Annotated in this window: 54 protein-coding genes (2 of these 54 cut by a window edge); 25 read left to right on the top strand and 29 right to left on the bottom strand. The window is 72.7% G+C overall.

Translation table 11 applies throughout. The features are described 5' to 3' along the window. Window positions 1–51: the 3' end of an EI24 domain-containing protein gene (locus tag ACZ56L_RS13780; RefSeq protein ID WP_471064011.1), read on the top strand. 756 nt of this gene lie to the left of the window's left edge; 51 of the gene's 807 nt are visible here — the last part of the coding sequence; its start codon lies beyond the left edge, outside the window; its stop codon occupies window positions 49–51. Here the strand turns inward: ACZ56L_RS13780 and ACZ56L_RS13775 are convergent. From ACZ56L_RS13775 to ACZ56L_RS13765, 3 genes are read right to left on the bottom strand one after another with little or no spacing between them, the layout of a single operon-like run. Beyond that, window positions 38–760, bottom strand: a complete 723-nt coding sequence (locus tag ACZ56L_RS13775) for a carbon-nitrogen hydrolase family protein (RefSeq protein WP_471064009.1) — start codon at window positions 758–760, stop codon at window positions 38–40. The genes ACZ56L_RS13780 and ACZ56L_RS13775 overlap by 14 nt on opposite strands. Before the next feature lie 50 nt (window positions 761–810). Next, window positions 811–1,209, bottom strand: a complete 399-nt coding sequence (locus ACZ56L_RS13770) for a DNA-binding protein (protein ID WP_468686004.1) — start codon at window positions 1,207–1,209, stop codon at window positions 811–813. Beyond that, complete coding sequence (locus ACZ56L_RS13765) at window positions 1,206–1,457, bottom strand: hypothetical protein (RefSeq protein ID WP_468686003.1); 252 nt, start codon at window positions 1,455–1,457, stop codon at window positions 1,206–1,208. Before ACZ56L_RS13765 ends, ACZ56L_RS13770 begins: the two co-directional genes overlap by 4 nt. 108 nt (window positions 1,458–1,565) lie before the next feature. Between ACZ56L_RS13765 and ACZ56L_RS13760 the strand changes: the two genes are divergently transcribed. Beyond that, complete coding sequence (locus ACZ56L_RS13760) at window positions 1,566–2,174, top strand: LysE family transporter (RefSeq protein WP_345223195.1); 609 nt, start codon at window positions 1,566–1,568, stop codon at window positions 2,172–2,174. Window positions 2,175–2,240: 66 nt separating this feature from the next. Here the strand turns inward: ACZ56L_RS13760 and ACZ56L_RS13755 are convergent, their stop codons facing one another. The 3 genes from ACZ56L_RS13755 to ACZ56L_RS13745 form a co-directional block, all read right to left on the bottom strand. Continuing rightward, window positions 2,241–3,491, bottom strand: a complete 1,251-nt coding sequence (locus ACZ56L_RS13755; RefSeq protein ID WP_468685996.1) for a pyroglutamyl peptidase — start codon at window positions 3,489–3,491, stop codon at window positions 2,241–2,243. A gap of 90 nt (window positions 3,492–3,581) precedes the next feature. Then, complete coding sequence (locus tag ACZ56L_RS13750) at window positions 3,582–4,886, bottom strand: pyroglutamyl-peptidase I (protein ID WP_401757200.1); 1,305 nt, start codon at window positions 4,884–4,886, stop codon at window positions 3,582–3,584. Window positions 4,887–5,051: 165 nt separating this feature from the next. Beyond that, window positions 5,052–5,618, bottom strand: a complete 567-nt coding sequence (locus tag ACZ56L_RS13745; protein ID WP_468685990.1) for a TetR/AcrR family transcriptional regulator — start codon at window positions 5,616–5,618, stop codon at window positions 5,052–5,054. A gap of 157 nt (window positions 5,619–5,775) precedes the next feature. Between ACZ56L_RS13745 and ACZ56L_RS13740 the strand changes: the two genes are divergently transcribed. Further along, the gene (locus tag ACZ56L_RS13740) at window positions 5,776–8,241 is read left to right on the top strand and encodes a glycoside hydrolase family 3 protein (protein ID WP_471064005.1); all 2,466 of its coding nucleotides are present in this window, start codon (window positions 5,776–5,778) and stop codon (window positions 8,239–8,241) included. A gap of 553 nt (window positions 8,242–8,794) precedes the next feature. On the opposite strand, the gene ACZ56L_RS13735 is transcribed toward ACZ56L_RS13740, so the two are convergent. Beyond that, window positions 8,795–9,706 (bottom strand): SGNH/GDSL hydrolase family protein, encoded by a 912-nt coding sequence (locus ACZ56L_RS13735; protein ID WP_471064003.1) that lies wholly within the window; start codon window positions 9,704–9,706, stop codon window positions 8,795–8,797. A 371-nt stretch (window positions 9,707–10,077) separates the two neighbouring features. Between ACZ56L_RS13735 and ACZ56L_RS13730 the strand changes: the two genes are divergently transcribed. Together ACZ56L_RS13730 and ACZ56L_RS13725 are read left to right on the top strand one after the other, a co-directional pair. After that, window positions 10,078–10,572: a DUF3145 domain-containing protein gene (locus tag ACZ56L_RS13730; protein WP_345223201.1), complete on the top strand. Its 495-nt coding sequence runs from the start codon at window positions 10,078–10,080 to the stop codon at window positions 10,570–10,572. Between the two features lie 118 nt (window positions 10,573–10,690). Further along, complete coding sequence (locus tag ACZ56L_RS13725) at window positions 10,691–12,289, top strand: outer membrane protein assembly factor BamB family protein (RefSeq protein ID WP_471064001.1); 1,599 nt, start codon at window positions 10,691–10,693, stop codon at window positions 12,287–12,289. A 166-nt stretch (window positions 12,290–12,455) separates the two neighbouring features. Here ACZ56L_RS13725 and fabF read toward each other — a convergent pair whose 3' ends face one another. The 5 genes from fabF to ACZ56L_RS13700 form a co-directional block, all read right to left on the bottom strand. Further along, window positions 12,456–13,724, bottom strand: a complete 1,269-nt coding sequence (gene fabF / locus ACZ56L_RS13720; RefSeq protein WP_345223203.1) for a beta-ketoacyl-ACP synthase II — start codon at window positions 13,722–13,724, stop codon at window positions 12,456–12,458. A gap of 121 nt (window positions 13,725–13,845) precedes the next feature. Further along, window positions 13,846–14,094, bottom strand: coding sequence for an acyl carrier protein (locus ACZ56L_RS13715; protein WP_345223204.1), 249 nt, complete (start codon window positions 14,092–14,094; stop codon window positions 13,846–13,848). 72 nt (window positions 14,095–14,166) lie between these two features. Next, window positions 14,167–15,198, bottom strand: a complete 1,032-nt coding sequence (locus ACZ56L_RS13710; protein ID WP_471063999.1) for a beta-ketoacyl-ACP synthase 3 — start codon at window positions 15,196–15,198, stop codon at window positions 14,167–14,169. Between the two features lie 10 nt (window positions 15,199–15,208). Beyond that, a complete protein-coding gene (locus ACZ56L_RS13705; protein WP_471063997.1) occupies window positions 15,209–16,129 on the bottom strand; it encodes an ACP S-malonyltransferase in 921 nt (306 codons plus the stop codon). A gap of 89 nt (window positions 16,130–16,218) precedes the next feature. Continuing rightward, window positions 16,219–17,466 carry a PucR family transcriptional regulator gene (locus ACZ56L_RS13700; protein ID WP_380837010.1) on the bottom strand — a complete coding sequence of 416 codons (1,248 nt, stop codon included), beginning with the start codon at window positions 17,464–17,466 and terminating at the stop codon, window positions 16,219–16,221. 93 nt (window positions 17,467–17,559) lie between these two features. Between ACZ56L_RS13700 and ACZ56L_RS13695 the strand changes: the two genes are divergently transcribed. Further along, entirely contained in the window at window positions 17,560–18,213 is a 654-nt protein-coding gene (locus ACZ56L_RS13695) for a pirin family protein (protein WP_345223207.1), read from the top strand. Here the strand turns inward: ACZ56L_RS13695 and ACZ56L_RS13690 are convergent. The 3 genes from ACZ56L_RS13690 to ACZ56L_RS13680 all read right to left on the bottom strand — a co-directional run bounded on the left by ACZ56L_RS13690 (window position 18,207) and on the right by ACZ56L_RS13680 (window position 21,116). Further along, window positions 18,207–19,931 (bottom strand): serine/threonine-protein kinase, encoded by a 1,725-nt coding sequence (locus ACZ56L_RS13690; protein ID WP_471063995.1) that lies wholly within the window; start codon window positions 19,929–19,931, stop codon window positions 18,207–18,209. The two genes, ACZ56L_RS13695 and ACZ56L_RS13690, sit on opposite strands and share 7 nt — an antisense overlap. 110 nt (window positions 19,932–20,041) lie before the next feature. Then, the gene (locus ACZ56L_RS13685) at window positions 20,042–20,308 is read right to left on the bottom strand and encodes a DUF397 domain-containing protein (protein ID WP_471063993.1); all 267 of its coding nucleotides are present in this window, start codon (window positions 20,306–20,308) and stop codon (window positions 20,042–20,044) included. Further along, window positions 20,292–21,116: a helix-turn-helix domain-containing protein gene (locus tag ACZ56L_RS13680; RefSeq protein ID WP_471063991.1), complete on the bottom strand. Its 825-nt coding sequence runs from the start codon at window positions 21,114–21,116 to the stop codon at window positions 20,292–20,294. The genes ACZ56L_RS13685 and ACZ56L_RS13680 overlap by 17 nt, the downstream gene beginning before the upstream one ends. 91 nt (window positions 21,117–21,207) lie before the next feature. Here ACZ56L_RS13680 and ACZ56L_RS13675 point away from each other — a divergent pair, with 91 nt between their 5' ends. The 3 genes from ACZ56L_RS13675 to ACZ56L_RS13665 all read left to right on the top strand — a co-directional run bounded on the left by ACZ56L_RS13675 (window position 21,208) and on the right by ACZ56L_RS13665 (window position 23,203). Beyond that, complete coding sequence (locus tag ACZ56L_RS13675) at window positions 21,208–21,666, top strand: ATP-binding protein (protein ID WP_471063989.1); 459 nt, start codon at window positions 21,208–21,210, stop codon at window positions 21,664–21,666. A 207-nt stretch (window positions 21,667–21,873) separates the two neighbouring features. Next, window positions 21,874–22,233 (top strand): peptidase inhibitor family I36 protein, encoded by a 360-nt coding sequence (locus ACZ56L_RS13670; RefSeq protein ID WP_345223212.1) that lies wholly within the window; start codon window positions 21,874–21,876, stop codon window positions 22,231–22,233. 64 nt (window positions 22,234–22,297) lie between these two features. Next, entirely contained in the window at window positions 22,298–23,203 is a 906-nt protein-coding gene (locus tag ACZ56L_RS13665) for a hypothetical protein (protein ID WP_471063987.1), read from the top strand. Window positions 23,204–23,235: 32 nt separating this feature from the next. Here the strand turns inward: ACZ56L_RS13665 and ACZ56L_RS13660 are convergent, their stop codons facing one another. Both ACZ56L_RS13660 and ACZ56L_RS13655 read right to left on the bottom strand, forming a co-directional pair. Continuing rightward, the gene (locus ACZ56L_RS13660; RefSeq protein WP_345223214.1) at window positions 23,236–24,057 is read right to left on the bottom strand and encodes a serine hydrolase domain-containing protein; all 822 of its coding nucleotides are present in this window, start codon (window positions 24,055–24,057) and stop codon (window positions 23,236–23,238) included. A gap of 116 nt (window positions 24,058–24,173) precedes the next feature. Then, on the bottom strand, window positions 24,174–24,671 hold the full coding sequence (locus tag ACZ56L_RS13655) for a GNAT family N-acetyltransferase (protein WP_471063985.1): 498 nt from the start codon (window positions 24,669–24,671) through the stop codon (window positions 24,174–24,176). An 85-nt stretch (window positions 24,672–24,756) separates the two neighbouring features. On the opposite strand from ACZ56L_RS13655, the gene ACZ56L_RS13650 reads away from it, so the two are divergent. Further along, window positions 24,757–25,215, top strand: coding sequence for a MerR family transcriptional regulator (locus ACZ56L_RS13650; RefSeq protein ID WP_345223216.1), 459 nt, complete (start codon window positions 24,757–24,759; stop codon window positions 25,213–25,215). A gap of 10 nt (window positions 25,216–25,225) precedes the next feature. Then, entirely contained in the window at window positions 25,226–26,248 is a 1,023-nt protein-coding gene (locus tag ACZ56L_RS13645; protein WP_471063982.1) for an aldo/keto reductase, read from the top strand. Window positions 26,249–26,270: 22 nt separating this feature from the next. Here ACZ56L_RS13645 and ACZ56L_RS13640 read toward each other — a convergent pair whose 3' ends face one another. Both ACZ56L_RS13640 and ACZ56L_RS13635 read right to left on the bottom strand, forming a co-directional pair. Then, the gene (locus tag ACZ56L_RS13640; RefSeq protein ID WP_345223218.1) at window positions 26,271–27,482 is read right to left on the bottom strand and encodes an acyltransferase family protein; all 1,212 of its coding nucleotides are present in this window, start codon (window positions 27,480–27,482) and stop codon (window positions 26,271–26,273) included. Between the two features lie 246 nt (window positions 27,483–27,728). After that, window positions 27,729–28,760, bottom strand: a complete 1,032-nt coding sequence (locus ACZ56L_RS13635) for an alpha/beta hydrolase (RefSeq protein WP_471063980.1) — start codon at window positions 28,758–28,760, stop codon at window positions 27,729–27,731. A gap of 260 nt (window positions 28,761–29,020) precedes the next feature. Between ACZ56L_RS13635 and ACZ56L_RS13630 the strand changes: the two genes are divergently transcribed. Further along, entirely contained in the window at window positions 29,021–30,010 is a 990-nt protein-coding gene (locus ACZ56L_RS13630; RefSeq protein ID WP_468685941.1) for a hypothetical protein, read from the top strand. A gap of 6 nt (window positions 30,011–30,016) precedes the next feature. On the opposite strand, the gene ACZ56L_RS13625 is transcribed toward ACZ56L_RS13630, so the two are convergent. The 5 genes from ACZ56L_RS13625 to ACZ56L_RS13605 form a co-directional block, all read right to left on the bottom strand. Continuing rightward, a complete protein-coding gene (locus ACZ56L_RS13625; RefSeq protein ID WP_345223224.1) occupies window positions 30,017–30,697 on the bottom strand; it encodes a response regulator transcription factor in 681 nt (226 codons plus the stop codon). Further along, a complete protein-coding gene (locus tag ACZ56L_RS13620; RefSeq protein ID WP_401757236.1) occupies window positions 30,694–32,193 on the bottom strand; it encodes a sensor histidine kinase in 1,500 nt (499 codons plus the stop codon). Before ACZ56L_RS13620 ends, ACZ56L_RS13625 begins: the two co-directional genes overlap by 4 nt. A gap of 141 nt (window positions 32,194–32,334) precedes the next feature. Continuing rightward, on the bottom strand, window positions 32,335–33,270 hold the full coding sequence (locus tag ACZ56L_RS13615; RefSeq protein WP_468685937.1) for a DUF4429 domain-containing protein: 936 nt from the start codon (window positions 33,268–33,270) through the stop codon (window positions 32,335–32,337). An 84-nt stretch (window positions 33,271–33,354) separates the two neighbouring features. Continuing rightward, window positions 33,355–34,590, bottom strand: a complete 1,236-nt coding sequence (locus ACZ56L_RS13610) for an alpha/beta hydrolase (RefSeq protein WP_471063977.1) — start codon at window positions 34,588–34,590, stop codon at window positions 33,355–33,357. Between the two features lie 193 nt (window positions 34,591–34,783). Next, complete coding sequence (locus ACZ56L_RS13605; RefSeq protein WP_471063975.1) at window positions 34,784–35,431, bottom strand: TetR family transcriptional regulator; 648 nt, start codon at window positions 35,429–35,431, stop codon at window positions 34,784–34,786. A gap of 165 nt (window positions 35,432–35,596) precedes the next feature. Between ACZ56L_RS13605 and ACZ56L_RS13600 the strand changes: the two genes are divergently transcribed. Both ACZ56L_RS13600 and ACZ56L_RS13595 read left to right on the top strand, forming a co-directional pair. Then, complete coding sequence (locus ACZ56L_RS13600) at window positions 35,597–37,207, top strand: MFS transporter (RefSeq protein WP_471063973.1); 1,611 nt, start codon at window positions 35,597–35,599, stop codon at window positions 37,205–37,207. A 216-nt stretch (window positions 37,208–37,423) separates the two neighbouring features. After that, window positions 37,424–37,819: a peptidase inhibitor family I36 protein gene (locus ACZ56L_RS13595; RefSeq protein ID WP_401757246.1), complete on the top strand. Its 396-nt coding sequence runs from the start codon at window positions 37,424–37,426 to the stop codon at window positions 37,817–37,819. On the opposite strand, the gene ACZ56L_RS13590 is transcribed toward ACZ56L_RS13595, so the two are convergent. Further along, window positions 37,800–38,624 carry a potassium channel family protein gene (locus ACZ56L_RS13590; protein WP_471063971.1) on the bottom strand — a complete coding sequence of 275 codons (825 nt, stop codon included), beginning with the start codon at window positions 38,622–38,624 and terminating at the stop codon, window positions 37,800–37,802. The two genes, ACZ56L_RS13595 and ACZ56L_RS13590, sit on opposite strands and share 20 nt — an antisense overlap. A 63-nt stretch (window positions 38,625–38,687) precedes the next feature. After that, window positions 38,688–41,429 carry a pyruvate dehydrogenase (acetyl-transferring), homodimeric type gene (aceE, locus tag ACZ56L_RS13585; RefSeq protein ID WP_345223243.1) on the bottom strand — a complete coding sequence of 914 codons (2,742 nt, stop codon included), beginning with the start codon at window positions 41,427–41,429 and terminating at the stop codon, window positions 38,688–38,690. 585 nt (window positions 41,430–42,014) lie between these two features. On the opposite strand from aceE, the gene ACZ56L_RS13580 reads away from it, so the two are divergent. The 6 genes from ACZ56L_RS13580 (at window position 42,015) to ACZ56L_RS13555 (ending at window position 46,575) form a co-directional block, all read left to right on the top strand. Beyond that, the gene (locus tag ACZ56L_RS13580; protein ID WP_345223246.1) at window positions 42,015–42,455 is read left to right on the top strand and encodes a DUF3052 domain-containing protein; all 441 of its coding nucleotides are present in this window, start codon (window positions 42,015–42,017) and stop codon (window positions 42,453–42,455) included. A gap of 119 nt (window positions 42,456–42,574) precedes the next feature. Next, complete coding sequence (locus ACZ56L_RS13575; RefSeq protein ID WP_345223247.1) at window positions 42,575–43,033, top strand: peroxiredoxin; 459 nt, start codon at window positions 42,575–42,577, stop codon at window positions 43,031–43,033. Window positions 43,034–43,218: 185 nt separating this feature from the next. Then, window positions 43,219–43,794 (top strand): TerD family protein, encoded by a 576-nt coding sequence (locus ACZ56L_RS13570; RefSeq protein ID WP_345223249.1) that lies wholly within the window; start codon window positions 43,219–43,221, stop codon window positions 43,792–43,794. A gap of 101 nt (window positions 43,795–43,895) precedes the next feature. After that, on the top strand, window positions 43,896–44,471 hold the full coding sequence (locus tag ACZ56L_RS13565; protein ID WP_345223250.1) for a TerD family protein: 576 nt from the start codon (window positions 43,896–43,898) through the stop codon (window positions 44,469–44,471). Between the two features lie 48 nt (window positions 44,472–44,519). Then, on the top strand, window positions 44,520–45,662 hold the full coding sequence (locus tag ACZ56L_RS13560; RefSeq protein ID WP_345223252.1) for a DUF475 domain-containing protein: 1,143 nt from the start codon (window positions 44,520–44,522) through the stop codon (window positions 45,660–45,662). A gap of 157 nt (window positions 45,663–45,819) precedes the next feature. After that, window positions 45,820–46,575 (top strand): TerD family protein, encoded by a 756-nt coding sequence (locus ACZ56L_RS13555; RefSeq protein ID WP_471063968.1) that lies wholly within the window; start codon window positions 45,820–45,822, stop codon window positions 46,573–46,575. An 89-nt stretch (window positions 46,576–46,664) separates the two neighbouring features. Here ACZ56L_RS13555 and ACZ56L_RS13550 read toward each other — a convergent pair whose 3' ends face one another. Next, window positions 46,665–47,582, bottom strand: a complete 918-nt coding sequence (locus tag ACZ56L_RS13550; protein WP_471063966.1) for a TerD family protein — start codon at window positions 47,580–47,582, stop codon at window positions 46,665–46,667. Window positions 47,583–47,770: 188 nt separating this feature from the next. On the opposite strand from ACZ56L_RS13550, the gene ACZ56L_RS13545 reads away from it, so the two are divergent. The 3 genes from ACZ56L_RS13545 (at window position 47,771) to ACZ56L_RS13535 (ending at window position 52,438) form a co-directional block, all read left to right on the top strand. Further along, entirely contained in the window at window positions 47,771–48,952 is a 1,182-nt protein-coding gene (locus tag ACZ56L_RS13545) for an HpcH/HpaI aldolase/citrate lyase family protein (protein WP_345223256.1), read from the top strand. 16 nt (window positions 48,953–48,968) lie between these two features. Continuing rightward, window positions 48,969–51,575 (top strand): phosphoribosyltransferase, encoded by a 2,607-nt coding sequence (locus ACZ56L_RS13540; RefSeq protein WP_471063964.1) that lies wholly within the window; start codon window positions 48,969–48,971, stop codon window positions 51,573–51,575. Window positions 51,576–51,652: 77 nt separating this feature from the next. Then, on the top strand, window positions 51,653–52,438 hold the full coding sequence (locus ACZ56L_RS13535) for an HAD family hydrolase (protein WP_468686163.1): 786 nt from the start codon (window positions 51,653–51,655) through the stop codon (window positions 52,436–52,438). Here the strand turns inward: ACZ56L_RS13535 and ACZ56L_RS13530 are convergent. Further along, on the bottom strand, window positions 52,368–53,039 hold the full coding sequence (locus ACZ56L_RS13530; RefSeq protein WP_468685918.1) for a DedA family protein: 672 nt from the start codon (window positions 53,037–53,039) through the stop codon (window positions 52,368–52,370). The two genes, ACZ56L_RS13535 and ACZ56L_RS13530, sit on opposite strands and share 71 nt — an antisense overlap. Window positions 53,040–53,116: 77 nt before the next feature. Between ACZ56L_RS13530 and ACZ56L_RS13525 the strand changes: the two genes are divergently transcribed. After that, a complete protein-coding gene (locus tag ACZ56L_RS13525; protein WP_401757255.1) occupies window positions 53,117–53,776 on the top strand; it encodes an O-methyltransferase in 660 nt (219 codons plus the stop codon). Between the two features lie 49 nt (window positions 53,777–53,825). After that, on the top strand, window positions 53,826–54,038 hold the full coding sequence (locus ACZ56L_RS13520) for an FmdB family zinc ribbon protein (protein WP_401757256.1): 213 nt from the start codon (window positions 53,826–53,828) through the stop codon (window positions 54,036–54,038). A gap of 66 nt (window positions 54,039–54,104) precedes the next feature. On the opposite strand, the gene ACZ56L_RS13515 is transcribed toward ACZ56L_RS13520, so the two are convergent. Next, window positions 54,105–54,407, bottom strand: partial view of a hypothetical protein gene (locus ACZ56L_RS13515; protein ID WP_471063961.1) — the end only. The gene runs 1,140 nt beyond the window's last position; the window shows 303 of its 1,443 coding nt (coding positions 1,141–1,443); its start codon lies off the right edge, out of view; its stop codon occupies window positions 54,105–54,107.

Genomic DNA, 54,407 nt, shown 5'->3' with positions numbered 1-54,407 from the left:
GAGGGCGGCGAGGACGCCGACGGCTCCGCCGCCTCCGCTACGACCGCCTGAGCACGGGCACGTCCGCCACCGCGAGCCCCGGCACGTCCGCCGGGGCCTCGGCCAGCAGTTCGCCGCCCGCGCCCCACACCGCACTGCGGCCGCACCCGGTCCACGCGCCCGCCCGGCCCACGTGGTTGGCCAGTACCACCGGGAGACCGAAGTCCCGCGCCAGGCCGGGATACACCGTCGCCCTCTCCTCCTCGCCGCCCCCGGTTCCGTACAGCGAACTCGCCAGCCACAGTCCGCACCCGTCCTCCACCGCCTCCCGCGCCAGCTCCGGGAAGTGGTTGTCGAAGCAGGTGGCCAGCGCGATCCGTACGCCGTCGAACGTGCAGCGGCCGGGCGCGGCGCCCGGCGCGAAGACCTTCCGCTCGCCCTCGAAGAGGTGTCGTTTGGCGTACGTCGTCAGGGGCGCGCCGTCCGCTCCGTATACGAAGGTGACCAGCCGCCCCCGGGAGGCGCAGTTCACCACGGCCGCCGTGCCCGTCTCCCGGCACGCCTCGCGCACGGGGTCCAGCCGGGGGTCGTCCGGGCCGCTCGTCCACAGGCCGGGGCTGGCGGCCAGAAGCCCCAACTCGTAACCGGTGACGGCGAGTTCGGCGAAGACGGTCAGCCGGGCCCCGGACGCGGCGGCCTCCCGCACGAAGGAGGACATCGTGGCGACGTTGGCGGCGACATCGCCCGGCAGGGCGGAGAACTGGGCGGTGGCTGTGCGCATGGGCAGTCAGTCTCTCAGGCCCCTCCCGGGCGTACGACGGTCGGCCCCCGTCACACCTTGACGGTGCGCACCCTCCGGTCGCTCAGCGTGCGGAGGTCTTCGGGGTCGGAGGTGAGGACGACCACGGGTCCCGGCTGCTGGAGGGCGGTGGCGGTGAGGACCGCGTCGATGGCGTACTTGTGGCCGTGGAGACCGGCGGCGGCCAGCAGTCGCGAGGCGGCCCGGGAGATCTCCTCGGTCACCGGTTCGACGTGGAACCGGGAGACCGTCCAGTCGAAACGCGCTTGCGGCACCCTGGGGTCACGGGCCTCCACCAGGGTGATCGCCGAAGTGACCACACGTACATCCTCCTCCTCGGCGGCGATCAGCCACGCCGTGAGGGCGGGGTCGCGCGCCACCGCCTTGGAGAGCCCCTCGCTGTCCAGCACGAGGGTGCCCAGGGCGGTCACGCGGCAGCCTGCGCGGAGGTGTGCTCGCCCCGCAGGACCGCGCGCGCGGCCTCGACGTCGGCGCGGTCCACCGGGCCGTGCGCCGCCTCGGCCTCGTCGATGAACTCGCGCAGCCTCTCGCGTTCCAACTGCCGGGTCAGCAGGGAGGTGATGTACGCCGAAAACTCCCCGGGCCCGACCTTCGCCCGCACCGTCTCGGCCAGGTCCTCCGGAATGCTGACCGAGTACTTGCGTGTGGTTCCGCTCATGGAACGATGGTACCACCGGCCCTACTACCGCCGTGACCGTACACACACGCGCTGCTACGAAGCCCGAAGTCCCTTGATCCGCAAGGGCGTCGAGGGGAGCATCCCCCCATGACAGAACTCCTCGCCGTCGCGCTGATCACCGTCCTCGCCGTCATCAGCCCGGGGGCCGACTTCGCCATGGTGGTGCGCAACAGCTATCTGTACGGGCGGACCACCGGCCTCCTGGGCGCCGCCGGGGTCGCGGCCGGCGTCCTCGTCCACGTCACGTACACCATGCTCGGCGTCGGCCTGCTCATCGCCTCCTCCACCGCCCTCTTCACCGCCATCAAGCTCCTCGGCGCCGCCTACCTCGTCTACATCGGCCTGCGCACCTTCTTCGCCCGCGCCGAGCTCGCCGTCGACCTCGCGGACAAGCGCGAGCTGTCGCCGCTGGGGGCGATGCGGGCCGGGTTCCTGACCAATGTGCTCAACCCCAAGACCACCCTCTTCGTCGTGTCGACGTTCACGCAGGTCGTCGGCCCCGACACGGCTCTGTGGCAGCAGGCGGGCTACGGGCTCTTCATGTCCGCCGCACACTTCGGGTGGTTCGCGCTGGTGGCGCTCTTCTTCTCCGACGGACGGCTGCGCGCCGCCATGCTCCGCCGCCAGAAGGCCCTCAACCGGGGCATCGGCTCGGTACTGGTGGGACTCGGGGTGACACTGGGCCTGGCACGCTGAGGCCCCCCCGCACGGCCGCCGCACGCCCCGCCCGCACGGCCGCCGCTCAGCGCGCCCCCCGAACCGCTACCGCGCCGCCGCCACCCGCAGCACCTCCCGCACCTGCGCCACGATCTCCGACCGGTTCTTCACGAACACCGGGTCGGTGATCTCGGTGGTGTTCGCCCGGTCGAACTCCAGCACCGGCGTGTGCAGATGGCCCCCCGGGACCGTCAGGCCCAGCCGGTCGCGCAGCAGCGTCGCCCGGTAGGCGATCTCGTTGGAGAGGTAGTCCCCGCCGCCCCCGGCCCGCGCCGCCGAACCCGGCGTGGGCCCGTCCGGGCGGACCACGGCGGCGGTCTGCCCGGCCGGGACCTCCGTCACGGAGGTGTTGTCGTACACCGGGAAGGGGCCCGTGCGCGCCGCCACGATGCGCTGGTACGGCAGTGACGTACGGGTCCACTGGGGCTGCGTGGCGGAGTCGGCGACCGGGACCGTCCCGGTCCGGCTCACGTTCAGGTTGTCGCCGAAGCCGCCCCGCCACGCCCCGTTGTACCGCTCGACGTCGAAGCGGCCCACCCGCCCCTGGCTGATCGTCGTGAACAGGTCGACCCCGCGCAGGTGCGGGCGCAGCGCGCGCTCCACCTCCCCGGCGGCGAAGTCGTCCCAGCGCACCGGGAAGACGGCCGTCTCGACGCGCGCGAGCCGCCCGTCGGCGGTGCGGATCACGGTGCCGTCCAGCGCGAGCGCGGTGGCCCCCGACGGATTGCCGATCCGGATGTCACGGTCCAGCGTGAACGGGTCGAAGCCCGTCACCAGTACCCGCCGCAGGCCCTTGGCCCCGGCGTAGCCGATGCCGTCCTGCCCGCGCGAGGACCGCTCCAACTGCTCGACGAGCCGGTCCCTGTCCCGGTCGGAGAGCCGGAACCCCGGTTCCCAGGAACGCAGTTCACGGGTCATGGCCAGCCGCGCCCAGTACAGGGGGCGGTCGTCGCCCCGGCTCAGGTCGCCGCCCGCCGCGCCCCGGCCCTGCGCCCGGTCCACGGCCCGCCGCCACAGCCGCGTCCCGTGCCGCTCGACGGTCTCCTGCGCCCTGCGGTACGTCGTCGCCCCGGCCAGCGCCGTGGCGAAGCGGGGCGCCACCGCGTCGAACCCGCTGCGGCGCAGGATCTCCCGCGGGACGGCCCGCTCCAGCCGGGCCTCCTCGACGGTGACGGCCGCGATCCGGCCGGCCGGGCCGGGCGGGGCCGCCGGGTCCGCCTGCGCGGCGGCGGGCAGGGCCGTCGTGCAGGCGAGAGCGGCGAGGGCCAGTGCGGCCGTCCGTGTACTGCGTCGCATCCCGCGTCCTTCCGTGGAGCCTCGAAACCGGCGAAGCCCCAGTATCGGAGCGCGGCCGGCGTCACGGAAGGGGGTGGTGGGTCCGGCGGGTCAGTCCGTGACCGTGCCCAGCGCCGTCCGCAGCAGTTCCCGCACCTGCCGCACGATGTCCGCCCGGTTCCTCAGGAACACCGGGTCCGTGACGGCGGTCGCGTTCCTCGGCCCGAACTCCAGGACCGGCGTGTGCAGGTGCCCGCCGGGAATCGACAGGCCCAGCCGGTCGCGCAGCAGCGTCGCCCGGTAGGCGATCTCGTTCGACAGGTAGTCCCCGCCGCTGCCCGACCACGCCCGGGAGCCCGGCGCCGGGCCGTTCGTGCGCCGGACCGGGTCCCCGCCGTCCTTGGCCGGGGCCTCCACCACCGCCGTGTTGACCCGTACCGGGAAGCGGCCGGTCCTGGCCGCCGCGAGGGTCTCGTACGGCAGCGAGGTCTCGGTCCACTGGGGCTGCGCGCCCGGGTCGTCGACCGGGGCCAGGCCCTGCCGGCCCACCGTGAGGTTGTCCGGCGTGCCGCCCCGCCGGGCCCCGTTGAAGCGCTCCACGTCGAACCGGTCCGACCCGCCCTGGCTCACCGTCGCGAAGAGGCTCGCCCGGGGCAGGCGCGTGCGCAGGGCCCGTTCGACCTCGCCGGCGGCGAAGTCGTCCCAGCGCACCGGGAAGAGCACCGCCTCGACGCGGGCCCTGCGGCCGTCGGGAGTGGTGATCTCGGTGCCGTCGAGGGCAAGGGCGGCGGCCCCGGAGGGGTTGGAGGTGCGGATCTCCCGGTCCAGCGAGAAGGGGTCGAAGCCCGTCAGCACCACGTGGTCCACGCCCGGGGAGATGACGGGCTGCGCCTCGTGGCCGCGCGAGGTGCGCTCCAGCCGGTCCAGCAGCCGGGCCTGCTCGTCGGACGGCAGCGTGAAGTCGGGCTTCCAGGCGCGCAGTTCGCGGGCCATGGCCAGCCGTGCCCAGTACAGCGGGCGGTCGTCGTCGCGCGGCAGGTCACCGCCCGCCGCGCCCCGGCCCTGCGCCCGGTCCACGGCCCGCCGCCACAGGGCGGTGCCGTGCCGGACGACCGCGCGTTCGGCGGACTCGTACCCCTCGGACCCGCCCAGTTCCCGTGCGAAGTCCGGCGCGACGGCGTGGAAACCGCTGCGCCGCAGCAGCTCCTGCGGGACCTTGCCGTCCAGCCGCCGCTCCTCCGCCGTCGGGGAGTCGGCGGTGAGCACGGGCGCGGTCGCGGGCGCGGAGGCGACGGCGGGGGACGCCACCGTGACCGGGGGAGCGGCCGTCCCGGAGGAGCCGGCGCACGCCGAGAGGGCGAGGACGGAGGCGGTCAGCAGGGCGGGGGCGGAGGTACGGGCGGGTCCTCGGTGCATGGCGGGTGACGACCTCCGGAAGGGGGCGGCTCCCGGGCGGCTTCCGGGAGGGGGCGGTGCTCCCGGGCGGCCTCCGGGGAGGAACGGCGGTCCCGGCGGCCGCCGGGAGAAGGTGGCGGTCCCGGTGGCCGCCGGACAGCGGTGACGGCTCCGGGGGACCCGCCCTCACTCCGGCCGCAGCAAGGACAGGAAGTCCCGGAACGCCCCGGGCATGTCCACCGACCCGGGGTCCAGCAACCATTGGTACTGCAACCCGTCCATCACCGCCACCAGGAGCGGAGCCGCCTGCTCCGGTGTCAGTCCGCCGGGCAGCCGCTCCCCGTACTCCGCGCGCAGCGCCCCCGCCATGCCCTCGCGCACGAGCGCGTACCGCTGGGTGAAGAAGTCCTTGGCGGGATGCTCGTCCGTGACGGACTCCCCGAGCAGCGCCGAGAAGGTCTGCACGACGCCGGGGCGCATCGCGTTGTAGTCCACCAGCGACGCCAGCAGGTCCAGCCGCCAGGCCGCCGGGCTCAGGCCCGCCCCGCCGGTGTCCCACTGGTCGCGCTCCTCCAGGACGGCCACGAGCAGGGCCTCCTTGGTCGGGAAGTAGTGCAGCAGGCCCTGCTGGGTGAGGCCCACGCGCTCGGCGACGGAGGCCAGCGACGCCCCCCGGTAGCCGCGCTCGGCGATCACTTCGAGGGCGGCGCGCAGGATCTCCGCCCGCCTCTCCTCACTCCTGGCCCTGGCCATCACGTGCACCCGCTTCCCCTGTGATCTTGCTGGTCAGGACGGTACGCCATACCTCCCGCCGACCCCCACATCACGAAAAGGCAACGAACCCTACCGTTCTACAGGTGAACCGAGTAACCATGGGGGCACCAGCAGATCTCAACGAGGAGGTACGGCCGTGGCAGGCGAGTCCACCACCCAGCACACCCGCGACGACGAGCAGGTCCGCGAGGACGTCGTCGGCGCCGCACTCGGCAGGCTCGACCTCGACGCCAAGGCCCGCCTGCTGGCCGGCCAGGACATGTGGTCCCTCCCGGCCCTCCCGGAGATCGGCCTGAGGTCCCTCGTCTTCTCCGACGGCCCGATCGGCGTGCGCGGCGTGCGCTGGACCGCCGACGACCCCTCGATCGCCCTCCCGTCCCCGACCGCGCTCGCCGCCACCTGGGACCCGGAGCTGGCCCGCCGGGCCGGTCGCCTGCTCGCGCAGGAGGCCCGCCGCAAGGACGTGCACGTCCTCCTCGCCCCGACCGTCAACCTGCACCGCTCGCCCCTCGGCGGCCGCCACTTCGAGTGCTACTCCGAGGACCCGTACCTCACCGGTGAGATCGGCTCCGGTTACGTCAACGGCGTCCAGGACGGCGGCGTGGGCACCACGGTCAAGCACTTCGTCGGCAACGACGCGGAGACCGACCGCTTCACCGTCGACAACCTGATCGACCCGCGCCCGCTGCGCGAGCTCTACCTCGCCCCCTTCGAGGCGATCACCCGGAACGCCCACCCGTGGGGCATCATGTGCGCCTACAACTCGGTCAACGGCACCACCATGTCCGAGCACCGCCACCTCCAGAACGAGGTGCTGCGCGGCGAGTGGGGCTTCGACGGCGCGATCGTCTCCGACTGGATGGCGGCCCGCTCCACCAAGGGCGCCGTCGAGGGCGGCCTCGACGTCGCGATGCCCGGCCCGCGGACGGTGTACGGCGAGGCGCTCGCCGGTGCGGTGCGCGCGGGCGAGGTCGAGGAGTCGGTCGTCGACGAGGCGGTGCGCAACGTCCTGCGCCTCGCCGCCCGCGTCGGCGTCCTGGAGGGCGCCCCGGCGGTCGTCTCCCCCTCGGACCTCCCCGCCGGGATCGACGGCCAGGCGGTCGCCCGCGAGGTCGCCCACCGGGCGATCGTCCTGGTGCGCAACGAGGGCGACGCCCTCCCGCTCGCGTCCAGCGGCACGGTCGCGCTCTCCGGCGCCGCCGCCCGCGACGCCCGGGTGCTCGGCGGAGGCTCCGCGACGGTCTTCCCGGAGCGGGTCGTCTCACCGCTCGACGGCCTGACCGAGGCGCTTCCGGCCGGGGCCCTCAGCTACTGCGTCGGCGCGGACCCGAGCGACGAGCTCGCGGTCGCCGACAAGGGCTTCGAGCTGCGCGCCGTCTGCCGGGACGAGAAGGGCGAGGTCATCGGCGCGGGCTCCCTGCCCAACGGCCAGGTCCAGTGGATCGGCGACGACCTCCCCGACGGCGTCAGCCACGACAGCCTGCACTCCGTCGAGATCACCGGCACCTTCACCCCCCGCGAGACCGGCGAGCACGTCTTCGGCACCCGGGGCCTGGGCCGTTTCACCCTCACCGTCGGCGACGAGACCTGCTACGACGACTTCCACGGCCCGCGCGAGGGGGCCGACCCGTTCGAGTCGTTCTTCGGCGCTCCCGAGGAGCGCGGCCGCTTCCACCTCACCGAGGGGCGGCCGGTGACGGTCTCCCTCACCCACGTGGTCCAGAAGAGCACCGGCTCGCCGCTCACCGCCGTGATGTTCTCGCTGTCCCACCTCTCGCCGCGGCGCGACGCGGACGAGCTGATCGCGGAGGCCGTCGAGGCCGCGCGCACCGCCGACACCGCCGTCGTCGTGGTCGCCACCACCGACCGCGTCGAGTCCGAGGGCTTCGACCGGACCGACCTCGCCCTCCCGGGCCGCCAGAACGACCTGGTCCGCGCCGTCGCCGCGGTCAACCCGCGCACGGTCGTCGTCGTCAACTCCGGCTCGCCGGTCGAGCTGCCGTGGCGCGAGGAGGTCTCCGCGATTCTCCTCACCTGGTTCCCGGGCCAGGAGGGCGGGGCGGCGCTCGCCGACGTGCTCCTGGGCGCGGAGGAGCCGGGCGGCCGCCTGCCGACCACCTGGCCGGCCGCCTTCTCCGACGCGCCCGTCACCCAGGTCGCCCCGGTCGACGGCGAACTCCCCTACGCCGAGGGCGTCTTCATCGGCTACCGCGCCTGGGACAGGGCCGGGACCGCCCCCGCCTACCCCTTCGGCCACGGCCTCGGCTACACGACCTGGTCGTACGAGGCGGCCACCGTCTCCGGTTCCGGCAGGTCGGTGACGGTCCGCCTCACCAACACGGGCGACCGGGCGGGCCGGGAGGTCGTGCAGGCGTACGTCGCCCCGGTCTCCGACACGGCCGGGCGTCCGGCGCGGTGGCTGGCCGCGTTCGGGGGCGTGACGGCGGGGGCGGGGGAGACGGTCGAGGTGACGCTCGATCTTCCGCGCCGGGCCTTCGAGGTCTGGGACGAGGCGGCCTCCTCCTGGGCCCTGATCGAGGGCCCGTACACCCTCACCCTCGCCCACTCCCTGACGGACCCCCGTCTGACGGTGCCCCTCTAGGGGCGCGGGGAACTGCGCGCCCTGCCACGACGCCCCCGCACGTTTCCCACCGAGGGCGGCGCCCCTTCAGGGGCGCGGGGAACTGCGCGCCCAGCCACCCACTCACCTGCACGGGAACCGTGGGCAGCCGCGCGGCGAGCGCTTTAGGGAAAGGGGCGGGTCCGGGGCCTCTCTGCCCGAGCCGGGCGGGGCTGTGCATCCGGCACGGGTGCTGAGCTCACGGCCTCGGCGGAGACGCGCGTCCGGCGCAGGCGCTTGGGCAGGGGGCGGCACCCGGGCTGGCCGGGAGCGGGAGGGGCCGCCCCCTTGCCCGCCCGTCCCGCCCCCTTGGGGCGGCCCCGTCGCCCAAGGAGGCGGGGGATAAAAGGGGGGCGGGGGATAAGGGGAGGGCGGCCCCGTCGCCCAAGGGGGCGGGGGATAAGGGGAGGGCGGCCCCGTCGCCCAAGGGGGGCTCGGGGCGAAGCCCAAGGGGGCGGGGTGGCAAGGCGGCTGCGACGCCCAGGAGGACGGGCCGCGGGGCGAAGGGGCTGCGGTGCCCGAGGGGGCGGGGAGGTCAGTCCGGGGCGGTGATGCGTTGGTGGGCGAGGGCCGCGAGCTGGTTCTGGCCGTCCACGCCGGGATGGAAGAAGTCCCACTGGCTGAGCTGGGCCCCGGTGAAGGCGTAGTCGAAGACGGCGCCCCCGTCGTAGCGGCACCTGGCATCCCGCCCGCACACCTCCGCCAGCACCCCGTTGTACGCCACCACCCGCTCCCGCACCGCCTCCCGCCGCGCCACCGCCGCCGCGTCCGCCGCGTCCGCGTCGCCCAGCATCGAGGGGCAGATCCCCAGTCCCCACACCTGCTTGCCGAGCGGATTGCCCCGCCCCAGCGACCACAGCCTCTTCAGGTCCGGCACGCTCGCCACGTACACCTGCGTCCTCGGCAGCTCCGTCCGCACCTCCTTCAGCGCCCGCTCGAACGACCGGCGGAAGTCCGCGACCGGCGTCATCTGCGCGACCGAGCTGCGGCACGCGTCGTTGGCCCCCGTCATCACGGTGATCAGCTCGGGCCGGTGCTCCACCGCCCGCGCCGTCTGCCGGGGCAGGTCGGCCATCCGCGACCCGGTCACCGCCAGGTTCCAGCTCCGCGACGCGGCGCCCGCAGCGCCGAACAGCCGCACCGCGAGACTCCGTACGGACGCGTGCGTACCGGTCGCCCAGGACGCCTGCGGGCAGTCCGCCAGGACCTCGCACGCGTCGAACCCGCGTGTTATCGAATCGCCGACGGCAACGAGCGAGGACGGCGACCGGTCCCACGTGGGGGTGGGTTTCGCGGAGGGCTTCGCGGTGCTCCGCGCCGGGGCGGGGCCCGTCCCCTCGCGCGCTCCGCCGTCCGAGCACCCGGCGACCAGCGCGAGCAGGGCCGACGCCGCCGCGGCCGCCGCGCGCAGCCGCCGCGCCGGACCCTTCGTACCGCTCTCCCGCATGTCCGTGTTCCCTCCGCGCCGTGACCCTCCCGTGGACCCGGGGTGGAAAAGCCCGGAATCCAGCCACACACCCGGTATTTCGCCCCGCCCCCGGACCGACAGTACGTCACACCCCCGGGCGCGCCGCACGGTAGCTTTTCCCCACCGGGACCGCACCGGCCACAGCACCGGACGGCGCTGTGACCCGTCCCATCGGCCCCGGTACATTACATGACGTCACATACTGTCCCTTTTCAGGAGTTTCACCCCGGATGCTGTTTACTGTTGACAGCCTCGGGATTCGGCCAGGCGTGTCACCCCCGACCGCAGGGCGCAGGGAGTACGAGGCCGCAGGTGTTCGCGAACCTCGACCCACACAGCAGGAGGTCCCGGTGACGACACGTGGAGTTCTCTACGTTCACTCCGCACCGCGCGCGATGTGCCCCCACGTCGAATGGGCGGTGGGTTCCGTCCTCGGCGTGCGCGTCGGGCTCGACTGGATCAGGCAGCCCGCCGCGCCCGGCACCTGGAGATCCGAGTTCTCCTGGCAGGGCAGGGCGGGCACGGCGTCCAAACTGGCCTCCGCCCTGCGCGGCTGGGACATGCTCCGCTTCGAGGTGACCGCGGAACCCTGCCCCACCGCCGAGGGCGAGCGCTACAGCTCCACCCCGGCACTCGGCATCTTCCACGCCGTCACCGGCATGCACGGCGACATCCTCGTTCCCGAGGACCGGCTGCGCGCCGCGCTCGCCCGTTCCGTGCACGGGGAGAGCGACCTGGAGGCGGAGGTCGCCCAACTGCTCGGCAAGCCCTGGGACGACGAGCTGGAACCCTTCCGGTACGCCGGCGAGGGCGCCCCGGTGCGCTGGCTCCACCAGGTCGTCTGACCGGCCGCACCGGCGGCCCGCCCCCGATTCCGGCCCCCGCCGGCCGCACCGCCCGGGACCGGGATAGATTCCGCCCACAGTTGAACGAGTTTTTACCTGTGGGGGGTAGGAAGTGCGCGTGGGTCAGGTGGTGGCCGGGGCCGCCGTCGTCATCTCGGGAGGCCTGGTCGCGGCAGCGGTCAGGTTCCACATCGAGGATTCCCGGCTGGAGCGGATCGAGGGCGTCTGCACCGGCGACAACTGCCTGCCCGGGTCCGCGGCCGTCGACGGCTGGGCGCACGCCTTCACGGTCCTCGGCGTGATCGCGGTGCTGATCACCGTACTGGCCTTCATCGCCGTCGTCGTGCCGCCGCCCCCCAAGGGACCGGACGGCAAGGTCACCGGCCCCTCCCCGCACCGCAAGCGGGCCTGGATCGCCCTCCCGCTGGTGCTGGCGGGCCTCGCCGCGTTCCTGTGGCCCGCGGGCTCCTGGGCCGCCTCGCTGCCCGGCAAGGCCCGCTCCGTGGCCTGGTCCCTCCCGTACGAGAACACCGGGTCGGACAACGGCGGCAGCACGTACGACATCCGCAGCGTCTGGACGCTGCCCGGCGGCCCGAACCTCGTGCGGATCACCCCGGACACGCTCACCGCGCACTCCCTGGCCGACGGCCGCCGCCAGTGGCAGACGCCCGTGCCGACGCGGCGCACGGTCTGCGGCACCGCCACCCGCGCCGGAGCGGACCTCGTCCTGATCGGGTACGCCCGCCACGACCAGCCGTGCGCGGAGCTGGCCGCGGTCGACCTCGCCACCGGGCGGACCCGCTGGCAGCAGAAGCTGCGCCACGACGAGTACGACACCCGGGCCCGGACCGGCAGCTTCGCCCTGGCGGGCCGCACCGCCGTCGCGGTGGAGACGGAGCGGCTGCGGGCCTTCGACACGAACACCGGCAAGCAGGCCTGGACACGGCCGTTCCCGAAGAAGCGGCTGTGCACGGCCGGTGCGCTGGACGCCTCCGCGGACCGGGTCCTCCTGATGGAGGAGTGCGTCAAGGAGTACGGCGGGGACGCCTCGGTCACCCGGCTGATCGCCCTCGACGCGGCCACCGGCAAGCAGCTCTGGCGCACCGCCCTGCCCGTGGAGTCGCCCGCGCTCAGCGCGTACTTCGCCTCGACCGCGCCGGTGGTCCTGCGGGTCAAGGAGCGGGACGAGCGCGGGGTGGACGCGTTCTTGTCGTACGACGACAAGGGGCGCGCCCGCGCGGTCCTGAAGGTCTCCCGCCACGCTACCGGCAACCGGAACGCCAACTCCGAGACCGAGGGCCTCATCGGGCTGCCCGGGCAGGCCCGCGTGGTCGGCGACCGGCTCGTCGCGGGGGCGATCACCCCGGGGGAGACCAGCGTGCGCTGGGTGGGCGCGTTCTCCCTGGCCACCGGCGAACGGCAGTGGCTCAAGCGGCTGCCCGACCCGGCCACGGCGCTGCTCACCGGCACGGACGGGCGGCTCACCGTCCTCATCCGGGGTGACGACACGCCCTACCTGGCCTCGTACGACCTGCGCACCGGGCGCAGGAGCGCGGCCCCGCTCGGCGTTCTCGGGTCGCGGACCCCGAACCCGTCCTCGGCGTCGCTGCACCAGGGGCCGGGCTCCACGGTGGTCGTCGTCAACGAGGACCAGCCCAACCAGTACAGCAGCCTCAAGCACCTCGCGGAGCCGGTGCCGGTCTTCGCGATCCGCTGAGGCGCCGGCCGTACGGCGGCACGAGCGCCGCGGAGCGGGCGACGGCGCACGGCGACGGCGAAGGCCCGCCCCCGCGAGAAGCAGGGGGCGGGCCTTCGCCGTGCACCGGAAAGGTACGAGAGCGTACGGAAAGGTACGCGAACGGATGGACCGTACGCGAACGGATTCAGACCGTGCGGAACGCCAGCACCACGTTGTGGCCGCCGAAGCCGAACGAGTTGTTGATCGCGGCGATCGTGCCCTCGGCCGGCAGCGCGCGCGGCTTGTCGCGGACGATGTCCGCCTCCGCCGCCTCCGGGTCGAGGTCGTCGACGTTGATGGTCGGCGGGGCCGTGCGGTGGTGCAGCGCCAGGACCGTCGCGACGGTCTCGATGCCGCCCGCGCCGCCCAGCAGGTGGCCGGTCATGGACTTGGTGGCGGAGACCGCGACGTGGTCCAGGTCGTCGCCCAGCACCTTGCGCAGCGCCTTGATCTCGGCCACGTCGCCCTGCGGGGTGGACGTGGCGTGCGCGTTGAGGTGCCTGACCTCGGACGCTTCGAGGTCGGTGGAGTCCAGCAACTGCTGGAGGGCGGCGGCGATGCCCCGGCCGGTGGGCTCGGGCTGCGCGATGTGGTGGGCGTCGGAGGACAGGCCCTGGCCGACGGCCTCGCAGTACACCTTGGCGCCGCGCGCGGCGGCGTGCTCGGCGGACTCCAGGACGACGATGCCGGCGCCCTCGCCCAGGACGAAGCCGTCACGGGCGGTGTCGTAGGGGCGCGAGGCCTGCTCGGGCTCGTCGTTGTTCTTGGACATCGCCATCATGTTGGCGAAGGCGGCGATCGGAAGCGGGTGGATGGTGGCTTCCGTGCCGCCGGCGATGACGACGTCGGCGCGGCCGGAGCGGATCATCTCGATCGCGTAGCCGACGGCCTCGGCGCCCGAGGCGCACGCGCTGACCATGGAGTGCACGCCCGCCTGGGCGCCCATCTCCAGGCCGACGTTGGCCGAGGGGCCGTTCGGCATGAGCATGGGGACGGTGTGCGGGGAGACGCGGCGGACGCCCTTCTCCTTCAGCACGTCGTACTGGTCGAGCAGGGTGGTGATGCCGCCGATGCCGGAGGCGATCACGGTGCCCAGGCGCTCGGGCGAGATCTGCTCGTCCTCGCCGGCCTTGGCGGTGAAGCCCGCGTCGGCCCACGCCTCGCGGGCCGCGATCACGGCGAACTGCGCGGAACGGTCCAGCTTGCGGGCGAGCGGCCGGGGCAGCACCTCGGACGGGTCGACCGCGGCCTGGGCGGCGATGCGCACCGGCAGCTCGGCGAAGCGCTCGCCCTCCAGGGGGCGGACGCCGCTGCGTCCGGCCAGCAGACCTTCCCAGGTCGACGCGGCGTCGCCACCCAGCGGTGTAGTTGCGCCGATACCGGTGACGACCACGGTGCGATTGGTCGGGCTCACAGGAATTCTTTCTCCACGTGTAGAGGGGGAATCTTTACGGCGCCACCGCCGGGTGGCGAGTACGGCGCTACGGACGGGCGACCCCGGCGACGGGGCGGCCCGGTCCCGGTTGCCGGCCTGATCAGGCCTGGTGCTCCAGGATGTACTTCGCGGCGTCGCCGACCGTCTTGAGGTTCTTGACGTCCTCGTCGGGGATCTTCACGTCGAAGCGCTCCTCGGCGGCGACGACGACCTCGACCATGGACAGCGAGTCGACGTCCAGGTCGTCGGTGAAGGACTTGTCCAGCTGGACGTCCTCGACCGGGATACCGGCGATCTCGTTGACGATCTCTGCGAGACCGGCGACGATCTCTTCCTGCGTGGCGGCCATGACGGCGCTCCTTCGGTTAAGGGTGAATTTCAGCGGGTGCGGGCGGCAGGCGGGCGGAAACCCGCAGACGCCCTAGGGGAGGGTAACGACAGTCGCGGCGTAGACGAGACCCGCCCCGAAGCCGATGACCAGGGCGGTGTCCCCGCTCTTGGCCTGTCCGGTGGCCAGGAGCCGCTCCATCGCGAGCGGGATCGAGGCCGCCGAGGTGTTGCCGGTGGTCTCGACGTCACGGGCGACCGTGACGTGCTCCGGCAGTTTGAGGGTCTTCACCATCGAGTCGATGATCCGCATGTTGGCCTGGTGCGGAATGAAGACGTCCAGGTCTTCGGGGGCGATCCCGGCGGCGTCCAGCGCCTGCTGGGCGACCTTCGCCATCTCGAAGACGGCCCAGCGGAACACCGCCTGGCCCTCCTGCGTGATGGCGGGGAACTTGACCTCGCCGCTGCTGTCCAGCGGAAGCTGCGCGACGTCGCCGACCCGCCACTGGTCCCAGGCGACGGTCTGCTTGATGGTCTCGGACTTGTCGCCCTCGGAACCCCACACGGTCGGGCCGATGTGCGGCTCGTCGGAGGGGCCCACGACGACCGCGCCCGCGCCGTCGCCGAACAGGAAGGCCGTCGCGCGGTCCTCCAGGTCGGTGAGGTCGCTGAGCCGCTCCACGCCGATGACCAGCACGTACGCGGCCGACCCTTCGACGATCATGCCCTTGGCGAGGGTCAGGCCGTAGCCGAAGCCCGCGCACCCGGCGGAGATGTCGAAGGCGGCGGGCTTCCCCGCGCCGATCCGGTCGGCGATCTCGGTCGCGACGGCCGGGGTCTGCTTGAAGTGCGAGACCGTCGAGACGATGACGGCGCCGATCTGCTCCGGGGAGATCCCGGCGTCCGCGATGGCCTTGCCGGACGCCTCGACCGACATCATCGCCACCGTCTCGGTCGCGTCGGCCCAGTGCCGGGTGGCGATGCCGGAGCGCGAGCGGATCCACTCGTCGGAGGAGTCGATCTTTTCGAGGATCACCTCGTTGGGCACCACCCGGGTCGGGCGGTAGCCGCCGACCCCGAGGATGCGCGCGTACGGAGCGCCCTTGCTGGGCTTGATCTTCGACATGGCTCGCTCCTTACGCGCTCGCGTGCTCGGCGAGGAGCGCGCGGGCCGCGTCGAGGTCGTCGGGGGTCTTGAGCGCGAGGGTCTTGACGCCCGGCAGGGCGCGCTTGGCCAGCCCGACCAGCGTGCCGCCGGGGCAGACCTCGATCATCGCGGTCGCGCCCAGCGTCTGGAAGGTCTCCATGCACAGGTCCCAGCGGACCGGGTTGGAGACCTGGCTGACCAGGCGCGAGACGACCTCGGAGCCGGCGGCGACGGTCTTGCCGTCGGCGTTCGAGACGTACGTCAGGGAGGGGTCGGACACGGCGAGGTCCTGGGCGGCCTTGCCCAGTTCCGCGACGGCCGGAGCCATGTGCTCGGTGTGGAACGCGCCGGCCACCTTCAGCGGCACCACGCGGCGCACGCCCTCGGGCTTGTCGGCGTCCAGCGCGGCGAGCTGCTCGGCGGTGCCGGCGGCGACGATCTGGCCGGCGCCGTTCACGTTCGCCGGGGTCAGGCCGAGCTTCTCCAGGTGAGCGACGCTCACCTCGGGGTCGCCGCCCAGCAGGGCGGACATGCCCGTCTCGGTGACGGCGGCGGCCTCGGCCATGCCGAGTCCGCGCGTCCGTACGAAACGCAGCGCGGCCTCGTCGGCGAGCACGCCGGCGAACACGGCGGCGGTGATCTCACCGACGCTGTGCCCGGCGACGGCGCCGGCGCCGGAGATGTCGCCGAGCGCGGACGCCGAGAGGAGACCGGCGGCGACCAGCAGCGGCTGGGCGACGGCGGTGTCACGGATGGCGTCGGCGTCGGCCTTCGTGCCGTAGTGGACGAGGTCGAGACCGATGGCGTCGGACCAGGACGCGACGCGGTCGGCCGCGCCGGGGAGGTCGAGCCAGGGGGTCAGGAAGCCGGGCGTCTGAGCGCCTTGGCCGGGAGCGACGAGTACGAGCACCCTCACACTCTCTCTTGTGGGCGGCGTCTTCTGCCCGTGGGGACTGGGACGAAGAACCGACGGTCTCATTGTTTGTATCCGACAAAAGTCTAGGACGGCTGTTCGCCGTCGGCCAGACGCCCCAGGATGAGCGCGATACGGAGCGTGAAGGCCGATCGGACGTCGGACGGCGACCATCCGGTGACGTCCGTCACACGTCGCAGCCGGTAGCGCACGGTGTTGGGGTGCACGAACAGCATCCGCGCCGCCCCCTCCAGGCTGCTCGCCTGCTCCAGATAAACGCTCAGGGTCTCCAGGAGAGCCGAACCGGCCTCCTCCAGCGGTCTGTAGATCTCCTCCACCAACTGCTCCCGCGCGCCACGGTCGGAGGCGATCGCCCGCTCCGGCAGGAGATCGTCCGCCAGCACGGGCCTCGGGGCGTCCTGCCAGGCCGTGCACGCCTTCAGTCCGGCGGCGGCCGCCTGGGCGGAGCGGGTGGCGGCCAGCAGGTCGGGGACGACGGGTCCCGCGACGACGGGCCCGGCCGCGTACGGCCCGATCAGGGCCTTCGCGACCTGCAACGGGTTGTCGCTGCCCCCGGCGATGACGACCAGCCGTGAACCGAGCACCCCGGTCAGCACTTGCAGCTTGGCGTGCCGGGCGGCCCGCCGGATGGCCTCCACGGTCAGCTCGGAGTCCCCGTCGGGGGCGGTGCCGAGGACGACGCACACGTGCTCCGGGGCGTTCCACCCCAGCGCGGCGGCCCGCGAGACGGCCCCTTCGTCGGCCTCCCCGGACAGCACGGCGTTCACGACGAGCGATTCGAGCCGCGCGTCCCACGCCCCCCGCGCCTCGGCGGCCTGCGCGTACACCTGGGCGGTCGCGAAGGCGATCTCCCGGGCGTACACGAGCAGCGCCTCCCGCAGCACGGACTCGTCGCCCGGGGCGGCGACCTCCTCGATGGCCGACTCCATGACCTCGATGGTCGTCCGGACCATCTCGACGGTCTGGCGCAGCGTGATCGCCCGGGTCAGCTCGCGCGGAGCCGTCCCGAACACGTCGGTGGAGATGGCCTGCGGGGTCTCCGGGTGCCGGAACCACTCGGTGAACGCGGCGATGCCGGCCTGCGCGACCAGCCCGATCCACGACCGGTTCTCGGGCGGCATCGCCCGGTACCAGGGCAGCGTCTCGTCCATGCGCGCGATGGCGCTCGCGGCGAGGGAGCCGGCGGACTGCTCCAGCCGCTTGAGCGTCGCGGAGTGCGGGTGGGCGTCGTAGACGTCGTTCGCGGCGGCCGCTTCGGCTTCTGCTTCGGCGGCTGCGCCGGGCTGCTGCGCTTCGGGATCGGATCGGGGCACGGGGACAAGACTGCCTTATCCGGCGGCGGGCGTGATCGGCAGGCCGCGCGGAGACCGCCCCCGGAGGCCCGCGCGCGGCCCTAGGCTGGCTCCGTGATCTCCGTACGACGCTCAGCGGACCGGTACCGGGGCGGCGACCCGGCCGCCGGCATCGAGTCCCTGCACGCCTTCTCCTTCGGCCACTTCTACGATCCGGACAACCTCCGCTTCGGCCCGGTCCTCGCCTGCAACGAGGAACGCCTGGCCCCCGGCGCGGGCTTCGACGAACACCCGCACAGCCACACCGAGATCGTCACCTGGGTCGTCGAGGGCGAGCTGACCCACCTGGACTCCACGGGCCGCGCCACGCTGGTCCGCCCCGGCGACCTCCAGCACCTGAGCGCGGCCGACGGCGTGCGCCACGTCGAACGCAACGCGGGCCCGGACCCCCTGGTCTTCGTCCAGATGTGGCTGGCGCCGCTGGCACCGGGCGGCGAGCCCGCGTACACACTGGTCCGGGACCTCGCCGCCGCCCCCTACGAGCTGACGGCGGCGGGCGCGGCCCTGACGGCACGACGGCTCCCGGCGGGCGGCCGGACGGACCTGCCCGGCGAGGCGTACGTCCACGTCGTGCGCGGCGAAGTGGCCCTGGACGGACAGGAGCTGGGCCCCGGCGACTCGGCGCGCGTCGGCGGCGGACCCGGCCCCGGCCTGACGGCGACGACCCGCGCCGAGGTGCTGGTGTGGGAGTTCCGGGCGGCTCAGTAGCCGCTGCCCGACGGCTCCGCCGCGTTGCGCCACACCGTGAGGTCCAGGGTGACGTAGTCGGCGGGCTCGGAGGCGCCGGAGCGGCCCCGGTAGGTGACCAGGGCGATGTGCCCGGACTCGGTGTGCACGCAGAGCTGCGAGCCCTTGGAGACCTGCGACACGGTGACGCGCTCGGTGAACCGGGTCTCCGCCCGGCAGGTCTTCAGCGACCCCTCCTGGGAGTTGTTGAGGAGGGACACCTTCTCGCCGTGGCTGCCGAGGTAGCGGTCGTCGCTCCAGTAGTAGAAGTCGGCGTCGTCCTCGTAGGCGGCGTCGCCCGAGTGGACCGGCTGGGGCGGGGAGTCGGCGAAGCGGATGTAGTAGTCGTTGGTGAGGTGCACGCCCTTGTAGGTGACCGGCTTGGGGTCGGGGCGGGGCGTGCCGCTCGCCTGCGCGCCGGGCCGCTTGGCGTCGTTGCCGCTGTTGCCGGCGAGACCGGCGAGGAGCACCGCGCAGCCGCCGACCGGGAGCAGGACCGCCGCGATGACGATGAGGGCGACGGCCCCGCCGCTCATCTTCTTCTTCGGCGCGGGCGGCGTCCAGACCGGCTGCGGCTGCGCGGGGTACGGAGCGGAGTGCAGGCTGTGCTGGGGGCTGGTGGGGTACGAGGTGGGGTTGTACGGGGCGGGGTGGTACGGGACGGGGCCCGTCGGCGGCGGTGTCGGCAGGGCGCTGGGCGGCGGGGGAGTGGCCGACGGCGGGGCGGCGGTGACCGTCGGGGCGTGGTGCACGGACGGTCCCGGGGCGGCGTCCAGGGAGGTGCGCATCGCGGCCCAGGCCCGGGTGCGGCGGTGGATGTCCGCCTCCATCGGCTCGGGCAGCCAGCTCCCCTGCTGGGACAGCGGCACGGGGGAGGCGGCCCGGCACAGGTCGATGATCTCGCCGGGCTCCGGGCGGTCCGCCGGGTCCTTGGCGAGGCAGCGCGCGAGGAAGGCCAGCTCGCCCGGGAGCCCGCTCAGGTCGGGCTCCTCGTGCACGATCCGGTACAGCACGGCGTGCGAGTTGCCCTGCCCGTACGCCGAGGCGCCGAGGGCGGCGAACACCGCCACCAGCCCCAGCGCGAACACGTCCGACGCCGGACCGACCTCCCGGCCCGCCGCCTGCTCCGGTGACATGAACGCGGGCGTGCCGACGGTGACACCGGTCCCGGTGAGCGCGGTGGCGTCGGCGGCCCGCGCGATGCCGAAGTCGATGACCCGGGGCCCGTCGGCGGCCAGCAGCACGTTCGCGGGCTTCAGGTCCCGGTGCACGATCCCGGCGCCGTGAATGACCTTCAGCGCCTCCGCCATTCCGGCCACCAGCCGCAGCACGGCGGCCACCGGCAGCTTCCCGTGCTCGTCCACCGCGACGGCCAGCGAGGGCCCGGCGACGTACGCCGTCGCGAGCCAGGGCCGTACGCCCTCGGTGTCGAAGTCGATGACGGGCGCGGTGTAGAGCCCCTGCACCCGCTGCGCCGCCTGCACCTCGGCCCGGAACCGCTGCCGGAACCCGGGGTCGTCCCCGAGTTCGGGCCGGATCACCTTCACGGCGAGGGGATGCCCGCCGGGCGTGTACGAGAGGTACACCTGCCCCATGCCGCCCGCGCCGAGCCGGGCGGCGATGCGGTAACCCGCCACCGTGCGCGGGTCGTTGTCCTCCAGCGGGCCGAACTGCCCGCCCTCTGCCGTGTCCTGGTGCATGTGTGGTCCCCGTTGCTCGACGTCGTGCCGGACGTACTGCGTACCATGTCGCGCTGAGCGCACGACGAGGGCCCCGCACCTGACACCAGATGCGGGGCCCTTCGTCGTGCTCAGCGCAGGGTGTCCACGAACGTGCTCCAGGCGGCCGGACCGAAGAAGAGGACCGGGCCGTTGGGGTTCTTGCTGTCGCGGACGGGGACGGTGGTCGGGCAGTTGCTGACGACCTCGACGCAGTCGCCGCCGCTGCTGCCGCTGTGGGAGGACTTGCGCCAGGTGGCGGTGCCGGTGACGGTGCACTCGACGCATTCGCCGCCGCTGGACCCGCTGTACGACGACTTGCGCCACTGCGCCCCGGTCAGGTCACGAGCGATCCCCATAACGTTCCTCCATCACGCGAGCGATCAGTTCAGCCGAGTCCTCCCTGGAGAGGGCCGAGGCCTGCAAGCGAGCGTATCCGACCGAACGCTCCCTGATTACTTGCGGATTGGCTGTCATGTGCCCCTGGTCGTAACTCTCGCTGTAGTGGACTTCGGGGTCGTCGGAGAAGCGCAACAGAGTGAACGAACCCATCATCGCGCTGTGCTGCCCCTGGCCGAAGGGGAGTACCTGGAGGTTCACCCACTGCTGGTCGCGGAAGCGCAACAGGTGGGCGAGTTGGCTCCGCATGACCTCGTGGCCCCCGATCCGCCGGTACAAGGCGGCCTCGTCGAGCACCGCCCAGATGGCGGGCGGGTCCTGGCGCGAGAGTATGCGCTGACGTTCCATGCGAGCCTCCAGCCGGGCGTCGAGAGTCTCGGGTGACTCAACGCTCAGGACGGCCCGCGCGTACTCCTCCGTCTGGAGCAGCCCGTACACCAACTGCGCCTGGTACGTGGAGATGTACGCCGCCTTCGCCTCCATGTCCGCGTACGGCTGGAACCACGTCGGCAGTTGGCTCCGCAGCACCAGACCGATCAGCCGGGAGAACAGGCCGTCCGTGCCGAGCGCGGCGTCCACGCGTTCGGAGAAGTCACGGGTCGGGATCTTCTTCGTGGTCTCGATCTGGCCGATCAGCGAGCCCGTGCAGAAGATCGCCTCGCCGAGCTGGCACTGCCGCAGGCCCGCTTCCTCGCGCAGACGGCGCAGTTCGAAGCCGTAGTAGTCGAGGGGTGAGGCGCTGGGGTCGAGGGAGCGGATGTGAGCCACGGTAGGGGCCTCCCGACGTACTCCTGCAACGAGTGGCAGGGTTCGATCCAGTACGTAGCCGAGCGTAGTTGGCCGAACGCACTCTGGTGGCATGAATCACACAACTGCCCCTCAGGCGCCCGAGCTTGGGGACCCCCTCGGGGCGAGCTACCGCACCGGCTTCACCGTCGGTGAGCACTCCGCCAGGCACTTGCGGCGCATCCTGCGCGTGTACCTCGCCAACTGGCGGCTGCTGGACCTCGCCGACGCGGCGGAACTCGCCCTCACCGAACTCGTCGCGAACGTTGTCCGGCATGTGCCGGACCGGCGTTGCTCGATGGTGTTCCTGTGCGGCGCGGAAGGGGTGCGGGTGGAGGTCGCGGACGACTGCCCGGAGCTTCCGGTCGTACGGGCCGGGGCGCCGGACGGCGACGCGGAGGAGGAGGCCGGGCGGGGGCTGTGGCTGGTGGGGGCGGTGACGGACGCCTGGGGGGTGGAGCCCAGGGGCGGCGGCCGGGCGGGGAAGACGGTGTGGTTCGAGTGCCGGGCGGCTGTCAAGACGGATGCATGAAGGGCACGGGAAAACACGGATGAATTCAGCCGCTGCGGGCCGGCTGCGGACTCGTGGCCGTAATGAATTCATTCGTTGACACCCGAATGGGCGCGGTGGTTGGCTCCGTCCCGGATTCGAGAGACCGATCCACCGGAATTCCATTGATTCGGTGCTCTGTCGAATAGTCGTCGGACGGATGTCCGGCAGATGAACGAGAGGAACAGCATGCGTCGCAAGCTCGCTCTTCGTTTCGGCACCATGGCCGCCGCGGCCACCCTCGCGCTCGGGGTCGCCCCCGCCGCGAACGCGGCTTTCAACCTGTACCAGCACGACAACTACGGTGGCCACTACGCCGTCTTCAACGGCTCCGACGTGGAGCTGAACAACAAGTACTGGGCCGGCACCACGCAGGTCATGCAGAACGGCGCCAGCTCCATGCGGAACCAGACGAACTCCTACGTCGGCCTGTGGGACATCGGCGGTTCGTGTACGGGTTCCAGCTACACGGCGAAGCCCAATTCGTCGGACAGCGACTTCAGCAACAACAACTTCGACAACAAGGCGAGCTGTGTGAAGTTCCTGTAGCAGGAGAACCGGGGGGTCGGAGAACCGGCCCCCCGCTTTTTCGTTTCACGGGCCGGGGAGAAAAGTGAACGGCGACGACGTCGTACGGAAGAGGAAGAAACGGGCGGGGGCGTGGCTCTCGGCGGCGCTGGCCGTCCCCCTGGCGCTGACGGCGGGGTGCGCGACGCAGCAGCCCGAACCGCGCGGTGTACGCGTGCCGGAGGTTCCGGCGCCCTCCGCCGAGGTCCTCGCACTGCGGCTGCCGATGGACGCGTACCTCCTGTCGGTCGACGAGATCTACGACGGCGAGGCGGCGGCGGACCTGCTCACCCGGCAGTGCATGAAGGAGCTCGGCTTCGAGTGGCGGCTCATCGACCGCCCCGACTTCGGGGACTGGCGCAACCGCCGCCGGTACGGGGTCGTGGAGCCGGATGTGGCCCGGTCCTTCGGTTACCACCACGTGCCGGCGCTGCTGAGCCCCACCGAGGTCTACGAGAAGAAGCAGCGCCGCGAGCTCGGCCTCACGCCGGAGGAGAAGAAGGCGGCCACGGACGAGGAGTCGGGCTGCCAGCGCCGCGCCAACGACGCCCTGTGGCGCGGTATCCGCTACGACGACGCCCCGGCGATGCGATTCAGCTCCAAGGCGCTGGAGGAGTCCGCGAAGGACCCGCGGGTGGTGCGGGCCACGCGGGACTGGAGCGCGTGCATGCGGGCTGCGGGCCACGCCTACGCGACGCCCGCCGAGGCGGTCGGCGACCCGCGGTGGGACATGGCGAAGCCGCCGACGGAGGCCGAGAAGGCGGTCGCGGTCCAGGACGTGCGGTGCCAGGTGCGGACGGGGCTCGTCCGCACCTGGTTCCGGGTGGACGGCGAACTCCAGCGGAAGTGGATCGAGGAGAAGCCGAAGGACTTCGCGGCGCTCCTCGCGGCGAAGAACAGCTTCCTGGAGCGCGCGAGGAAGATCCGCGAGGCCCCCGCCGCCCAGGGGTAGGCGGAGTCCCTGCCGGTACTCCCGCGCGGGACTCAGGCGGTACGTGCCTCGGCGAGCACCGCGTCGATGTACGGGGGCCAGGCCTCCGCCGCCCAGGGGCCGAAGGCCCGGTCGGTCAGGGCGACGATCGCGAGCCCCGCGTCCGGGTCGACCATCAGGAACGTACCGGACTGGCCGAAGTGCCCGAACGTGCGGGGCGAGGCGGAAGCGCCGGTCCAGTGCGGGGACTTGGAGTCGCGGATCTCGAAGCCGAGGCCCCAGTCGTTGGGGTTCTGGTGGCCGAAGCCGGGGAGGACGCCCTTGGTGCCGGGGTAGTGCACGGTGAGGGTGGCCTCGGCGACCGTGCGGGGGTCGAGGAGCCGGGGGGCCTGGAGCTCGGCGGCGAAACGGGTGAGGTCTTCGACCGTGGAGACGCCGTCGCGGGCGGGGGAGCCGTCCATGGTGGTGGCGGTCATGCCGAGGGGCTCCAGGACGGCCTGGCGGAGGTACTCGCCGAAGGGGATGTCGGTGGCCTTGGCGATGTGGTCGCCGAGGGCGTCGAAACCCGCGTTGGAGTAGAGGCGGCGCGCGCCCGGCTCCGAGGTCACCCGGGGTTCGTCGTAGGCGAGGCCGCTGGTGTGGGCGAGCAGGTGCCGGACGGTCGAGCCGGGCGGGCCCGCGGGCTCGTCGAGCTCGACGGCCCCCTCCTCGTACGCCACGAGGGCGGCGTAGGCGCCGAGCGGCTTGGACACGGAGGCGAGGGGGAAGCGGTGGGCGGTCGCCCCGTGGGCCCCGAGGACGGCGCCGTCCGCCCGGACGACGGCGGTGGCGGCGGTGGGCACGGGCCAGGACTCGATCATCGACACGCTCTGCATGACGTCGAGCGTAACGGGCGCCCGGCCGCCGCCCTCCGCGGGCCGGTGGGCCGGTGGGCGGCCCGCGGGCGCCGCACGGTTCCGTGCGGGTGAGCGGGACGCGGCCGGGGGGCCCGTCACAGGGTCAGGCGCATCTCCGGTTGCGGGCGCCGGGTGAAGCCCAGGGAGGTGTAGAGGGGCTCGGCCTCCGGGGAGGCGGAGAGGCCCGCCTGGACCACGCCGCGCTCGCGGAACCAGGCGAGGAGCGCGCCCACGCACGCGCGGGCGTGGCCCCGGCGGCGGGCGTCCGGGTCGGTGGCGACCGAGAAGACGTGGCCCCGCGCGCCCAGGGGGTCCCCCGGGCCGCCGATGCGGTAGTCGACCGTACCGACGGCGAGGGAGACCAAAAGGCCGCCGCCGGCCGGGTGTTCGGTGACGAAGGCCGCGAAGTCCCCGTCCGGGGAGGCCAGTCTCCTACGCAGGCCCGGCAGCGCGGCGGCCTGCCAGTCCGCGGGGGCGGGGTGGCCCGGTGCGCGCAGCGAGTCGAGCATGACCTGGCGCAGGCGCAGCACTTCCGCCGCGTCGTCCGCCGTCGCGCGCCGTACGCGCACGGCGGGTGGGGTCGCATCGTCCATGCGGGGCACGGTAGCGGCGCACCGCGGGAATCTCCTGCGGATTGTGCTTGCTTGGAGTGCACTCCAAGGTTCTAGCGTGGAGGACATGACGGTGATCGACAGCAGTCCCGTACGCACCCACCGGGCCTCGTGCGCCCCGGCCCCCGGCCACCCCCTCCCCGAGGGGCGCGACCACTACACGATCAGCGAGGTCGCCCGGGTCACCGGCCTGAGCGCGCACACCCTGCGCTGGTACGAGCGGATCGGGCTGATGCCGCACGTGGACCGCTCGCACACCGGCCAGCGCCGGTTCCGCAACCGGGACCTGGACTGGCTGGCCCTCGTCGGCAAGCTCCGGCTGACCGGGATGCCGGTCGCGGACATGGTGCGGTACGCGGAACTGGTGCGCGAGGGGGAGCACACCTTCGAAGCGCGCCAGGAACTGCTGGAGGCCACCCGGCGTGACGTGCGCGCCCGCATCGCGGAGCTGCAGGACACGCTCGCCGTACTCGACTACAAGATCGACGTCTACGCGGAATCGCGCCGGACGTCGGAGAGGTACTGAGGACTCACGCATGACGAACACCCCCCGCGTCCCCACCACCCGCCTCGGCGGCCCCACCGGTCCCGAGATCGGCGTCCAGGGCCTCGGCTGCATGGGCATGAGCTTCGCGTACGGTCCCACCGACGCCGGCGAGGCCCGCGCCACCCTGGAGCGCGCCCTCGAACTGGGCGTGACGCTCTACGACACCGCGGACGCCTACGCGAACGGCGAGAACGAGGAGTTCCTCGCCCCCTTCGTCGCCGCGCACCGCGACGAGATCACCCTCGCCACCAAGTTCGCGCTGACCATCGACCCCGAGGACAGCACCCGGCGCGTCATCCGCAACGACCCCGCCTACATCCGCGCCTGCGCCGACGACAGCCTGCGCCGCCTGGGCGTCGACGTCATCGACCTCTACTACATGCACCGGCGCGACGTGAACGTCCCCATCGAGGAGACCGTCGGCGTGATGGCCGAACTGGTCGCGGCGGGCAAGGTCAAGCAGCTCGGCCTGAGCGAGGTCACCGGACCCGAGCTGCGCGCCGCGCACGCCGTGCACCCGATCGCGGCCGTGCAGTCGGAGTGGTCGCTGTTCAGCCGGGACATCGAGGCGGGCGTCGTCCCGGCGGTCGCGGAGACGGGGGCCACCCTGGTCGCGTACTCGCCGCTGGGCCGGGGCTTCCTCACCGGTTCCTTCACCAGCGCCGAGAAGGACCTCACCGAGGGCGACTTCCGCCGCCAGCAGCCCCGCTTCACCGGCGACAACGCCCAGCACAACACCACCCTGCTCGACCCGGTCCGCGAGGTGGCCCGCGCGCGGGGCGTCACGTTGGGGCAGGTGGCGCTGGCATGGGTGCAGCAGCGGGCGCGGGTGCACGGGGTGTCGGTGGTGCCGATCCCGGGGACCAGCAGGCGGACCCGGGTCGAGGAGAACGCGGCCGCCGCGCACCTGCTCCTCTCCGCGGACGAACTGGCGCTGCTGGAGCCGATCGCCGGGCAGGTGCGGGGCGGCCGGTACGCCGACATGGCGTTCACGTCGGCGGGCCGCGAGTAGCCGGACCCCGGGCGGGGCCTCCTCACGCGAGGCCCAGCGCGAAGACCGTGAAGCCCGCCGCGAGCAGCCCGGTGGCCGCCCGGCGGGCCTTCGTCGCGCCCAGGGCGGTCCGCCCGGGGTTCTCGAAGACCCGGGTGTACTTCCCGATCACCACCAGCAGCACCGCGAACAGCGGGAGCCACGCCAGCCGGGCGGCGATCCACCCGAGGGTGACGGGCGCCTCGGTGAGCCCGGGGATCGTCCCGATGTACGAGGCGGGGACGGCGGCGGCGAGCATCGCGGTCTGGTGCCAGCACAGGATCGTCATGGCGGAGAGGTTGATGACGACGACGGGCGCCCACAGCGCGGGCCGCTTGAGGAGCTTCGCGATCCGGTCCCGCAGCAGGATCGCGGCGCCGCTCTGGGCGGCGGCCAGCGCGAGGACGAGCAGGGACGGCGGGTGCGAGTTGGTGCGGTCCTGGCCGGGCACGCCGACCATGGACGCCGGGTAGTGGAAGGCGAGGAGCAGCGCGGCGAACAGGACGGTGCCGCCGATCAGCAGGACGTACGCGGCGCGCTTGCCGAGCCGCTTCTCGCCCCAGGCGACGCCGAGCTGGTACGCGAACAGCCATCCCGGCAGCAGGTTCAGCAGGCTCAGCCAGGAGGGCATCGCGTCGGCGTACGGTCCGTACCGCAGGAAGTCGACGGCCGCGACGGTCCCGATGAGCGGGGCGGCCGACCAGGCGCCCGTCCGCCGGGCCGCCCGCACGCACAGCGGCGTGAGCGCGGTGATCACCGCGTACACCGCGACGAACCACAGCGGCTGCACGACGAGCTTCGCGCCGGTCCGCAGGGTGGCTTCGGGCACCCCGAGTCCGTACAGCAGGGGCACCATGAGCGCCCACACGGCGGTCACCCCGAGCACGGGCCGCCCCAGCCGCACCAGCCGTCCCTTGAGCCACTCGGCACTCGTTCCCGCGTGCCGCTTGTACGAGAGGACCGCCGCGTAGCCGCCCACGAGGAAGAAGATCCCCAGCATCTGGAGCACCCAGCTCAGCGGCGAGAGCCCGGAGAAGGTGCTGAGCGGGCTGGCGTTGTGCAGCGACCCGACGTCGGCGTCGACGGTGAAGCCGCCGAGCAGCCAGTGCCCGGTGGGCACGGCGAGCAGGGCCAGCGCCCGCAACCCGTCGACGGCCCGGTCCCGGTGGGCGGGCGTCCGCGCGTCGATCTTTCCCGCGATGGCGGCGAGGTTCATGAGGTTTCCTTCAGACTTCCGAGTGAACGAGAGCCCCCGTCAGGGGGGGCGGGGAACTGCGCGGGCGACCACGGCGCACCGGCGCGGTCGCATCCGGGGGGGAGCCCCGTCAGGGGCGCGAGGAACTGCGCGACCAGCCACGACGCACCCGCACGGGAACCGTGGGCGGCCGCGCGTCCGGTACGGGCGCCCGGCGCGGCACCGGACGGCGCCGAAAGCGGGCGACGAGGGCCCGAGTCGTCGCGTTCACAGCGCCCGCCCCTCGGCGATCGCCGCGAACGCCCGCAACGAGTCCGTCCCCGGCGCGAAGTACCCCGTGTGCCCCCGCGCCCCCCGCGCCTCCACCCGCCGCGCCCCGAAGCGGGCGTCCGCCGGGTCCGCCCCGTGCCCCAGCCCCAGCACCTCGACGTTCGGGACGCGCCCGATCCAGTCCGTGGGGTCCTTCGCCGCCCACACCCGCGCCGAGGTGCGCAGCTCGGCGGCCGAGTCCACCCGCATCCCCGGCGACGCGAACGCCACGATGTCCGCGGCGGCCAGCCGGGACGCGGCCAGCCCGCACACCACCGACCCGTAGCTGTGGCAGAACACCGCCGGGGCCGGCGCCCCCACCGCGGCCAGCCCGTCCGCGAACCGTGCCAGCCGGTCCGCCCCCGCCTCCGCGAGACCCCCGGTCGCCGCGTCGACGCCGACGCCGACCGGGGTGGTGTACCCGGCCCAGGCGACGACCGCCGTCCCGGCGCCGGTCTCGTCCCGCAGACTCCGCGCCATTCCGGCGGGCGTCCCGTACGGGTCCCTCCTGCGGTCGTACGTCCCCGCGTCGATGTCCGACCCGGGCACGATCACCGCGACGTGCCGGGCCCGCTCCAAGTCCCCGTACACCTCGGCCACTTGGCCACGGCCGCGCGGGTCGAAGGCGAGGATCTGCCGGCCCGGCCCGAGCAGCCGCCCGAAGCGCCCGTCGGCGGCGACGGCCGCCCGGTTCGCGGCGTACCGCAGGGCGACGGGAGCGCCGTCCAGGTTGCCGACGACCAGCGGGTGCCGCCGTACGAGCTCCGCCCGCCGCTCGGCGCTCAACCCCCGGAAGAACGCGGCCACCTGACGCGGTGTACTGGCAGCCGGGTCGATCAGCCCCTCACCGCGCCACGCGGCGGAGCCCGGGGGCGGTCCGGTGACGGGGGCCTGCGCGTCGGCGGAGACCCAGCCCGCGGTGCCCGCGACCGTCGTCGCGACGAGCGCGACGGCGGCGAGAGTCCTCCTGAATCGGTGCGACCGCTGCATGTCCCCGCCCCTTTCCGCACCTCGCGGCCCTTCCGCGGCGTGCTGACCCGACAGCCGGAAAGGTAGGAAAGAGGTGGGGCGCGCGGCGTCACACCAGGGAGCCAACTCGGGTGTGATACCGCAGTACTGGAGGTTTTCCGCAGGCGGGAGGGGGGTGCTGGCCCCACCCCGGGGCGTACGGTTCTCTCCCCCGACCGGTGGAGGCGCTGGGTACTCGCGATCGACGCGCCCGTCCCGCGCCGGGTGTGAAACTGCGCGGTATGACCAGGATCACACCTCCGGCCCGTCCCGGCTCCCGCCTTCTCCTCGTCTGGGCGGTCGTCCACGGGGCGTTCGCCGCCGGCTGCGCCCTCGCCGGGGTCCCTCTCCTCAGCCTGGGGCCGCACGAGGCCCCGGCCGCCTGCGACTGGGGCGCGGTCGCCGTCGCCGCCCTGGCCGCCGCCGCTCTTGCGGCCCGTCGCCGGCGGGGCGAGCGGCTCGCGGTCCGCCGCGCCCTGCTGATCGCCGCCGCGCTGTCACTCGTGTCGGGTTTCGGCCTTCTGATGGACGTCCTGATGCTGCTGACCGGCAGCCTCCCCGCCCGCCCGGCCGCCGCCGCACACCACGCCCTCGGTCTCATCGGGGCAGTGCTCCTGGGCGCCGACTCCCTTGGGCGGCGGCCTCGTTCGGGGCGCCACGCGCCCGCGGCCGCCGCCTCCTCCCGCGTCCACCTCGTCGCCGTCGTGGGCGCCGCGGCCTTCCTTCCGTACGCCACGATGAAGACGGTCTGGGCTCTCGGCGGAACCTTCGCCGGAATGTCCGGGGCCGAGGTGCTGGAGGTGTCGCGGCGCAACGGGGCCTCGGACGCGTGGCTGGCCCTGGAGTCCCGGGGCCTCGACCCGACCGCCTTGTTCGCCCTGCTCGGGGTGGTCCTGCTGTTCGGCCTGATACGTCCGTGGGGCCAGGTCTTCCCCCGGTGGACGGCGTTCCTCGCGGGCCGGCGGGTGCCGAGGTGGCTGCCCCTGGCCCCCGCCCTCCTCGGCGCGGCCACCCTGGTCCCGTACGGCCTGATCGGCAGCGGCTACCTGACCCTCGCCACCCTGGGCGTCCTCGACCTCCCCCCGGGCGACTTCCGCACCGGCGCAGACGCGCTCCTGGTGAGCTGGGCGGGCATGGGCGCCTTCGCCCCGTACGGTCTGGCCCTTGCCGTGGCGGCCCGCTCGTACTGGCGCAGGACCCGGCCCCTCCCCGTCACCCCACCCGCCCGCTGACCGGCGTCAGCCCGCGTCCCCCGGCGCCACGAGCCCCGACTCGTACGCGAAGATGACCGCCTGGGCCCGGTCCCGCAGGTCCAGCTTGGCCAGCACCCGGCCGATGTGGGTCTTCACCGTCTGCTCCGCCAGGATGAGCCGGTCCGCGATCTCCGAGTTGGACAGCCCCCGTGCGATCAGCTCCAGCACTTCGGTCTCGCGCGGGGTGAGGCCGTTGAGCCGCAGCGCGGGACTGGGCCGGGGGGCGGGCCGCTGGGCGGCGAACTCCGCGATCAGCCGCCGGGTCACCGACGGCGCGAGCAGCGCCTCCCCGGCCGCCACCACCCGTACCGCCGCGATCAGATCGGCCGGCGGGGCGTCCTTCAGCAGGAACCCGGAGGCCCCCGCCCGCAGCGCCTCGTACACGTAGTCGTCCACGTCGAAGGTGGTCAGCATCAGCACCTTCGGCCGGTGCTCCAGGCCCGGCGGCGGGTTCAGGATCTCCCGGGCGGCGGCCAGCCCGTCCATCTCCGGCATCCGCACGTCCATCAGCACCACGTCCGGGTGCGTCTGCCGGCTCACCGCCACGCCCTGCTTCCCGTCGGGGGCCTCGCCCACCACGTCGATGTCGGCCTGCGCCGCGAGCAGCGCGGCGAAGCCGGCCCGCACCATGGCCTGGTCGTCAACGATGATCACGCGAATGGTCATGGGGCAGGGGCGTCCTTCTCGTCGGGGAACGGAGGTCCGTCGGGACCCGGTGGTCTGTCCGGGGGCGCGGACCCGTCGGGCGGCTCGGGCTGCCCCGCCGGGGCCCCGGCCGCCGGCAGCGGCAGCCTCGCCGCCACCCGGAAACCGCCGTCCGGCAACGGTCCCGTGTCCAGCGTGCCCCCGGTCAACCGTACGCGTTCGCGCATCCCGACCAGTCCGTGCCCGCCCGCCCCCTTCGCCTCGACCCGCGAAACCGGGTCGGCCACCGGCCCGTTGACGACCAGCACCAGCAGGTCCGCCCCCTCCACGCGCACCGACACCCGCGTCTGTGCCCCCGGCGCGTGCCGCACCACGTTCGCCAGGGCCTCCTGCACGATGCGGTACGCCGACAGGTCCACCGCCTGCGGCACGGCGGGCTTGCCCGGACCCGCCGCCAGCTCCGCCGCCATCGACAACTCGGCCGGGACGCCCGCCCGCACCGCCGCCTCCACGAGCTGCTGGATCCTGTCCAGCCCCGGCTGCGGCGCCCGCTCGCCCTCGGCGCCCTCACTGCGCAGCACCACCAGCAGCCGCCGCATCTCGGTCAGCGACTCCCGCGCACTGGCCGCGATCGACGCGAACTCCTCCCGCGCCGCGTCCGGCAGCCCGCTGATCCGGTACGGCGCGGAATCCGCCTGCACCGTGATCATCGACATGTGATGGGCGACCACGTCGTGCAACTCCCGGGCGATCCGGGTGCGTTCCTCCAGGAGCGTGCGGTGGGCGCGCTCCGCGACGCTGATGGTCTCCTGTGCCACCAGAGCCCGCTGGGCCTCGCCGCGCTCGCGCAGCGCCCCGCCGATGATCAGCGCCGCCCCGCCGAGCACGATCGTCAGCACCTGGGTGCCGTCGCTGAGCTGCGGTTTGTACTGGCCGAGCGCCAGGCCCGTGACCACGGTGACCAGCCAGACGCCCACCAGGGCCGCCCGCCGCTCCCGTAGCCCCAGTCCGAACAGCAGGAACAGCATCCCGATGATCGTGGGCGCGGGCCACGGCCAGATCCCCCGCCCCGGATGCAGCGGCTCCACCAGGAACAGGGCCCCCGCCACCCCGGAGGGGAACACGATCCACCAGGCCTGGAGCGGCCGGTGGGCGATCATCAGCAGCGGCAGCGCCTGCCCCGCGCCGACCGCCCCCGCGATGCCGCCGGACAGCCCGTAGCTGTTCGTCAGCACCTGGATCGTGACCGGCAGCAGCACCGCCGTCAGGGTCAGCGCCACCGCGTACGGCAGCAGCCGCTGCCAGCGCTTGGGGGCGTCCGCCAGCAGCGGAGTGGCCGGATGCGAGGGATGCGTGAGCGCGTGCAGCATCTCCCGCAGCCGACGCCCGGCGGCGGCGAACAGCCCGTCGTGCCCGGCGGGCTGCTGCCCCGGGGCGGGGCCCGGCGCCCTCGGCGCGAAGGCGGGTCTCGGCGGGACGGAGGACGGGGGCTCGGGAGACGCTGTCGGTTCTTTCATGGCTCCCTCAGCGTAGGCAGCGCACCCGTTCTCCCACGTCATACCGGGGGTCGGAACGCGCCCTCATACCCTGGTACGAGACGCCGGCCGTTTTCGCCCCGGGCTCCTGCGGCCGGCCGCCTCCCGCCTCCACCCCCGCTCCTACAACTGGGCCAGCAGCTCCGCCTTCTTCGCCGTGAACTCCTCGTCCGTCACCAGCCCCGCCTGGTGCAGCTCGCCCAGGTGCCGGATGCGCTCCGCGATGTCCGCCGGGTCCCGGCGCCCCGCGCCCACCGCGTCCACCGCGACCCGGTCCAGGGCCGCGACCGCCGGAACCGTGCTCCGTACCGCGGCCAGAACGGACGCCGCGAACGGCAGCGACTCGTGCACCGGCCCGTACCCCAGCCCGAACACCACCGCCGCCGGGTCCTGGTCCGCCGGGCCGGCCGCCGCCCCGCCCGCGCCACCGGTCCCGCCCGCACCGCCGTCCGCCGCCCCGTCGCGCCGCAGCAGGCGCAGATGGCCGCCCGAGAGGTCGGGGGAGCGCCACTCGACCCCGCTCAGCGCGGCGACCGGGAAACTCTGGTCGCCCACCTTCCACTTGGCGGAGGACGCACCCGTCCAGAACCACCGGAACGTCACCTGCGTCCCGTCGAACCCGGCCTTGGCGTCGTACGCCTTGAACTGCGAGGGGCCCCCGGGCGGCGCCACCAGGAACCTGTCCGCGGGCTCGCCCTCCGACAGGCCCAGGGCGGCGCCCGCCGCGCGCACCCGCCCGCGCAGTTCGTCCGCGTAGTACTCCGCGAGCACCTCGCGCTCCGCCGGGAGCACCAGCCGGTAGGGGTCGCAGCCCTCCTTGAGCTGCCCCGCGGCGGCGTCCATCAGCGGGTCGGCGCCGGATCTGGGCACCGCGTGCAGCACCACCGTGCCGCGCTTGCCCGGGGTCAGCGTCACCTCGGCCAACGCCTCGTGCGGGATGCGCCGCTCACCGAGCGCGGAGAGCAGCTTCGGCGTACGTATCCCCCGTTCGAAGCGGATGAGCACGGAGTCGCTGTCGAACTCCCAGGTGGCATGAATTCCGGCCAGCACATCACCCATGCGGCTCATCGTATGCGGCGTCCGCCCGCTCGTCGCCCCTCGGCGGGACGCCCGATTTCCGGCCCGCCCCGCGCGCCGGACACCTCAGACCCCCACGCCGGACGCGGCGGGCCCCCCGGAACCTGCCGCGACCCCGTCCCGGCAGGACGTGCCGCCGTCCGCGCAGTCCACCTCCGCGTACGCCCCGACGCCGATCCGCGCGAAGTTGCCGATGCTGTCCGTCCCCGGCACGAAGTAGCCGGTGTGCCCGACGGCGGTCCGCGCCGACAGCACCCGCGCGCCGAACTCCGGCGACACCGGGTCGCTGCCGTGCCCGAGCCCGCCGAGCTCCAGGTGGGGGACGTCCGCGATCCAGTCGTCCGCGTCCCGCATCGCCCACACCCGTGCCTTCGACCCCAGGTCGGCGGCGGTGTCGGCGCGCATCCCGGGGCTGCCGGAGACCGCTATGTCGGTGACCCGCTCCGGCAGGCCGCGGGCCGCGAGCCCGCACACCACCGATCCGTAGCTGTGGCAGAACAGCGCCACCGGGGCGCGCCCCGGCAGCACCCCGGCCAGCGCGACCAGCCGTCGCGCGCCCGCCTCCGCGGGGGCGCCGACCATGGCGTCCATGCCGAGACCCGCGGGCGCGGTGTAGTCGGCCCAGGCGATCACGGCGACCTTCTTGTCCGGGTCCGCCCTGCGCTCCTCGTCGTACAGCGAGGAGGCCATGCCGACCGGCGAGGAGTAGCGCAGGAAGGTCCGCTCGAAGTTGACCACGTTGGTGTCGACGCCGGGCACCACCACCGAGATCCGCTCGGCCCGCTCCAGGTTCCCGAAGACCTCCGCGACCCGCCCGCCGCCGTCCGGGTCGAAGGCCAGCACCTGCCGCTGCTGGCGCAGCAGCGCCGCGAACCGGTGCATGCGCCGGTCGGCGTCCGCCTTGCCCGCGCGCGAGAGCCGGTTGTCGTGCATGCGGGCCGCCTCGGTGTCCCGGGCCGTGGCCAGGGCGTACCGGTTCGCGGCGTACCGCAGCGGCACGGGCGCCCCGTTGAGGTTGCCGACGACCAGCGGGTGCTCGCGGGCCAGCGCGTTCCGCCGCTCGGGGGTCAGCCCGTGGAAGAAGCCCGCCACCACGCCGGGCGCGCCCGTCGGGTCGGGGAGCCTGCGGCCGTCGAAGCTGCCGTGGCTCCAGGCCGTGAAGGCCTCCTTGAGCGACACGTGGTCGTCGCGCTGGTCGTGGAGGGCGGTCCAGCCGGTGATCGCGAGCATCACGAACACCACGGCCAGCGCGAGCAGCGCCCGCCACGCGGTCAGGGTGGGGGAGGAGTCGAAGGAAGTCACTGCGGGACACCCTAGGAGAATCCGCGCCACCCGTGTCCATTCCGTGATGCGGATCACGTTTCGATAAAGGTACTCAGGTCAGGGTGTGCGTACGGATGTTCTGGGCACTCGTACGGGTTCGGACGGACCGGCTTCTCCGGCCGATCACCGGTGTTTCTCGGCCACTTCACGGCCGACGGCGCCCGCGATCCGCTCAGTGCCAGTCCCCGCCCAGGGCGGGTTCCAGATGGTCCAGGCAGCGGGCCGTCATCTCCCGGATCGCCTCCAGGCTGGCGTCCTCCCGCCGCCCCCACATCCGTCCGGTCAGCCGCATCACACCGCCGAACGCGGCCACCGCGATCCGGGGCCTGAGGTCCGTGTCCACGTCGAGCCCCTCCCGCTCGGCGATGACCCGGGCGATCGCGTCCTCCAGCTCGGTGGAGCGCCGCAGGTGGACCGCCAGCAGGGCCGGGGTCGACTCGATCATCTGGTACGTCCGCATGTGCAGCTCGATCGGGACCACCGCCTCGATCGCCTCGCCCACCGACTCCCACGCCCAGGTCACGGCGTTGCGCAGCGCGGTGAGCGGATTCTCGTCGGCGGGCCGTTCGCGCACCGCCGCCAGGAAGCGGGCCTCCACCATCGAGACCACCGTGAAGGCGACCTCCTCCTTGGAGGCGAAGTAGCGGAAGAAGGTGCGCTGGGAGACCTCCACGGCGTCCGCGATCTCGTCCACGGTGGTGCGTTCGTACCCCTGCGTGGTGAACAGCTCCAGGGCCACGCGCAGCAGGGAGTTGCGGGTGCGCCGCTTCTTGCGCTCGCGCAGTCCGGTCGGCCGCGCCGGTTCCAGCCGCTCCGTCATCGCCCCGTCATCGTCCCGCCGTCGTTCCTGCGCCGCGCCCCGGCCCGCGCTCGGGAGGGCCTGATCCGAAGATTTCGCCTGCTCAGCTTACCTGTGAGCTACCTGACAGTTACCGGCTTGTGAATTGGTTCGTCAACTGTCAGTGGCTGTCACTAGCCTGGAAACATGACTGCACAGATCACGCTCGACAAGGTGCCGCCGGGCCCCGATCCCGTACCCCGACAGGCCAAGGGGCTTCGCGGCCACCCGTGGCTGACGCTCTTCGCCGTGGCGATCGGCGTGATGATGGTCGCCCTGGACGGCACGATCGTCGCGATCGCCAACCCGGCCATCCAGCACGACCTCAAGGCGTCCCTCGCCGACGTCCAGTGGATCACCAACGGCTATCTGCTCGCCCTCGCGGTCGCCCTGATCACCGCGGGCAAGCTCGGCGACCGCTTCGGCCACCGCCAGACCTTCCTCATAGGCATCGCGGGCTTCGCCGCGTCCTCCGCCGCGATCGGCTTCTCCACGGAGATCGGCCTGGTCATCGGCTTCCGCGTGCTCCAGGGCCTGTTCGGCGCGCTGCTCATGCCCGCCGCGCTCGGCCTGCTGCGCGCCACCTTCCCCGCCGAGAAGCTGAACATGGCGATCGGCATCTGGGGCATGGTCATCGGCGCGTCCACCGCCGGCGGCCCGATCGTCGGCGGACTGCTCGTCGAGCACGTCTCCTGGCAGTCGGTGTTCTTCATCAACGTGCCCGTCGGCGTGCTGGCCCTCGCCTTCGGCCTGCTCGTGCTGCGCGACCACCGCGCCCAGAACGCGCCGCGCTCCTTCGACATCCCGGGCATCGTGCTGCTCTCGGGCGCCATGGGCTCCCTCGTCTACGGCCTGATCAAGGCCGGTGAGTCCTGGGGCTGGGGCGGCGCCAACACCTGGCTGTGCGTGGGCGGTTCCGTCGTCCTGTTCGCCGTCTTCGCCCTCTGGGAGACCAAGGCCAAGGAACCGCTGATTCCGCTGGCCATGTTCCGCTCCGTGCCGCTGTCGGCCGGTGTGGTGCTCATGGTGCTGATGGCGTTCGCCTTCATGGGCGGCCTCTTCTTCGTGACCTTCTACCTCCAGGGCGTGCACGGGCTGAGCCCCGTCGACAGCGGGCTGCACCTGCTGCCGCTGACCGGCATGATGATCGTCGCCTCGCCCCTGGCGGGCGCCCTCATCACCAAGTTCGGCCCGCGCGTCCCGCTGGTCGGCGGCATGGTGTGCACCGCGACCGCCATGTTCGGCATGTCCCAGCTCGACATCGGCACCGGCACGCTGACCATGTCGCTGTGGTTCGGGCTGCTGGGCCTCGGCCTCGCGCCGGTCATGGTCGGCGCGACCGAGGTCATCGTCGGCAACGCCCCGCTGGAGCTCTCCGGCGTCGCGGGCGGCCTCCAGCAGGCCGGCATGCAGGTCGGCGGCGCACTGGGCACGGCCGTGCTCGGCGCGGTGATGTCCTCGCGGGTCAACGCCGAGTTCGCGGGCAACTGGAAGGACGCCGGACTGCCGGGCACGCCCCCGCCGGGCCTGGAGCAGGCCGCCGAGTTCGGCATGGTGCCCGCCGAGGCGGCCAAGGCCCCGGGCATGACGCCGGAGGGGTTCAAGGCCGTCACCTCCGTCATCCACGACACGTTCGTGTCGGGCATGGGCTTCGCCTTCACCATCGCGGGCGGCGTCGCCGCCGTCGCGGCCCTGGTCGCCTTCCTCACCAAGCGCGGTGCGAACGCGGACGCGGCAGGCGGCGGCGTCCACATCTGAGCGGCGGCCCCCGCCCTGCCCTCCGGACGCGTCAATCCCGCGCCCGCACAGCCCCGCCGGAAGGGTTCCGGCGGGGCTGCCGCCTATCCGGGTGATCCGCCGTCCCGCCCCTTCCGTACCGCTGTTTCCGCAGGTCACAGTGCTGGCACACGGTCCGGGCAGACAGGCTCGGACCGTACGGGAAGCCATGACCGTACGCCATCCGGGGGGATCCTCATGAAGCTGTTCGCCACCGCACCACTCGCCGCCGCCACCACCCTGGCCGCCGCCGCGCTCGCGGCCACCGCCCTGTTCCCGGCGACGGCCCGGTCCGCCCCCGCCGGCGTCCAGCTCGGCAGTTGCGCCGCCGGGGAGCTCTGCCTCTGGCAGAAGCCCGACTTCCAGGGCAAGCGGTACGCCCACGAGCTGTCCGGCACCGACGTCGAGAGCTGCGTCGCGCTGCCCCCGGGCACCGGTGCGCAGGCCGTCGCCAACCGCACCGGCCGCCCCGTCACCACGTACCAGTCGGCGGAGTGCGCCGAGACCGGCGAGTTCGACACGTACCCCGGGAAGGGGAGCTGGGTGCCGCAATCGCCCTACCGGGTGAGGGCGTTCAAGATCTGGGAGAGCTGACGCCGCTCCGGGCGGGGATCTCGGGGACCTCTGGGGCCTCGGTGGCCTCGGGGCCCTCGGCGGCCGCGGGCCGCTCGGCGCCCAGCCGCCGCACCTCCGCCCGCAGCTCCTTGATCTCCAGCGAGAGCGCTTCGAGGAGCGCCGTCTGCCGGCGCTCCTCGGCGTCGTCCCGCTCGAAGCGGGAGATGAACCAGGCCGCGATGTTCGCCGTCACCACACCGAGCAGCGCGATCCCCGACAGCATCAGGCCCACCGCCAGCACCCGGCCGAGGCCGGTGGTGGGGGAGTGGTCCCCGTAGCCGACCGTGGTCATCGTGGTGAAGGACCACCACACGGCGTCACCCAGCGTCTTGATGTTCCCGCCCGGCGCGTCCCGCTCGACCTCCAGGACGGCCAGCGAGCCGAACATCAGGAGCCCCACCACCGACCCGCCCACGTACGCGGTCAGCGTCACCTGCGGGGCCATCCGCGCCCGCCGCCCCACCAGCAGCAGCGTCGAGACCAGCCGCAGCAGGGTGAGCGGCCGCGCCAGCGGCAGCAGCACCGCGAGCAGGTCCAGCGGATGGCTGCGCACGAAGAGCCACTTCGCGGGGGCGAGCGCCAGCCGCACCAGGTAGTCCAGCGCGAACGCGGCCCACACCGTCCATTCCGCCCAGGTGCACGCCCGCAGCACCCCGCGCGGGGCGTCCGGGGCGACGATCGGGACGGCGTACGCGAGGGCGAACGCGAGCGCCAGGCCCAGCAGCGGCGTCTGGGTGCGCCGCTCCCACCGGACCTGGGCGGTCTGTTGCTTCATGCCCGGCATCGTAGGACGCGCGAAGGCGGTGGGAACCCGAGGGCTCCCACCGCCTTCACCGCGTCCGGGGCGCTACGCGTCGCCGCCCGCGGCGCCCGGGTCGGCCGCCGTCACGTCGAGCAGCCGGTAGCGGTCCACCGCCTGCTTCAGCGCCGAGCGGTCGACCTTGCCCTGCTTGGCGAGCTCGGAGAGCGTCGCCAGGACGATCGACTGCGCGTCGATGTGGAAGTAGCGACGGGCCGCGCCCCGGGTGTCGGCGAAGCCGAAGCCGTCCGCGCCGAGCGAGGTGTACGGACCCGGCACCCAGCGCGAGATCTGGTCCGGAACCGAACGCATCCAGTCGGAGACCGCCACGAACGGTCCCTCGGCGTCTTCGAGCTTGCGCGTCACATAGGGCACGCGCACCTCTTCCTCGGGGTGCAGGAGGTTGTGCTCCTCGCACTCCACGGCCTCGCGCCGCAGCTCGTTCCAGCTCGTCGCGGACCAGACGTCGGCCTTGACGTCCCACTCGTCGGCGAGGATCTGCTGCGCCTCGACCGCCCACGGAACCGCCACGCCGGACGCCATGATCTGCGCCGGAAGGGAGCCCTTGGTGCCGGACTTGAAGCGGTAGATGCCCTTGAGGATGCCGTCGGCGTCCACGTTCTCGGGCTCGGCCGGGTGCTGGATCGGCTCGTTGTAGACGGTCAGGTAGTAGAAGACGTCCTCGTTCTCCTCGGGCGTCCCGCCGTACATCCGCCTCAGGCCGTCCTGCACGATGTGCGCGATCTCGTACCCGAAGGCCGGGTCGTACGACACGCAGCCCGGGTTGGTCGAGGCCAGGAGCTGCGAGTGGCCGTCCGCGTGCTGGAGGCCCTCACCGGTCAGGGTCGTACGACCGGCGGTCGCACCCAGTACGAAACCGCGCGCGAGCTGGTCGGCCATCTGCCAGAACTGGTCACCGGTGCGCTGGAAACCGAACATCGAGTAGAAGACGTACACCGGGATCAGCGGCTCGCCGTGCGTGGCGTACGCCGAGCCCGCGGCGATCAGCGAGGCCGTGCAGCCCGCCTCGGAGATGCCGTCGTGCAGCATCTGGCCGGTCGGCGACTCCTTGTACGCGAGCAGCAGCTCCCGGTCCACCGACTCGTACTGCTGGCCGAGCGGGTTGTAGATCTTCGCACTCGGGAAGAACGCGTCCATGCCGAAGGTGCGGTACTCGTCGGGCGCGATCAGCACGAACCGCTTGCCGATCTCCTTGTCCCGCATGAGGTCCTTGAGCACCCGGACGAACGCCATGGTCGTGGCGATCGACTGCGAGCCGGAACCCTTCTTCGCAGCCGCGTACGTCTTGTCCTCGGGCAGCGGGAGCGCCTTGGCCCGCACCACGCGCGAGGGCACGTAACCGCCGAGGCTCTTGCGGCGGTCGTGCATGTACTGGATCTCTTCGGAGTCGCGGCCCGGGTGGTAGTACGGCGGCGCGCCGCTCTCCAGGTCCTTGTCCGCGATCGGGATGTGCAGCCGGTCGCGGAAGCGCTTGAGGTCCTCGGCGGTCAGCTTCTTCATCTGGTGGGTCGCGTTGCGGCCCTCGAAGTTCGGGCCGAGCGTCCAGCCCTTGACCGTCTGCGCGAGGATCACCGTCGGCTGGCCCTTGTGCGCCTTGGCCGCCGCGTAGGCCGCGTAGACCTTCTTGTGGTCGTGGCCGCCGCGTCCCAGGTGCAGGATCTGCTCGTCCGACATGTCCTTGACCATGTCGCGCAGCCGCTGGTCGTCGCCGAAGAAGTGCTCGCGGATGTACGCGCCGGTCTCGGTGGCGTACGTCTGGAACTGGCCGTCCGGGGTCGTGTTGAGCTTGTTGACCAGGATGCCGGTGCGGTCCTGCGCCAGCAGCGGGTCCCAGGAACGGTCCCAGACCAGCTTGATGACGTTCCAGCCGGCGCCCCGGAACTGCGACTCCAGCTCCTGGATGACCTTGCCGTTGCCGCGCACCGGGCCGTCGAGGCGCTGGAGGTTGCAGTTGACGACGAAGGTCAGGTTGTCCAGGCCCTCGCGGGCGGCGATGGACAACTGGCCCAGCGACTCGGGCTCGTCCATCTCGCCGTCGCCCAGGTAGGCCCAGACGTGGGACTTCGAGGTGTCGGCGATGCCGCGCGCCTCCATGTACCGGTTCATCCGGGCCTGGTAGATCGCGCCCAGCGGGCCCAGGCCCATCGAGACGGTCGGGAACTCCCAGAAGTCCGGCATCAGCCGCGGATGGGGGTACGAGGACAGGCCGTTCGGGAACTTCGACTTCTCCTGGCGGAACGCGTCGAGCTGCGTCTCGGTCAGCCGGTCCAGGAGGTACGCGCGGGCGTAGATGCCGGGGGACGCGTGCCCCTGGAAGAAGATCTGGTCGCCGCCGTCGCCCTCGTCCTTGCCCCGGAAGAAGTGGTTGAAGCCCACGTCGTACAGCGAGGCGGAGGACGCGAAGGTGGCGATGTGGCCGCCGACCCCGATGCCCGGGCGCTGCGCCCGGGAGACCATCACGGCCGCGTTCCAGCGGGTCGCGTTGAGGACCTTGCGCTCGATCTCCTCGTCGCCGGGGAAGAACGGCTCGTCCTTGGTGGCGATCGTGTTCACGTAGTCCGTGCTGCGCATCTCGGGCACGGCCACGCGCTTCTCACGGGCGCGTTCGATCAGGCGGAGCATCAGGTAGCGGGCGCGCTCGCGGCCCCGCTCGTCGACGGCCGCGTCAAGCGAGTCGAGCCATTCCCGGGTCTCCTCGGGATCGAAATCCGGGACCTGGCTCGGCAGGCCACCAATGATGATCGGGTTGCGATCGGTTCCGGAAGCCACGCTGTTCCTTCACTGGTAGGGAAAAGACCTGGTGCGCACAACGCGCGAAGTCTGCGCTGACTGTGCGGGTGCACTGACTGTGCTGGGTGCACCGACTGTGCTGGGCGCACTGGCGGTGCTGGGTGCACTGACTGTGCTGTGTGTCCTGTCAACGGGGGCGTCGCGCCGCAACCATCGTGTACCCAGGGGACGTAAACGTCATCTCTACCGATTGGTAACCGGGGGTTCCGGAGGGCGTGGACCGACCGTCCGGCCGGGGCCCGTCCGCGGCGTCGGTCGATTCGCAACCTTACGCGCACCGCGATCACGCGTTCCCGGAGAGCGTTCACCCCCGTCGGAGGCGCCGAAGCCGCAGAATGTGCCAAAGCGTTCCTTATGGTGTGGGATGAATCACTGCACGGGCCCGCGGAGCCGTCAGGAGTTGCGGCGGGGCCGTCCCATCCGTCACCGTTTCGGCGGTCCGGACGGCCGGGTACTTGCGCGATCGGTCCCGCCCGTGTGGACTACGGCCAATGCCGCGCACGCGCGCGGCACCGAACGCATCGCTGAAAAAGCACTTCCCGAAAAAAGATCAGGAGGCAATCCGTGAGCGCGACCGCGGACCACGCGGAGGAGCGGACCAACCCTGCCGCGAGGCTGGGTTTCCAGCCCGAGCAGGTGGTCCAGGAGATCGGCTTCGACGACGATGTCGATCAGGAGCTCCGCGAAGCCATCGAGGAGATCATCGGCGGCGAACTCGTCGACGAGGACTACGACGACGTGGCTGACGCCGTCGTCCTGTGGTTCAGGGACGAGGACGGCGACCTGACGGACGCGTTGGTGGACGCCACGCAGCTCGTCGACGACGGTGGCACCGTCTGGCTGATGACTCCGAAGACCGGCCGTGACGGCTATGTCGAACCGAGCGACATCAACGAAGCCGCACAGACCGCCGGTCTTTCCCAGACCAAGAGCGTCAACGCGGGCAAGGACTGGACGGGCAGCCGTCTGGTCTCGCCGAAGGCGGCGAAGTCCGGCAAGCGGTAACGGCCGGAAACACCTCAGGCAGCACCGAAGGACCCCCGTCGACGCAGGTCGGCGGGGGTCCTTTGCGTACGCTGGCGGCAGCTTCACCGCATCGGCCCAACGAAAGGCAGCGCATCCCCATGGCGATCGAGACGGGCGTGCAGGCCCCCGACTTCACGCTCAAGGACAACCACGGCCGCACCGTGCGGCTGTCCGACTTCCGGGGCCGGAAGAACGTCGTGCTGCTCTTCTACCCCTTCGCCTTCACCGGCGTGTGCACCGGCGAGCTGTGCGCCCTGCGCGACGAGCTGCCGGCCTTCCAGAACGACGACGTGCAGCTCCTGGCGGTCTCCAACGACTCCATCCACACCCTGCGCGTCTTCGCCGACCAGGAGGGTCTGGAGTATCCGCTGCTGTCCGACTTCTGGCCGCACGGCAACGTCTCGCGCGCCTACGGCGTCTTCGACGAGGAGAAGGGCTGCGCGGTGCGCGGCACCTTCATCATCGACAAGGAGGGCACGGTCCGCTGGACCGTCGTCAACGGCCTCCCCGACGCTCGTGACCTGAACGAGTACGTCAAGGCCCTCGACACGCTCTGATCCGCGCGACAGCCTGGGGTCCCGGACGGATTTCCGGGTTCCGGCAATCTCCGGGACCACAGGAATTCGGGACTTAAGTCCTGCCGTGACGGGAACCGGTCACTAGGATCAGCACGTTGATCCGTATGCCAAGCACTACGGGGGCAGGGCCTCTCCTGAGCCCCTCGACACACTTTGGAGGACTCGTGGGAGTCAGCCTCAGCAAGGGCGGAAACGTCTCGCTGACCAAGGCCGCCCCGAACCTGACCGCGGTCATCGTCGGTCTGGGCTGGGACGCGCGCACCACCACCGGCGGTGACTTCGACCTCGACGCCAGCGCGCTGCTGACGAACGACGCCGGCAAGGTCACCAACGACTCGAACTTCGTCTTCTTCAACAACCTGAAGAGCCCCGACGGCTCCGTCGAGCACACCGGTGACAACCTCACCGGTGAGGGCGAGGGCGACGACGAGGTCATCAAGGTGAACCTGGCCGGTGTCCCGGCCGACGTCGCCAAGATCGTCTTCCCGGTCTCGATCTACGAGGCCGAGTCCCGCCAGCAGAGCTTCGGCCAGGTCCGCAACGCGTACATCCGCGTCGTGAACCAGGCCGACAACACCGAGCTGGCGCGCTACGACCTCAGCGAGGACGCCTCGACCGAGACGGCCATGGTCTTCGGCGAGCTCTACCGCAACGGCGCCGAGTGGAAGTTCCGCGCCATCGGCCAGGGTTACGCCTCGGGCCTGCGCGGCATCGCGCAGGACTTCGGCGTCAACGTCTGAGCCGAGCAGCAGCACTCCCGTCGTCCGGCGCCGTACTTCTCCAGTGCGGCGCCGGACGCGCAGGGCCGTAGTTCCGTTACCGCGGGGAGGAAGAAAAGATCATGGGCGTCACGCTCGCCAAGGGAGGCAATGTCTCCCTCTCCAAAGCCGCTCCGAACCTCACCAAGGTGCTGGTCGGGCTCGGCTGGGACGCACGTTCCACCACCGGGGCCGACTTCGACCTGGACGCCAGCGCACTGCTGTGCCGGGACGGCCGGGTGCTCGGCGACGAGTACTTCGTCTTCTACAACAACCTGACCAGCCCCGAGGGCTCCGTCGAGCACACCGGCGACAACCTCACCGGCGAGGGCGACGGCGACGACGAGTCGCTGATCATCGACCTCTCCCAGGTCCCGATGAGCGTCGACAAGATCGTCTTTCCGGTCTCGATCCACGACGCCGACAACCGCGGCCAGACCTTCGGCCAGGTCAGCAACGCCTTCATCCGCGTGGTGAACCAGGCGGACGGCCAGGAACTGGCCCGCTACGACCTCAGCGAGGACGCCTCCAGCGAGACCGCGATGATCTTCGGTGAGGTCTACCGGTACGGCGGAGAGTGGAAGTTCCGTGCCGTTGGGCAGGGGTACGCGTCCGGACTGCGGGGCATCGCTCTAGACTTCGGGGTCAACGTTTCGTAAAGCCCCGCTCCCAGCGGGGGAGAGCACTACTCAATGATGGGGTAGCCAGTGGTTCTGAAAACCTTCGGCTGGTCGTTCGCGGTGACCGCGCTCGGCCTGGTCGCGGCGGTTCTCTACGGGGGGTGGACCGGCTTCGGAATCGTGGCGATCCTGTCCATCCTGGAGATCTCGCTGTCCTTCGACAACGCGGTGGTCAACGCCGGGATCCTGAAGAAGATGAATGCCTTCTGGCAGAAGATCTTCCTCACCATCGGCATCCTGATCGCCGTGTTCGGCATGCGCCTGGTCTTCCCTGTCGTCATCGTGGCCATCAGCGCCAAGATCGGGCCCATCGAGGCCGTCGATCTGGCGATGACCGACAAGGACATGTACAAGCAGCTGGTGACCGACGCCCACCCGTCGATCGCCGCCTTCGGTGGCATGTTCCTGCTGATGATCTTCCTGGACTTCATCTTCGAGGACCGGGACATCAAGTGGCTCGCCTGGCTGGAGCGTCCGCTCGCGAAGCTCGGCAAGGTCGACATGCTGTCGGTCTGCATCGCGCTGATCGTCCTGCTGATCACGTCGATGACCTTCGCGGTCAACGCCCACCAGCACGGCGGCACGCACGTCAACAAGGCCGAGACCGTACTGATCTCGGGCATCGCCGGTCTGATCACCTACCTGATCGTCGGCGGTCTCTCCGGGCACTTCGAGAACAAGCTCGAAGAGGAGGAGGAGCGCGAGCACGAGGCCGAGGAAGAGGCGAAGCGCACCGGCAGGAAGAACACCGGCATGGCCCTGGCGGGCAAGGCCGCGTTCTTCATGTTCCTCTACCTGGAGGTCCTGGACGCGTCGTTCTCCTTCGACGGCGTCATCGGCGCCTTCGCCGTCACCAACGACATCGTCCTGATGGCGCTGGGCCTGGGCATCGGCGCGATGTACGTACGTTCGCTGACGGTCTACCTGGTCCGCCAGGGCACCCTGGACGACTACGTCTACCTGGAGCACGGCGCGCACTACGCGATCGGCGCCCTCGCCGTGATCCTGCTCGTCACGATCCAGTACGAGATCCACGAGGTCATCACCGGCTCCGTGGGCGTCATCCTGATCGCCTGGTCCTTCATCTCCTCGGTCCGCCGCAACAAGCGGATCGCGGCCGAGGAAGCGGCGGGCGGAGCGAATCTGAAGAAGGAAGTCTCCGGGGTCTGATTCAGGACCCCCGGTTCCGGCCCGCTCGCGGGTGTGACCCGGAGAAGATTGAGGAACGCTCCCAACGGGGCGGCCGCAGGGCGACACCGCCCCCGTGGCCGCCCCGTTGGGCGTGTCCGGCAGGGGCGGGGAGCGACAGAGGTGGGGGTGGGGGCCGATGGCCTTCTGGGACAGGATTCGTGACAGCCTCGGCGGCTGGCGGGGGAGTTCGGCGCGGTTCGACTCCGGCAGCGCCTCGACCAACTCCATCGAGCTGACCAAACGGCATCCCACGGTCTCGCTCGGCAAACAGGGCGCCGACACCGGCAGCCTGCGCGTCAACCTCTCCTGGCGGATGCGCACCTCCGACATCGGCGGCCGGCAGCGGCACGACGGGAACTTCCTGAGCCGCCCGCTGAAGTTCTTCCAGCCCGAGGCCGTCCAGGCGCACACCCAGGGCGTCGTCAACGTCGACCTGGACCTCGGCTGCCTCTACGAGCTCAAGGACGGCAGCAAGGGCGTCGTACAGCCCCTCGGCGGCTTCTTCGGCGACATGAACGAGCCGCCGTACGTCAAGCTCAGCGGCGACGACCGGTTCGGCGCGCCCTCCGGTGAGACGGTCTTCATCAACCTCGACCACCGCGAGGAGATCAAGCGGCTGCTGGTCTTCGTCTACATCTACGACCAGACCCCCGCCTTCGACCGCACCCACGCCGTCGTCACGCTCTACCCCAGCAACGGCCCCCGGATCGAGATCGCCCTCGACGAGCGCGCCCCGCAGGCACGTTCCTGCGCCGTTTTCACCATCGAGAACGGCAAGGAGGGGCTGACGGTCCGCCGCGAGGTGAAGTTCGTCTACGGATTCCAGGCCGAGCTGGACCGCCTGTACGGCTGGGGCCTCCAGTGGGGCCGCGGGTACAAGACCAAGGCCTGAGGCCTTCCGCGGCACCGCGCGGCGTCGGCGCCGCCCGGCCCGCGAACCGGATGTCGCGGCCGGGCGGCCCGCACGCGCCTCGGGAGCGGTCAGCCCCGGATGAACTGCGGCCCCATCGGCGGCAGCCGGAAGTTCGGGTCGGGGGCGTGGGCGGCGGCGGCCGCGGGCTGCGGGTAGCCGTAGGCGGGCTGGTTCGACGCGGGCTGCGGGTAGCCGTACGCGGGCCGGCTCTGCGGCGGGGGAGGGGCCGCGTGCGGGTAGCCGTAGGCGGGCTGCGCGGGCGGCTGCGGGTACGGCCGGCCGGGGGCCGCGGTCGGCGGCACGGCCTGGGTGGCGGGCTCCTGGGCGGGCACCGGGGGCGGGGGCGCGCTCGCGGGGGAGGCGGGGGCCGGAGGGCCGGACGCCGCCGCCGGGCCGGCCGCCGCGGCCGGGGGCGCGTCGGGGGCCTCGCTCTCGTCGACCGAGACGCCGAACTGGGTGGCCAGGCCCACCAGCCCGGTCGGGTAGCCCTGGCCCACCGCGCGGAACTTCCAGCCCTCCCCGCGCCGGTAGACCTCCCCGCAGATCACGGCGGTCTCCTCGCCGGTCTCCGGCTTCACGTCGAACATCGCGAGCGGCTCGGCGCCGGCCGCGGCCGCGTCGTACAGCAGGATCCGCAGGTCGCGCACGTGCGCGAAGGTGGCGCCCTCGAAGGCCTCCAGGTCCAGCGAGGCGGCGATCACCACCCGGTCGACCGTGCGGTCCAGGGAGGTGAGGTCCGCGACGATCGTGTCGGTCGAGCCCTCGGGCACCCGCTTCATCGGCAGCTTGCGCACGAAGCCCGAGGGGTGGCGTACGTAGTTGTAGAAGACGAAGTCCTCGTCGCTGCGCACACGCCCGTCGGCGCCCACCACCAGGGCCGAGGCGTCCACGTTGGGGATGCCGGGCCCGGGGGTCCACCGGAGCACGGCCCTCACGGCCGTGGCGTCGAGAGGTACGTTCGCGCCCTTCAGCATGGCGTGCGTCATGCCGGTCATCCTGCCTCGCCGCGGCCGGTGCGGACAACGTGGGGGGCCGTTCCCGTACGGTCGGGGGTTGGGCCGCGACCTGCGGGTTACCTGGAGTTCACACAAGGGGGGAACCACGGTCACCCGCCCCTACGTACTATTACCGGCCACATGTCCGACGATCCACACGCCAGCTCGGGGGTACTCACATGCGTCATTTCGGGCATATCCCTGCTGCGGTACGGGCTGAACTCTTCCACCGGGAGCCCGTCCGCTTCGACGCGGACTCCCCGGCGCCGCTGCTCGCCGCCGCCCTCGGCGCGACCCTCTACAGCCCGGCGACCCGCCCCCGGCTCGCGGACGACATCCTCAAGCAGGCCGGGCGCGGCGTGGTCTCCATGGTGCTGTGCCTGGAGGATTCGATCGCCGACGACGACGTCGAGGCCGCCGAGGCCAACCTCGTGAGCCAGCTCGCCGACCTCGCCGGGCGCGGCGCGCAGACCCCGCTGCTCTTCGTCCGGGTGCGCGAACCGGCCCAGGTGCCGGACCTGGTGCACCGGCTCGGCGACGCCGTACGGCTGCTGTCCGGATTCGTACTCCCGAAGTTCACCGAGGAACGCGGGGTTCCGTTCCTGGAGGCGCTCACCGACGCCGAGGCGGCGAGCGGGCGCAGACTCTTCGCGATGCCCGTCCTGGAGTCCCCGGAGCTCCTGCACCTGGAGACCCGCACCGAGACCCTCGCCGGTATCGCCCGCACCGTCGACAAGTACCGCGACCGGGTGCTCGCGCTGCGGCTCGGCGTCACCGACTTCTGCTCCGCGTACGGTCTGCGCCGCGCGCCCGACATGACGGCGTACGACGTCCAGATCGTGGCCTCCGTCATCGGCGACGTGGTGAACGCGCTCGGCCGCTCCGACGGCACCGGCTTCACCATCACCGGGCCGGTGTGGGAGTACTTCAAGGTCCAGGAGCGGATGTTCAAGCCGCAACTGCGGCGCAGCCCCTTCCTGGAGGGGCGGGCGGAGGAGCTGCGCACCGCGCTCATCGCCCACGACCTCGACGGGCTGCTGCGCGAGATCGGCCTGGACCGGGCCAACGGACTCCAGGGCAAGACCTGCATCCACCCCTCGCACGTCCTGCCGGTGCACGCGCTCTCGGTGGTCAGCCACGAGGAGTACGGCGACGCCCGGGACATCCTGCGCCCCGAGCGGGACGGCGGCGGAGTCATGCGCTCCGCCTACACGAACAAGATGAACGAGGTGAAGCCGCACCGCGCCTGGGCGGAGCGGACCCTGCTGCGGGCCGAGGTGTTCGGCGTGGCGGGGGCGGACGTGGGCTTCGTGGAACTGCTGGCGGCGGGGCTCGCCGGGCTCGCGGGGCGGCAGGAATGACGGTAAGGGGCACGGTGTGAGCAGCGGAAGAAGCGGAAGAGGGAACGACGACGTGGTGTGGTCGGGCAGGTGGGTCGCGGAGCGGCTGGGCGTGGAACTGGTCTCCCCGGAACGGGAGACCGGGCCGGACTCCGTGGGTGCGCGCGCCCCCGAGCCGCTGCACGGCCTCCTCGGGCTCGCCCTGCGGCGCAACCCCAAGCGAGCGCACCTGCTCGTCTCGAACGTGCTCGGCAAGCACGTACCGCAGCGGCCGTCCCTCGTGCACGGGGCCGGGGTGGCCCTGGGCCGCGAGGTGCGGGCCCTGCTGGGCGACGCGGAGGCCGCCCGGGCGGTCGTCCTCGGCTACGCGGAGACCGCCACCGGCCTCGGCCACTCGGTCGCCGACGGCCTGGCGCTCGCCCCCTGCCTGCACTCCACCCGCCGCCCGGTCGCCGGGGTCGCCACGGCGGGCGGTTTCGAGGAGTCCCACTCCCACGCCACCTCGCACCTGCTGCTGCCCGCCGATCCGGAACTGCTCGCCGGGGACGGGCCCCTGGTCCTCGTCGACGACGAGTTCTCCACCGGCAACACCGTCCTCAACACCATCCGCGACCTGCACGCCCGCCACCCGCGTACGCGGTACGTCGTCGTCGCCCTGGTCGACATGCGCACCCCGGCGGACCGGGCCCGCCTGGCGGACTTCGCGCGGGAGACCGGCGCCCGGGTCGACCTGGTCGCCCGCGCCTCGGGCACGGTCCGGCTGCCGGACGGCGTGCTGGAGAAGGGGCAGCGACTGGTCGCCGAGGAGGAGGCGCGCGGCGCCCGGGAGCGGAGCCGGCACCGGGGCGCTGGTTCCGCCGTTCCCGCCGCTCCCGCCGCCCGCGTGGACCTGGGCTGGCCCGCGGGCCTGCCCGACGGCGGACGGCACGGCTTCACGCCCGGACACCGCCGGACACTGGAGGCGGCCCTCCCGGGCATGGCGGCACGGGTCGCGGACGCGCTCGGGGACGCGCCCGGACGCGTGCTGGTCCTGGGCTTCGAGGAGCTGATGTACGCGCCGCTGCGGATCGCCACGGCGCTCCAGGAGACGGGCGTCGACGTCCGGTACTCCACCACCACCCGCTCCCCGGTGCTGGCCGTCGACGACCCCGGCTACGCGATCCGCACCCGGCTGGTCTTCCCCGCGCACGACGACCCCGCCGACGGCCCCGGCGAGCGCTACGCCTACAACGTCGCGGGCGCGGGCTTCGACACCGTGCTCGTGGTCGTCGACTCGACGGCCGACACCGCCGAACTCCACGGCCCCGACGGGCTGTTGGCGACGCTGGCCCCGCACGCGGGACGCGTCCTGCTGGCGGTCGTCCCGTCGTACGTCCCCCCGGGCGTCCCGTCCGCGCCCGGGGCCGACGCCGTGCCCGGCGCGGGTGTGTGCTCCGCGACCGTTCCCCGTCCCTCCGTCCAGGAGAACTCCGTGCTGCCCGAGCCACTGCGTGGTCCCGCCTTCTCCTCCTACGCGCCCGACGAGGTCGGCTGGCTGCTCCGGGACCTCTCCGACGTCTCCTTGGAGGCCCCCACCGAGGAGCGCGAGGAGGCCATCCAGGCGGGCGGCGCGCACTACGCGGAGTCGCTGCCGGTCGAGTACCAGCCGACCGAGGAGTACCAGGAGCTGTTCCGGGCCGCGCTGGAGGAGTCGGCGGGGCGGATCGCGCGGGCCGTCGGCGTCGTCACCGAGACCGTGCTCGCCGAGCGCTCCCCGCGTCCCGTACTGGTCTCGCTGGCCCGCGCGGGCACTCCCGTCGGCGTCCTCATGCGCCGCTGGGCGCAGCACCGGCACGGCCTGGACCTGCCGCACTACGCCGTGTCCATCGTCCGGGGCCGGGGCATCGACGCCAACGCCCTGCGCTGGCTGGCCGCCCACCACGACCCCGCCGACGTCGTCTTCGTCGACGGCTGGACCGGCAAGGGCGCCATCACCCGCGAACTCGCCGCCGCCGTCGAGGAGTTCCACACGGCCGCCGGCCTCGAAAGCGGCCCGGGCGGTTTCGACCCGGAGATCGCGGTCCTCGCCGACCCCGGTTCCTGCGTCCGCACCTACGGCACCCGCGAGGACTTCCTCATCCCCTCCGCCTGCCTCAACTCGACCGTGTCCGGCCTGATCTCGCGCACCGTCCTGCGCGCCGACCTGGTCGGCCCGAACGACTTCCACGGCGGCAAGTTCTACCGCGAGCTGGCCGGCTCCGACGTGTCCAACGACTTCCTGGACGCGGTCACCGCCCGCTTCGCCGACGTCACCGAGGACGCCGTCGCCGAGGCCAAGGTCCTCCAGGGCCAGGACCGCGCCCCCACCTGGGAGGGCTGGGCCGCCGTCACGCGGATCAGCGAGGAGTACGGCATCCACGACGTGAACCTGGTCAAGCCGGGCGTCGGCGAGACCACCCGGGTCCTGCTGCGCCGGGTCCCCTGGAAGATCCTCGCCCGGCGCGGCGCCGGGGCCGACCTCCGGCACATCCGCCTCCTCGCCGAGCAGCGCGGGGTGCCCGTGGAGGAGGTCGACGGCCTCCCGTACACCTGCGTGGGCCTGATCCATCCCCGCTACACCCGGGGCGCGACGGGCGCCGACGGCACGGCGGTGACCGCCAAGTGACCGGTTCCGCACCGGTGCTGGTCGCCAGCGACCTGGACCGCACGCTCATCTACTCCGCCGCCGCCCTCGGCCTGTCCATGCCGGACGCCCGCGCGCCGCGCCTGCTGTGCGTGGAGGTGTACCAGGGCAAGCCGCTGTCGTACGTCACCGAGGAGGCGGCCCGGCTGCTCCCGGAACTCGCCGCGGCCGCGCTCTTCGTGCCGACCACGACCCGCACCCGCGAGCAGTACCACCGCATCCGGCTGCCCGTCCCCACCCCGCGGTTCGCGATCTGCGCCAACGGCGGGCACCTGCTCGTGGACGGCGTCTCCGACCCGGACTGGCAGCGGCAGGTCGCCGGCCGCCTCGCCGACGAGTGCGCCCCGCTCGCCGAGGTCCGCGCCCACCTGGCCCGCACCGCCGACCCCGCCTGGCTGCTCAAGGACCGGGTCGCCGAGGACCTGTTCGCCTACCTCGTCGTGGAGCGCGCCCTGCTGCCCGACGGCTGGGTCAAGGACCTCGCCGCCTGGGCCGTCGAACGCGGCTGGACGGTCTCCCTCCAGGGCCGGAAGGTGTACGTCGTCCCCGCGCCCCTCACCAAGAGCGCGGCCGTCCGCGAGGTGGCCCGCCGTTCGGGGGCCCGGCTGACCCTGGCCGCCGGGGACTCCCTGCTCGACGCGGACCTGCTGCTCGCCGCCGACCGGGGCTGGCGTCCCGGCCACGGCGAACTGGCCGACGAGGGCTGGAGCGCGCCGCACGTCACGGCCCTGGAGGAGGCGGGCGTGGCGGCGGGCGAGGAGATCCTGCGCCGCTTCACCGCCGCGTCGGCTGCTTCTCCTCGTGCCCCGATCCCCGGCGGGCCTTCTCCTTCCGGCTCTTCCTGACCCGTACGACCACGAAGGCGATCACCGCGACCGCGGCCACGCCGAGCACCACCTTGGAGTACAGCGAGACGTAGCCCGCCACCTGCTCCCAGTTGTCGCCGAGCAGGTAACCGGCCATCACGAACAGGCCGTTCCAGATCGCGCTGCCGAGGGTGGTGAGCCCGAGGAAGACGGGCAGCGGCATGCGTTCCACGCCGGCCGGGAGGGAGATGAGACTGCGGAAGACGGGGACCATCCGTCCGAAGAACACCGCCTTCGTCCCGTGCTTGGCGAACCATGCCTCGGTCTTCTCGATGTCGGCGACCTTGAGCAGGGGGACCTTCGCCGCGAGGGCGACGGTGCGGTCACGCCCCAGCAGCGCTCCGATCCCGTACAGCGCGAGGGCCCCGACGACCGACCCGAGCGTCGTCCACACCAGGACCGCCCACAGGTCCATCTTCCCCGCGCCCGCGGCGAAGCCCGCCATCGGCAGGATCACCTCGCTGGGCAGCGGCGGGAAGAGGTTCTCCAGGGCGATGGCGAGGCCGGCACCGGGGGCTCCCATGGCGTCCATGAGCCCGGTGATCCAGGAGGGGGCGGCGGGTGCTGCGCTTGCGACCATGTCGTCCACGTTAAGTCGGCTGCCCTGAAGGCAGACTGAAATGCGACGCGGTACGCGACGAGGTGGAGGAGCGGTCCATGACCAAGGGCAACACCACGAAAATCACCGACGAGTTGTACGAGTACGTCCTGGCGAACAATCCGCCGCTGGACCCGGTGCAGCAGGAGCTGGTCGAGACGACCTGGGAGCACTTCCCGGCGTCGGCGGGCATGCAGTCGGCGGCCGAACAGGGCCCGCTGCTGGCCTTCCTGGTACGTCTCACGGGGGCGCGGCACGTGGTGGAGGTCGGCACCTTCACCGGCTTCTCGGCGCTGGCGATGGCGCGGGCGCTGCCCGCGGACGGGCGGCTGATCACCTGCGACATCTCGGAGGAGTGGACGGCGTACGGACGCCGGGCATGGCAGAAGGCCGGGGTCGCGGACCGGGTGGAGCTGCGGCTCGGCGACGCGCTGGAGACACTGCGGGCGATGCCGGCGGACGCGCACATCGACCTGGCGTACCTGGACGCCGACAAGCCGCAGTACGTCGCGTACTGGGAGGAGCTGGTGCCCAGGATGCGGGAGGGCGGGCTGATCGTGGTGGACAACGTGCTGTTCCACGGGGGCGTGGTGGACCCGCGGGCGGAGGGGAACGCGGCGGCGATCCGGGAGTTCAACGCGCACGTGAGGAAGGACGGGCGGGTGGAGAGCGTGCTGCTGGGCATCGCGGACGGGGTGACGCTGGCACGCAGGAGGTGAGCGCGGCGGGGGCTGCGAGGGGCCGGCGGCGGCCCCTTACCCTGTGGCCATGCCTCGCTACGAGTACCGCTGCCGTCCCTGTGACACCACCTTCGAGCTGAACCGTCCGATGGCGGAGTCCGCCGACCCCGCCGCCTGCCCCGAGGGGCACACGGACACCGTCAAGCTCCTGTCCGCCGTCGCCGTCGGCGGCACCAGCAGTGCGCCGGCCGGCGGCGGCGGTGGAGGTGGCGGTTGCTGCGGGGGCGGCTGCTGCGGCTGACGGCCCGCTCCCCGGGTGCGGCGGTGGACAGCGCGACCCCGTCGCACGCGCGGGCGCGGCGGGGGCTCAGCCCGCTGCCGCGCCGCGCTCCTCGCGGATGGCGGAGACGACGCGGGTGACCGTCGCGCGGACCGCCTCCGTCTCCGTGAGGAAGTGCCAGTAGTCGGGGTGGCGGCCCTCCAGGTCCGCGACCGCCCGGTCCAGGCGGGCGACCGCGTCGTCCAGCGGCCGGGCGTGCCGCGGGTCGGGCGTGTTGCGCCCGGCCATCGCCAGCCGCTGCGCGTCCCGGATCGCGAAGCGGGTGCGCTGGATCTCGGCCTGCGGGTCCTTGGCGACCGCGTTCAGCCGCTGCAACCGGTCCCCGGCCGC

The sequence above is a fragment of the Streptomyces sp. NPDC039736 genome (genome assembly GCF_055596485.1).
The sequence above is the reverse complement of the archived record's forward strand: the minus strand, read 5'-3'. Positions and strand labels throughout refer to the sequence as shown.

Bases quoted from the DNA above. Each gene is read 5' to 3' on its own strand.
- ACZ56L_RS13775 (WP_471064009.1), bottom strand. From the start codon at position 760: ATGCGCACAGCCACCGCCCAGTTCTCCGCCCTGCCGGGCGATGTCGCC.
- ACZ56L_RS13765 (WP_468686003.1), bottom strand. From the start codon at position 1,457: ATGAGCGGAACCACACGCAAGTACTCGGTCAGCATTCCGGAGGACCTG.
- ACZ56L_RS13760 (WP_345223195.1), top strand. From the start codon at position 1,566: ATGACAGAACTCCTCGCCGTCGCGCTGATCACCGTCCTCGCCGTCATC.
- ACZ56L_RS13755 (WP_468685996.1), bottom strand. From the start codon at position 3,491: ATGCGACGCAGTACACGGACGGCCGCACTGGCCCTCGCCGCTCTCGCC.
- ACZ56L_RS13750 (WP_401757200.1), bottom strand. From the start codon at position 4,886: ATGCACCGAGGACCCGCCCGTACCTCCGCCCCCGCCCTGCTGACCGCC.
- ACZ56L_RS13745 (WP_468685990.1), bottom strand. From the start codon at position 5,618: ATGGCCAGGGCCAGGAGTGAGGAGAGGCGGGCGGAGATCCTGCGCGCC.
- ACZ56L_RS13735 (WP_471064003.1), bottom strand. From the start codon at position 9,706: ATGCGGGAGAGCGGTACGAAGGGTCCGGCGCGGCGGCTGCGCGCGGCG.
- ACZ56L_RS13715 (WP_345223204.1), bottom strand. From the start codon at position 14,094: ATGGCCGCCACGCAGGAAGAGATCGTCGCCGGTCTCGCAGAGATCGTC.
- ACZ56L_RS13710 (WP_471063999.1), bottom strand. From the start codon at position 15,198: ATGTCGAAGATCAAGCCCAGCAAGGGCGCTCCGTACGCGCGCATCCTC.
- ACZ56L_RS13690 (WP_471063995.1), bottom strand. From the start codon at position 19,931: ATGCACCAGGACACGGCAGAGGGCGGGCAGTTCGGCCCGCTGGAGGAC.
- ACZ56L_RS13685 (WP_471063993.1), bottom strand. From the start codon at position 20,308: ATGGGGATCGCTCGTGACCTGACCGGGGCGCAGTGGCGCAAGTCGTCG.
- ACZ56L_RS13675 (WP_471063989.1), top strand. From the start codon at position 21,208: ATGAATCACACAACTGCCCCTCAGGCGCCCGAGCTTGGGGACCCCCTC.
- ACZ56L_RS13670 (WP_345223212.1), top strand. From the start codon at position 21,874: ATGCGTCGCAAGCTCGCTCTTCGTTTCGGCACCATGGCCGCCGCGGCC.
- ACZ56L_RS13660 (WP_345223214.1), bottom strand. From the start codon at position 24,057: ATGCAGAGCGTGTCGATGATCGAGTCCTGGCCCGTGCCCACCGCCGCC.
- ACZ56L_RS13655 (WP_471063985.1), bottom strand. From the start codon at position 24,671: ATGGACGATGCGACCCCACCCGCCGTGCGCGTACGGCGCGCGACGGCG.
- ACZ56L_RS13650 (WP_345223216.1), top strand. From the start codon at position 24,757: ATGACGGTGATCGACAGCAGTCCCGTACGCACCCACCGGGCCTCGTGC.
- ACZ56L_RS13645 (WP_471063982.1), top strand. From the start codon at position 25,226: ATGACGAACACCCCCCGCGTCCCCACCACCCGCCTCGGCGGCCCCACC.
- ACZ56L_RS13640 (WP_345223218.1), bottom strand. From the start codon at position 27,482: ATGAACCTCGCCGCCATCGCGGGAAAGATCGACGCGCGGACGCCCGCC.
- ACZ56L_RS13635 (WP_471063980.1), bottom strand. From the start codon at position 28,760: ATGCAGCGGTCGCACCGATTCAGGAGGACTCTCGCCGCCGTCGCGCTC.
- ACZ56L_RS13630 (WP_468685941.1), top strand. From the start codon at position 29,021: ATGACCAGGATCACACCTCCGGCCCGTCCCGGCTCCCGCCTTCTCCTC.
- ACZ56L_RS13625 (WP_345223224.1), bottom strand. From the start codon at position 30,697: ATGACCATTCGCGTGATCATCGTTGACGACCAGGCCATGGTGCGGGCC.
- ACZ56L_RS13620 (WP_401757236.1), bottom strand. From the start codon at position 32,193: ATGAAAGAACCGACAGCGTCTCCCGAGCCCCCGTCCTCCGTCCCGCCG.
- ACZ56L_RS13615 (WP_468685937.1), bottom strand. From the start codon at position 33,270: ATGGGTGATGTGCTGGCCGGAATTCATGCCACCTGGGAGTTCGACAGC.
- ACZ56L_RS13605 (WP_471063975.1), bottom strand. From the start codon at position 35,431: ATGACGGAGCGGCTGGAACCGGCGCGGCCGACCGGACTGCGCGAGCGC.
- ACZ56L_RS13600 (WP_471063973.1), top strand. From the start codon at position 35,597: ATGACTGCACAGATCACGCTCGACAAGGTGCCGCCGGGCCCCGATCCC.
- ACZ56L_RS13595 (WP_401757246.1), top strand. From the start codon at position 37,424: ATGAAGCTGTTCGCCACCGCACCACTCGCCGCCGCCACCACCCTGGCC.
- ACZ56L_RS13590 (WP_471063971.1), bottom strand. From the start codon at position 38,624: ATGCCGGGCATGAAGCAACAGACCGCCCAGGTCCGGTGGGAGCGGCGC.
- ACZ56L_RS13575 (WP_345223247.1), top strand. From the start codon at position 42,575: ATGGCGATCGAGACGGGCGTGCAGGCCCCCGACTTCACGCTCAAGGAC.
- ACZ56L_RS13565 (WP_345223250.1), top strand. From the start codon at position 43,896: ATGGGCGTCACGCTCGCCAAGGGAGGCAATGTCTCCCTCTCCAAAGCC.
- ACZ56L_RS13555 (WP_471063968.1), top strand. From the start codon at position 45,820: ATGGCCTTCTGGGACAGGATTCGTGACAGCCTCGGCGGCTGGCGGGGG.
- ACZ56L_RS13550 (WP_471063966.1), bottom strand. From the start codon at position 47,582: ATGACGCACGCCATGCTGAAGGGCGCGAACGTACCTCTCGACGCCACG.
- ACZ56L_RS13545 (WP_345223256.1), top strand. From the start codon at position 47,771: ATGCGTCATTTCGGGCATATCCCTGCTGCGGTACGGGCTGAACTCTTC.
- ACZ56L_RS13535 (WP_468686163.1), top strand. From the start codon at position 51,653: ATGCCGGACGCCCGCGCGCCGCGCCTGCTGTGCGTGGAGGTGTACCAG.
- ACZ56L_RS13530 (WP_468685918.1), bottom strand. From the start codon at position 53,039: ATGGTCGCAAGCGCAGCACCCGCCGCCCCCTCCTGGATCACCGGGCTC.
- ACZ56L_RS13525 (WP_401757255.1), top strand. From the start codon at position 53,117: ATGACCAAGGGCAACACCACGAAAATCACCGACGAGTTGTACGAGTAC.
- ACZ56L_RS13520 (WP_401757256.1), top strand. From the start codon at position 53,826: ATGCCTCGCTACGAGTACCGCTGCCGTCCCTGTGACACCACCTTCGAG.